Origin of the sequence: Streptomyces sp. WM4235 (genome assembly GCF_001279725.1) — a bacterium.
Classification (GTDB): Bacteria; Actinomycetota; Actinomycetes; order Streptomycetales; family Streptomycetaceae; genus Streptomyces.
In genome coordinates this window covers 1-48,779 of sequence record NZ_LGDE01000429.1, presented here as the reverse complement: position 1 = coordinate 48,779, position 48,779 = coordinate 1, and the positions used below count along the sequence as shown (strand labels likewise).

35 protein-coding genes and 1 pseudogene are annotated in these 48,779 nt (G+C 71.8%); 13 read left to right on the top strand and 23 right to left on the bottom strand.

Annotated elements, in window-relative coordinates; all coding sequences use genetic code 11:
* A partial coding sequence (locus tag ADK55_RS40110; RefSeq protein ID WP_234350248.1) for a hypothetical protein occupies positions 1 to 186 on the top strand: 186 nt, incomplete at its 5' end.
* Between the two features lie 80 nt (positions 187 to 266).
* Positions 267 to 4,451: a bifunctional nitrate reductase/sulfite reductase flavoprotein subunit alpha gene (locus ADK55_RS26420; RefSeq protein WP_053682307.1), complete on the top strand. Its 4,185-nt coding sequence runs from the start codon at positions 267 to 269 to the stop codon at positions 4,449 to 4,451.
* A gap of 145 nt (positions 4,452 to 4,596) precedes the next feature.
* Here the strand turns inward: ADK55_RS26420 and ADK55_RS26415 are convergent, their stop codons facing one another.
* From ADK55_RS26415 to ADK55_RS26350, 14 genes are all read right to left on the bottom strand, one after another.
* A complete protein-coding gene (locus tag ADK55_RS26415; protein WP_053682311.1) occupies positions 4,597 to 5,724 on the bottom strand; it encodes an iron-containing alcohol dehydrogenase in 1,128 nt (375 codons plus the stop codon).
* Positions 5,714 to 6,880, bottom strand: a complete 1,167-nt coding sequence (pgk, locus tag ADK55_RS26410) for a phosphoglycerate kinase (RefSeq protein ID WP_234350250.1) — start codon at positions 6,878 to 6,880, stop codon at positions 5,714 to 5,716. The genes ADK55_RS26415 and pgk overlap by 11 nt, the downstream gene beginning before the upstream one ends.
* A gap of 5 nt (positions 6,881 to 6,885) precedes the next feature.
* Entirely contained in the window at positions 6,886 to 7,965 is a 1,080-nt protein-coding gene (argC, locus tag ADK55_RS26405; RefSeq protein ID WP_053682305.1) for an N-acetyl-gamma-glutamyl-phosphate reductase, read from the bottom strand.
* The gene (locus ADK55_RS26400) at positions 7,962 to 8,972 is read right to left on the bottom strand and encodes a zinc-dependent alcohol dehydrogenase (protein ID WP_053682304.1); all 1,011 of its coding nucleotides are present in this window, start codon (positions 8,970 to 8,972) and stop codon (positions 7,962 to 7,964) included. The genes argC and ADK55_RS26400 overlap by 4 nt, the downstream gene beginning before the upstream one ends.
* Positions 8,963 to 11,470, bottom strand: a complete 2,508-nt coding sequence (locus tag ADK55_RS37935; protein ID WP_063839616.1) for an amino acid adenylation domain-containing protein — start codon at positions 11,468 to 11,470, stop codon at positions 8,963 to 8,965. Before ADK55_RS37935 ends, ADK55_RS26400 begins: the two co-directional genes overlap by 10 nt.
* Positions 11,457 to 12,368 (bottom strand): phytanoyl-CoA dioxygenase family protein, encoded by a 912-nt coding sequence (locus ADK55_RS26390; RefSeq protein WP_053682303.1) that lies wholly within the window; start codon positions 12,366 to 12,368, stop codon positions 11,457 to 11,459. The genes ADK55_RS37935 and ADK55_RS26390 overlap by 14 nt, the downstream gene beginning before the upstream one ends.
* 34 nt (positions 12,369 to 12,402) lie before the next feature.
* Entirely contained in the window at positions 12,403 to 13,704 is a 1,302-nt protein-coding gene (locus tag ADK55_RS26385) for a condensation domain-containing protein (protein ID WP_053682302.1), read from the bottom strand.
* The gene (locus tag ADK55_RS26380; RefSeq protein WP_078999428.1) at positions 13,697 to 15,430 is read right to left on the bottom strand and encodes a thiamine pyrophosphate-binding protein; all 1,734 of its coding nucleotides are present in this window, start codon (positions 15,428 to 15,430) and stop codon (positions 13,697 to 13,699) included. The genes ADK55_RS26385 and ADK55_RS26380 overlap by 8 nt, the downstream gene beginning before the upstream one ends.
* Positions 15,427 to 16,350, bottom strand: coding sequence for a transketolase family protein (locus ADK55_RS26375; protein WP_053682300.1), 924 nt, complete (start codon positions 16,348 to 16,350; stop codon positions 15,427 to 15,429). The genes ADK55_RS26380 and ADK55_RS26375 overlap by 4 nt, the downstream gene beginning before the upstream one ends.
* Positions 16,343 to 17,164 carry a transketolase gene (locus ADK55_RS26370; RefSeq protein ID WP_053682299.1) on the bottom strand — a complete coding sequence of 274 codons (822 nt, stop codon included), beginning with the start codon at positions 17,162 to 17,164 and terminating at the stop codon, positions 16,343 to 16,345. Before ADK55_RS26370 ends, ADK55_RS26375 begins: the two co-directional genes overlap by 8 nt.
* A gap of 58 nt (positions 17,165 to 17,222) precedes the next feature.
* The gene (locus ADK55_RS26365) at positions 17,223 to 18,083 is read right to left on the bottom strand and encodes an isocitrate lyase/phosphoenolpyruvate mutase family protein (protein WP_053682298.1); all 861 of its coding nucleotides are present in this window, start codon (positions 18,081 to 18,083) and stop codon (positions 17,223 to 17,225) included.
* Positions 18,080 to 19,378: an MFS transporter gene (locus ADK55_RS26360; protein ID WP_053682297.1), complete on the bottom strand. Its 1,299-nt coding sequence runs from the start codon at positions 19,376 to 19,378 to the stop codon at positions 18,080 to 18,082. The genes ADK55_RS26365 and ADK55_RS26360 overlap by 4 nt, the downstream gene beginning before the upstream one ends.
* Before the next feature lie 450 nt (positions 19,379 to 19,828).
* Positions 19,829 to 20,068: a phosphopantetheine-binding protein gene (locus ADK55_RS26355; protein ID WP_159041550.1), complete on the bottom strand. Its 240-nt coding sequence runs from the start codon at positions 20,066 to 20,068 to the stop codon at positions 19,829 to 19,831.
* Between the two features lie 376 nt (positions 20,069 to 20,444).
* On the bottom strand, positions 20,445 to 20,933 hold the full coding sequence (locus ADK55_RS26350; protein ID WP_234350247.1) for a DUF402 domain-containing protein: 489 nt from the start codon (positions 20,931 to 20,933) through the stop codon (positions 20,445 to 20,447).
* A gap of 908 nt (positions 20,934 to 21,841) precedes the next feature.
* Here ADK55_RS26350 and ADK55_RS26345 point away from each other — a divergent pair.
* The 6 genes from ADK55_RS26345 (at position 21,842) to ADK55_RS26320 (ending at position 32,393) form a co-directional block, all read left to right on the top strand.
* Positions 21,842 to 23,110, top strand: a complete 1,269-nt coding sequence (locus tag ADK55_RS26345; protein ID WP_053682294.1) for a phenylacetate--CoA ligase family protein — start codon at positions 21,842 to 21,844, stop codon at positions 23,108 to 23,110.
* Positions 23,107 to 24,552: an MFS transporter gene (locus tag ADK55_RS26340; protein ID WP_078999425.1), complete on the top strand. Its 1,446-nt coding sequence runs from the start codon at positions 23,107 to 23,109 to the stop codon at positions 24,550 to 24,552. Before ADK55_RS26345 ends, ADK55_RS26340 begins: the two co-directional genes overlap by 4 nt.
* A complete protein-coding gene (locus ADK55_RS26335; RefSeq protein ID WP_053682293.1) occupies positions 24,549 to 25,685 on the top strand; it encodes a GNAT family N-acetyltransferase in 1,137 nt (378 codons plus the stop codon). The genes ADK55_RS26340 and ADK55_RS26335 overlap by 4 nt, the downstream gene beginning before the upstream one ends.
* Positions 25,682 to 26,932, top strand: a complete 1,251-nt coding sequence (locus ADK55_RS26330; protein ID WP_053682292.1) for an acyl-protein synthase — start codon at positions 25,682 to 25,684, stop codon at positions 26,930 to 26,932. The genes ADK55_RS26335 and ADK55_RS26330 overlap by 4 nt, the downstream gene beginning before the upstream one ends.
* Positions 26,929 to 29,466 carry an acyl-CoA reductase gene (locus ADK55_RS26325; protein ID WP_053682291.1) on the top strand — a complete coding sequence of 846 codons (2,538 nt, stop codon included), beginning with the start codon at positions 26,929 to 26,931 and terminating at the stop codon, positions 29,464 to 29,466. Before ADK55_RS26330 ends, ADK55_RS26325 begins: the two co-directional genes overlap by 4 nt.
* 446 nt (positions 29,467 to 29,912) lie before the next feature.
* The gene (locus ADK55_RS26320; RefSeq protein ID WP_420713685.1) at positions 29,913 to 32,393 is read left to right on the top strand and encodes a dolichyl-phosphate beta-glucosyltransferase; all 2,481 of its coding nucleotides are present in this window, start codon (positions 29,913 to 29,915) and stop codon (positions 32,391 to 32,393) included.
* 140 nt (positions 32,394 to 32,533) lie between these two features.
* Here ADK55_RS26320 and ADK55_RS26315 read toward each other — a convergent pair whose 3' ends face one another.
* Both ADK55_RS26315 and ADK55_RS26310 read right to left on the bottom strand, forming a co-directional pair.
* On the bottom strand, positions 32,534 to 33,376 hold the full coding sequence (locus ADK55_RS26315; RefSeq protein ID WP_053682290.1) for a siderophore-interacting protein: 843 nt from the start codon (positions 33,374 to 33,376) through the stop codon (positions 32,534 to 32,536).
* Positions 33,377 to 33,396: 20 nt separating this feature from the next.
* Positions 33,397 to 34,623 carry an MFS transporter gene (locus tag ADK55_RS26310; protein WP_053682289.1) on the bottom strand — a complete coding sequence of 409 codons (1,227 nt, stop codon included), beginning with the start codon at positions 34,621 to 34,623 and terminating at the stop codon, positions 33,397 to 33,399.
* A 112-nt stretch (positions 34,624 to 34,735) separates the two neighbouring features.
* Between ADK55_RS26310 and ADK55_RS26305 the strand changes: the two genes are divergently transcribed.
* Both ADK55_RS26305 and ADK55_RS26300 read left to right on the top strand, forming a co-directional pair.
* Positions 34,736 to 35,683, top strand: coding sequence for an ArsR/SmtB family transcription factor (locus ADK55_RS26305; RefSeq protein ID WP_199826629.1), 948 nt, complete (start codon positions 34,736 to 34,738; stop codon positions 35,681 to 35,683).
* A gap of 41 nt (positions 35,684 to 35,724) precedes the next feature.
* A complete protein-coding gene (locus ADK55_RS26300) occupies positions 35,725 to 37,089 on the top strand; it encodes an FAD-binding oxidoreductase (RefSeq protein ID WP_053682288.1) in 1,365 nt (454 codons plus the stop codon).
* A 101-nt stretch (positions 37,090 to 37,190) separates the two neighbouring features.
* Here ADK55_RS26300 and ADK55_RS26295 read toward each other — a convergent pair whose 3' ends face one another.
* The 7 genes from ADK55_RS26295 to ADK55_RS26265 form a co-directional block, all read right to left on the bottom strand.
* On the bottom strand, positions 37,191 to 38,567 hold the full coding sequence (locus ADK55_RS26295) for a hypothetical protein (protein ID WP_053682287.1): 1,377 nt from the start codon (positions 38,565 to 38,567) through the stop codon (positions 37,191 to 37,193).
* 96 nt (positions 38,568 to 38,663) lie between these two features.
* Entirely contained in the window at positions 38,664 to 39,929 is a 1,266-nt protein-coding gene (locus ADK55_RS26290) for an MFS transporter (protein WP_053682286.1), read from the bottom strand.
* Positions 39,930 to 39,982: 53 nt separating this feature from the next.
* Positions 39,983 to 41,239 carry an ATP-grasp domain-containing protein gene (locus ADK55_RS26285; protein WP_053682285.1) on the bottom strand — a complete coding sequence of 419 codons (1,257 nt, stop codon included), beginning with the start codon at positions 41,237 to 41,239 and terminating at the stop codon, positions 39,983 to 39,985.
* 42 nt (positions 41,240 to 41,281) lie between these two features.
* Complete coding sequence (locus ADK55_RS26280; RefSeq protein WP_053682284.1) at positions 41,282 to 42,481, bottom strand: ATP-grasp domain-containing protein; 1,200 nt, start codon at positions 42,479 to 42,481, stop codon at positions 41,282 to 41,284.
* 42 nt (positions 42,482 to 42,523) lie between these two features.
* Entirely contained in the window at positions 42,524 to 43,624 is a 1,101-nt protein-coding gene (locus tag ADK55_RS26275; RefSeq protein ID WP_053682308.1) for a hypothetical protein, read from the bottom strand.
* Positions 43,625 to 43,685: 61 nt separating this feature from the next.
* Positions 43,686 to 45,032, bottom strand: a complete 1,347-nt coding sequence (locus ADK55_RS26270) for an aldehyde dehydrogenase family protein (RefSeq protein WP_053682283.1) — start codon at positions 45,030 to 45,032, stop codon at positions 43,686 to 43,688.
* A gap of 159 nt (positions 45,033 to 45,191) precedes the next feature.
* Positions 45,192 to 45,857, bottom strand: coding sequence for a cyclase family protein (locus ADK55_RS26265; protein ID WP_234350249.1), 666 nt, complete (start codon positions 45,855 to 45,857; stop codon positions 45,192 to 45,194).
* A gap of 405 nt (positions 45,858 to 46,262) precedes the next feature.
* On the opposite strand from ADK55_RS26265, the gene aroF reads away from it, so the two are divergent.
* From aroF to ADK55_RS26250, 3 genes and pseudogenes are all read left to right on the top strand, one after another.
* The gene (aroF, locus tag ADK55_RS26260; protein WP_078999423.1) at positions 46,263 to 47,333 is read left to right on the top strand and encodes a 3-deoxy-7-phosphoheptulonate synthase; all 1,071 of its coding nucleotides are present in this window, start codon (positions 46,263 to 46,265) and stop codon (positions 47,331 to 47,333) included.
* Positions 47,334 to 47,358: 25 nt separating this feature from the next.
* Complete coding sequence (locus tag ADK55_RS26255) at positions 47,359 to 48,456, top strand: phenazine biosynthesis protein (protein WP_053682280.1); 1,098 nt, start codon at positions 47,359 to 47,361, stop codon at positions 48,454 to 48,456.
* A 2-nt stretch (positions 48,457 to 48,458) separates the two neighbouring features.
* Positions 48,459 to 48,779, top strand: a pseudogene (locus tag ADK55_RS26250) (hypothetical protein); the annotation flags it as partial.

The following is a 48,779-nucleotide window of genomic DNA, read 5'->3' as shown; positions in this document are numbered from 1 at the left end:
GCCTCGTACGCCGCCGCCAAGGAACGGGTCCTGGACCCGCTGCTGGGGATGGCCGGGATGGACCGGCTCGGCTGGGCCCCCCGCGCCCCCGCACCTCACGCCCGCCGCCCGCCGGGTGTGTGGTTCGTCGTAACGCCCGCGCGGTCCCGCCCGTCACGCGCGCGCAACACGGGCTTCCTACGGTGAGGGTCGCGGGACGGACCCGCGCACCCCGGTGGCGTCCGGAAGCTCCCGGCGCCACCCGGTGTTCCCGACGGGGGGCTCCTGTGGCCGATGCGGATGCGGCGACCAGCCGGGTACGGACGGTCTGCTCCTACTGCGGGGTCGGCTGCGGGATCGTGTTGGACCTCGCCCGCGGCCCCGACGGACGCCGGACCCCGGTGAAGGTGACCGGCGACCGGCAGCACCCCGCGAACTCCGGACGCCTGTGCACCAAGGGCGCCACCCACGTCGACATGACGGCCGCGCCCGGCCGACTGGAGACCGCGCTGATCCGCCGGGACCGCGGCTGCGAACCCGTCCCCGCCGACGTGGACGCCGCCGTCACCGAGACGGCCCGCCGCCTCCGGGAGATCCTCGACGCGCACGGCCCCGACGCACTCGCGCTCTACGTCTCCGGCCAGATGTCCCTGGAGGCCCAGTACCTGGCGAACAAGCTCGCCAAGGGCTTCCTGCGCACCAGCCGGATCGAGTCCAACTCCCGGCTGTGCATGGCGAGCGCCGGCAGCGGCTACAAGTCCTCGCTGGGCGCCGACGGGCCGCCGGGCTCGTACGAGGACTTCGAGCACGCCGACGCGTTCCTCGTCATCGGCGCCAACATGGCCGACTGCCACCCCATCCTCTTCCTGCGGATGATGGACCGCGTCAAGGCCGCCGGCGCCCGACTCGTCGTCGTCGACCCCCGGCGCACCGCCACCGCCGACAAGGCGGACCTGTTCCTCCAGATCAGGCCGGGCACCGATCTGGCCCTCCTCAACGGCCTGCTGCACCTGCTCGTCGAGAACGGCCGGACCGACCCCGAGTTCATCGCCGCCCACACCGAGGGCTGGGAGGCCATGCCCGCCTTCCTGGCGGACTACCCGCCCGACAGGGTCTCCGAGATCACCGGCATACCCGAGGCGGACATCCGCCTCGCCGCCCGCTGGATCGGCGAGGCGGGGGAGTGGACGAGCTGCTGGACCATGGGCCTGAACCAGTCCACCCACGGCACGTGGAACACCAACGCCCTGGTCAACCTGCACCTGGCCACCGGCGCGATCTGCCGACCCGGCAGCGGCCCCTTCTCCCTCACCGGCCAGCCCAACGCCATGGGCGGCCGGGAGATGGGCTACATGGGGCCCGGCCTGCCCGGGCAACGCTCCGTACTGGTCGACGAGGACCGCGAGTTCACCGAGGACCTGTGGGGCGTGCCGCGCGGCACCCTGCGGACCGACGTCGGGCGCGGCACCGTGGAGATGTTCGAGGAGATGGCAGCCGGCGCGATCAAGGCGTGCTGGATCATCTGCACCAACCCGGTCGCCTCGGTCGCCAACCGCGGCACGGTCATCAAGGCCCTGGAGACCGCCGAACTGGTCATCACCCAGGACGTGTTCGCGGAGACCGAGACGAACGCCTACGCCGACATCGTGCTCCCCGCCACCCTGTGGTCCGAGTCGGACGGGGTGATGATCAACTCCGAGCGCAACCTCACCCTGGTCCCGGGAGCCGCCGACCCGCCCGGTCAGGCGGTCCCCGACTGGCGGTTGATCGCCCGGGTCGCCTGCGAGATGGGATTCGCCGACGCGTTCACGTACACCTGCGCCGAGGAGGTGTTCGAGGAACTGCGGCAGGCCTGGAACCCCCGGACCGGCTGGGACCTGCGCGGCGTCACCTACGAACGGCTGCGCTCCACCCCCGTGCAGTGGCCGGCCGCGCCCGGCGGCCCCGACCGCAACCCGATCCGCTACCTCAACGACGGCGTCAGCCAGACCCTGGTCGAGCGCCCGGACGGCACCCGCCCCCGCCTGGTGTTCCCGACCGACACCGGGCGGGCCGTCTTCCACGCCCGCCCGCACCTCCCCGCCGCCGAACTGCCCGACGACGACTACCCGTTCGTCCTCAACACCGGGCGTCTCCAGCACCAGTGGCACACCCTGACCAAGACGGGCCGGGTCGCCAAGCTGAACAAACTCAACCCCGGGCCGTTCGTCGAGATCCACCCGCGGGACGCGGCCTCCCTCGGCATCACCGCCGGCGACGGCGTGGAGGTGGCCTCCCGGCGGGGCCGGGCGGTGCTGCCCGCCGTCGTCACCGACCGGGTCAGGCCGGGGAACTGCTTCGCCCCCTTCCACTGGAACGACCTGTTCGGCGAATACCTCGGCGTGAACGCCGTCACGAACGACGCCGTCGACCCGATCTCCTTCCAACCCGAGTTCAAGGCCTGCGCGGTGACACTGACCAGGACCCGGGCCCCGCTGCCCGCCACGCCCCCGGCGCCGGCCGGAGCCGCCGAGACGACCACCCCGCGGGCCGCCCCCGCGCCCGTCCCCGCCCTGGCGGCGCTGTGCGGCCCCGGCGACATCGCGCCACCGGTCCTCGCCGACCACGAGCGCCGCTACCTCTCCGGCTTCCTCACCGGACTCGCCGCCGCACCGCCCGGCGCGGGCGTTCCCACGCTCCCCCCGGACGCCCCGTTCGAGGCCGCGCACGCGCTCTGGATCGACGGCGTCCTCGCCGGTACGTACTCCCGTGCGCGGCCGGCGCCACCCGAGCCGCCCGCGGGACCGCCCGCGCCCCCGGAAACCACACCGGGCGGGGCGTCGGACCCCTCCGCCCCGGACACCCCGGCCCGACGGATCGTGGTCCTGTGGGCCTCCCAGACGGGCAACGCCGAGGACCTCGCCACCACCATCGGCGACCGACTGGCCGCGGACGGGTACCCGGCGGCCGTGCACGACATGGCGGACCGCACGCCGCTCTCCCTGACCGCCGGCACCGACCTGCTGGTCGTCACCAGCACGTTCGGCGACGGCGACGCCCCCGACAACGGGGCCGGGTTCTGGGAGGCGCTCGGCGACCTTGCCGCCCCCGCGTTCCAGGACGTCCGGTACGCCGTACTGGCCCTCGGCGACTCCCAGTACGACGCCTTCTGCGGCCACGGCCGCCGGCTCGACCGGCGCCTCGACGAACTCGGGGCCGTGCGCCTCCTGCCCCGGGTCGACTGCGAGCCCGACTACGAGGAACCGGCCCGGCAGTGGCTGGAGCGGATCCGCACCGCCCTGACCGGCGCCCCGCACCCCCCGGCCGGCCCCGAGCCCGCACCGGCCCCCGTGTCCCCTACCACCGCGGGCCCCGCGCGCAAGGACGCCCCGCACCTCGCCCGACTGTCCGGCAACCGGCTGCTGAGCCTGCCCGGCGCCGCCAAGGAGATCCGCCGGTTCACCTTCGACCTGGGCGAGGACGGCCCCGCGTACGAGGCCGGCGACGCCCTCGGGGTCCAGCCCGTCAACTGCCCCGAGCTGGTGACGCAATGGCTGGCCGCCACCGGCCTGTCCCCGGACGCCGAGGTCGCCGTCGACGGCCACGACCCGATGCCGTTCGCCGAGGCGCTCCACCGACACCTGGACATCACGCGCGTCACCACCGACCTGCTGCGCCTCATCACCGAACAGACCGGCGACCGCACCCTGAAGCACCTGACGCGCCCCGACAACAAGGACGGCCTCGCCCGCTGGACCTGGGGGCGACAGCCCGTCGACGTCCTGGCCGAGTTCCCGGTCCGACTCGGCGCCCAGGAGTGGGTCGACCGCCTCAAACCGCTCCGCCCCCGCCTCTACTCGATCTCCTCCAGCCCCCTCGTCGACCCGCGCGAGGTCAGCCTGACCGTGTCCGTCCTGCGCTACGAGGGACCGCGCGGCCACCGGCGCAAGGGCGTCGCCTCCGGCTTCCTCGCCGACGCCGAACCGGGCACACCCGTACCGCTGTTCGTCCGGCGCTCGGCGAACTTCCGGCCGCCCGCCGGCCCCGACACCCCGGCCGTCATGGTCGGCCCCGGCACCGGCATCGCCCCGTTCATGGGCTTCCTCGAACACCGCCGCGCCCTCGGCCACCCGGGCGCCAACTGGCTGTTCTTCGGCGAACAGCGCCGCGCCACCGACTTCTCGTACCGCACCGAACTGGAGGAACTCCACCGGCACGGCACCCTCAGCCGCCTCGACCTGGCCTTCTCCCGCGACCAGCGGACCAAGGTCTACGTCCAGGACCGCATGCGCGAGCACGGCGCCCAACTGTGGTCCTGGCTCCAGGACGGCGCCCACTTCTACGTGTGCGGCGACGCGAGCCGCATGGCCAAGGACGTGGACCGGGCCCTGCGCGACGTGGCCGTGACCCACGGCGGCCTGAGCGCCGACGAGGCGACCGCGTACCTGAAGCAGCTCGCCGCGGACCGGCGCTACGCCCGCGACGTCTACTGATCCGGCCACGGAACCGACCGGCGGCCCGGGCGCGCCTGCCAGATCCCGGGCACCGGAATCCCTCCGGCCGGACCAGGGGCCGGGCCGGAGGGATTCGGTGTGACAGGACGTCACCGACGCACGATGTCGGCCGCCTTGGTGTGACTCACGGCGTGCGGAAGGACTCCGCGTAGATGTGCCGGATGAGGTCGGTGTCGATGTCCGGGGTGGGATCGTTGTCGAGATTCCCGCTGATGCCCTCGACGAACGTGTCGATGTCGCGTGCGGTGAACCCCCAGTCCTCCAGTCCGGTCGCCAGCCCCGTCGTGTCCAGCACGCCGGACACGGCCTGGTGGATGTCGTGGTGGCCCAGGGCCTCGGCGACATCGGCGAGACCGTCCTCGGCGTGCGGATGCACGGTGCGCAGCCAGGCGGGGTAGAGCAGGGCCAGGCCCCTGCCGTGCGGTACGTCGATCCGCCGGACCGCGCCCATCGCCTGCTGGAGCCGGTGCGGCAGACAGGTGCTCGCGCAGGCGACGTTGACGCCGCCGAGCAGTGCGGCGTGGGCCATCGCCTCCCGCGTCCGCGGGCCGGCGTTCCCGGCGGCGACCAGGGGCAGGTGGTCGCGGATCAGCGCGATGGCGTGCCGCGCGTGGGACCGGCTCTCGTCCGTCGCGCGGGCCGCCACATGGCCCTCGATCGCGTGGGCGAGCGCGTCGAAGGCGGTCTCGACGGCGACCGCGACCGGGAGGGGCGCGGTGAGGTCCGGGTCCACGATGGCGACCTTGGGGAAGACGTCGTCGCCCCGGATGCCGGACTTGAAGCCCCGGACGACGTCGGTGACGATGGCCCCCTTGGTGACCTCGGACCCGCTGCCGGCCGTGGTCGGCACGGCGATGACGGGGAGCGCGGACGGTGAGGCGGCGAGCGTCTCGCCGATGATGTCGCGCACGGTGTCGTACGGGCCGGCCACGGCCACGGCCTTGGCCGCGTCGATGGCGCTGCCGCCGCCGAGGCCGATCACGACGTCGCAGGACCGTGACCTCGCCAGCGCGACGGCCTCGTCGATCTCGTCGGACCGGGGGTTGGCGCTGATCCTGTCGAAGACGGTCACCGACAGGCCCGCCCGGCGCAGCGAATCCGCCGCCCGGTCCAGGAAGCCGTGTCGGCGCATCGCGGTGCGCCCGCACACGATCAGCGCGTGCCCGCCCCACTGGGCCGAGAGCGCGCCGACCTGGTCCAGGGTGCCGCTCCCGAAGACCACGTGGGTGGGTACGGGGAACTCAAGCCGCATGGTCACCGACTCCCTTCTTCCGGTTGTCCTCGAGTGCCTCGAAGACGGCGCAGGTGCCGTCGGCGAGGTAGTGCAGCGCGGAGCCGCCGCCGGTGGACCGGGGGCCGGTCCAGGGAAGCTCCGTGACGGTGTCGCCGCCGAGCAGCAGGGTGTGCGGCTCGCCGGGTGCACGGGCACCCAGCACCGCCGCCGCGGCACGGTGGTTTCCCTCGGCGTGTCTGCCGGGGGTGCCGGCCACCAGGACCCGGCCGGCTTCCCGTACCGCGTCCACCGCCCACCGCTCCAGGTCGAAGTCGACGATGGCCCAGCCGTCCGGGACACCCGCCTCGACGGCCACGGTCCGGGTCGCGCCGTCGGGGCCGGCGATCAGGACCGTACGAGGCAGGTGGATGCGGGCCCGGCGCCGGCCGCCGAGCACGGTGCGTGCCACGGTGGCACAGCGCTCGGCATCGGTGCCCAGCTCGGAGGCGCCGATGGCGTACCCGCTGACCGCCAGCAGGGTGTTGAGCACCACCCCGCCGGGGATCACCACGTCGTACGTGCGCGTCAGGCTCTCCAGCCCCACCACCGTCTTCTCCGGCTTGACGCCGCCCAGCACGGCCACCGAACCGGCCGCCCCGCCACCGGCCGCCCACGGTCGCAGCAGCTCGGTCTCGCGCAAGAGGCTGGAGGCCGCGTAGCCCGGGAGGAAGTCGAGGATGCCGACGTTGGAGGCGTGGCGGCGGTGTGCCTTGGAGAATCCGCCGACCGCCACCCGGTCGCCCAGGTGGGCGAGCGCCGCGGCCAGTTCGCGGTCGCCGCGTTCCTCGCCCGCCTCCAGCCGGACGTTGCCGAACAGTGCGATCTCCCCGTCGCGCAGCTCCGCGGCCCAGCGCCGGGCCTGCCGCGAGGAACACTCCGGCAGATAGCGGACTTCCCGCCCCAGGCGACGGCCGAGGTACCCGGCCAGATGGTCCAGGTGCCGGGCCGTGCCGTCCTTCGCGCTGCCCTGGTGGCTGAGGAGCGCGACCCGGGCACCCGCCGCGGCCAGGCCGCGCAGGTCCTCCAGCTCGGTGTCGATCCGGGCGGTGTCGGTCAGCGCGGGGCCGACGTTGAACCCGGCGGAGTAGACCCAGCGCTCCCCGGGCACGACGGGGTGATCGCGCAGCAGCCGCATGGTGCTCACAGCCCGTAGTGGCACAGGCCGGTCCGCTCGTCGAGACCGAACATCACGTTCATGTTCTGGATCGCGGATCCGGCCGCTCCCTTGACGAGGTTGTCGGTCACGGCGATCACCTTGACGAACCCCCGGGCGGCGTCGTAGTCCACGCCGATGTGGCAGAAGTTGGAGCCGGTGACGGCCTTCAGGCTCGGATAGACGCCGTACTCCTTGGCGTTGAGCCCGGCCTTCTTCGGTGCGCTGTTGACGCGAACGAAGAACTCGTCGGCGTAGTGGCGCTCGTAGAGGTCGAGCAGCGAGGCCCGGTCGATCCGCGCGCGCTCCTGCGGACGGACGGCCAGACTCGCCTGGATGTAGATGCCCCGGGCGAAGTTGCCGTGTGCCGTGGTCATGTCGACGCACAACTCCCGGCCGGCCAGGGGCGCGAGATGGTTCTCCAGCTCCGGGGCGTGGCGGTGCCCTTCGAGGCTGTACGGGAGCATGGAGCCGAACGCCTCCGCGTGCATGATCTCGGTGAGCGGCTTGTTCCCGGCCCCGGTGGTGCCGTTGACGGCGGCGAGGTGGACGGGGACGTCCAGGTCGGCGAGGCCGCTGCGCAGCAGGGGGGCCAGTCCGAGCACGGTGGTGATGGCGTAGCAGCCGGGGTTGGCCACCAGCCGGGCTTCGGCGACCTGCTCGCGGTGGAGTTCGGTCACCCCGTAGACGGCCTCGTCGAGCAGGTCGGGGGCCGCGTGTGGCGCGCCGTAGACCTCTGCGTACCTCTGCGGGTCGCGGAAGCGGAAGTCGGCGCTGACGTCGACGACCTTCACCCCGCGGTCCAGGAAGAAGGCCGCCGAACGCATCGCCTCGCCCGACGGGGTGCAGAAGAACACCACGTCGAGGTCGTCCGCGCGGCGCCGGAGTTCATCCACGTCGACGAAGCCCAGCCCGCAGCCGAGCAGATTGGGATGGACCCGGTCGAACTCCTCCCCGCCCCGGGCCGTGGGCGTGATGGAGCCGACTCCGGGGTGGTTGAGCAGCAGCCGGGCGAGTTCGCCGCCGGCATGGCCCGTGCCTCCCACGATGCCGATACGGAGCGTCATGCGTCACCTCGCGGAGTAAGGATGATCTTGCCGGTGGTGGGCCTGCCCTCGGCCATCAGGCTCATGGCCTCGGCGGTGTCGGCCAGGGCGAATCGGTGCGTGACCATGGGGCGGGGGTCGATCTCCCCGGCGGCCAGCCAGGAGATCACGGTGTGGAAGTCCGCGGCCGTCGACAACGAGGAGCCGACGACCGTCACCTCCCGGCCGACGAGGGCGTTGGCCGCCAGCGCCACCGGGCCGTCGAAGAAGCTGACCACGATCACGGTGCCGCCTGCCCGCACGTGGCCGACCGCCTCGTCGAGCGCGCCGGGGTGGCCGGCGGCGACCACGACGACGTCCGCCTCGGCGGACGGGCCGGCCGGGGCGAGTACGTCGGCGTACGCGTCCGCGCCGAGAGCCAGGGCGCGGTCGCCCTTCTCTTGTCCGACGTCGGTGCAGGTGATCCGGGTGAAGCCGAGCCGGCGTGCCGCGATCAGGCAGGCCAGGCCGATGTTGCCGGATCCGATGACGCGCATCGTGCGCCCCGAGGCCGGGCCGGCGAGCCGGATGGCGTGCAGGCCGATGGAGAGCGGTTCGACGAGCGCGCCGAGCTCCGGATCGAGGCCCGGGGGCAGGGCGAAGGTCATGTTCGGCCGGAGCGTCACATACTCCGCGAAGGAGCCCTCCCACCCCAGGTGGCACAGATTCCGCTTGTCTCGGCAGAGGTTGGTGAGCCCCTGAGCGCACCGGTCGCAGCTCCCGCAGTGCGCGTAGGCCGCCGAGCAGACCAGGTCGCCGACGGCGAAGCCGCCCGCCGCCCGCTCCACGACGCCGCACAGCTCGTGGCCGAGGACGACCGGCGCGGTCTTGTAGGGGTGCGCGCCCCGGTACGTGGCGAGGTCCGACCCGCACACGCCGGTGGCGAGCACCCGGACGAGCAGCTCCTCCCCGTCGGCGGCGGCGGGCAGTGGCCCGCTGCGGTACTCGATCCGCCCGTACTCCGTGAGCACGGCGCTGTTCATCGGCATGAGGTGGCCACCTTCCGTCCGGCGAGCACCTCGTGCAGCGAGTCGAGGAGGATCCGGCCGATGCGTTCCTGGGAGTCCGCCGACATCGCGCCGATGTGCGGCGTGATCACGACGTTGTCCAGCTCGGCGAGGCGGCCCGGGTTGCCCTCCTCGGCCACCACGTCGAGTGCGGCGCCCGCGATCTCGCCCTCGGTGAGCGCCCGGTACAGGGCCTCCTCGTCGACCACGGGCCCCCGCGAGATGTTGACCAGCAACGCCGAACGCCTCATGGCCCGCAGCGAGCGGTCGTCGATCAAATGGTGCGTACGGTCGGTGAGCGGCACGGCCAGGCACACCACGTCGGCGGTGGCCAACAGCTCTTCCAGGGGAACGGCTTCGATTCCCTGCCCACGCAGTCGCACCCGGCGCTCGGGCGTGTCCCGGTCGACGGTGGCGACCACCCGCATCCCCATGCCCCGCGCCAACTCGGCGAGGCGCGAGCCGATCTGGCCCAGACCCACCAGGCCGAGGGTCTTCCCGCCGAGTTCGATGCCCGCGAGGGCGGCCTTGTTCCAGACTCCGGCCCGCACCTGGCGGTCGGCCAGGACGATGTGGCGGGCGGCCGACAGCATGAGCCCCAGGGCCAGTTCGGCGACGGCCGGCGCGGACACGCCGGGAACGTTGAACACGGCCACCCCGGCGGCTTCGGCGGCGTCGAGGTCGATGTTGTCGACCCCGGAGCCCGCCCGCGCCACGACCTTCAGCCGGGGCGCCGCCCGTATGACGTCCGCGTCGATGCGCACACCGCTGCGCACCACGATGACCTCGACGTCCTCGACCAGCCGCAGCAGGCGGTCGGCCGGGGGCCGCAGCTCGACGTGGACGTCGTGGGTGCGGCGCAGTTCCGCCAGGGCGCTCTCGTGGATGGGGTCCACCACCAGCACCCGGGTGCGCGCGGCGGCGGGCGCGGGCGGCGGGGCGCCGCCCGCCTGGGCGAGTTCCTGGACCGCGCGCCGGTCCAGCTTGCCGGACGGGGTCAGCGGCAGCGTGTCCACCCGCAGGAAGCGGTTGGGCACCAGATAGGCGGGCACGGTGGCGCGGGCGTGGCGGCGCAGCGCGGCGACGCTGAACGCGCCGTCGCCCGCCGGAACCACCAGCGTCACCAGCACGGCGGTGCCGTCGGCGTCGTACGTCACCGCGGCGGCGGCGTCGTGGACGGCCGCGTCGGCCCGCAGCGCCTCCTCCACCTCGGCGAGCTCCACCCGGTGGCCGCGGATCTTGACCTGCTGGTCGTTGCGGCCCAGGTACTCCAGGGCGCCGTCCGGCAGCCGGCGGGCGAGGTCGCCGGTGCGGTACCAGCGCGTCCCGTCGAACGTGCGGAAGCGGTCGGCGGTGAGCTCGGGCCGGTGCAGATAGCCCGCCGTCACCCCGGTACCGGCCACCCACATCTCGCCGGCCTCGCCGTCGGGCACCGGTGCGAGCTCACCGTCGAGGAGTCGGACCGACAGGTGGGGGAGCGGTACCCCGATGGGCGAGCGCACGGCGCCGGCGAGGTCCGCGGGGGTGAGCGTCCTGACCGTGGTGAACACGGTCGTCTCGGTGACGCCGTACATGTTGACGAACTCCGGTGCCCGGTCCCCGGCGGCGTCCGTGTACGCCTTGACGACGTCCAGGTCGACGTTCTCGCCACCGAAGATCACGTACCGCAAGGCGAGGTCGGGCGCGCCGGAGTCGGCGTACTCGCGGGCCAGGAACCGGAAGACGGAGGGCACCTGGTTGAGCACCGTGACACCCTCGTCGGCCAGCAGCCGCAGGAAGTCCTCGGTCGCGCGGGCCGCCGCCGCGGGAATCACCACGGCGGTACCGCCGGTGGCCAGCGGCCCCCACAGCTCCCAGACGGAGAAGTCGAAGCTGAAGGAGTGGAAGAGCGACCAGCGGTCCCGCGGTCCGAGGTCGAACAGCGGCAGCGTGGCTTCGAGGAGCGCCAGCACGTTGGCGTGCGTCACGACACAGCCCTTGGGCTGCCCGGTGGACCCCGAGGTGTAGATGACGTACGCCGGATCCTGCGGGTCCGGTGTGGCGGCGGGCTCGAACGGGGGCGTGACGCCGGGCGCGGACGAGCGGGGGTCGATGACATCGACGCCGTCCAGCCCGCAGGCGGCCGCCTGCTCCGGGTCGCCGACGAGGATCTTCACCCGCGCGTCGGCGACCATGTAGTGCAGCCGCTCGCGGGGGTAGGTCGGGTCGAGCGGTACGTAGGCCGCCCCCGACTTGAGGATGCCGAGGATCCAGCCGGGCACCCGGTGGGAGCGCTCCAGGAGCACGCCCACCAGGTCGCCGCGGCCCACCCCGGCGTCGGCGAGCAGCACGGCGACGGCGTCCGACGCCTCGTCGAGCTCCGCATAGGTGATCTTCCGGCCGCTCTCGGAGAGGGCGGCGGCGTCGCCGCGCAGCCTGACCGACCTGGCGAACAGGTCGGTCAGGCTGCGGGCGCCGACCAGTGGGTCAGCGCTGGTCACAGGTACCTCCGACGGCCATGACGTCACCCTGGTCGACCGGCTTGTAGTAGTCGGTGGGGTGCGCGTCGTCGCCGAAGTCGCCGAACATGCGGCGGAGTCGGGGCGACATGCGGTCCAGGATCTCCCGGGGCTGGCTGAAGTAGTCGTGCGGACGGTGCCACAGCTGGCCGTAGCGGAGGATGAACGTCTTCCGCTCACGGTGGGTGTTGGGCGCCACGGCGTGCCAGAGCGAGTACGGGAAGAGGAGCACGTCGCCCGGCGCTGCCTTGACCTCGACGGCGTCGTCCGGCAGCACGCCGCGGCGCAGCGGCTCGTCCAGCTCCTCCATGTAACACAGTGCGTTGTTGCTGGTGGGCAGCTTGCGGTGGCTGCCGGGGATCAGCAGGAAGTTGCCGCTGTTGGGCTCGGTGACGTCCGTGAAGAAGATCTGTGCCTTGACCTGGAGGCCGGGGCTGCCCGGGGTCAGCTGGATCCGCTGCAGGTACTCGCCGCCGTCGGTGTGCCAGTACTCCAGGGCCTCCTCCTGTAGGGACCGGACGAATATCTCGGTTCCCAGGATCTGGACGCTGCCGTTCAACAGGGACATCAGCGGCCCGACCAGCTTGGGGTGGTCGAGGAAGTGGTCCATCTCCGAGGTGCGGCTGACCGCGTCGCGGACGCGGACGGTGTGGCTGCGGTCGGTGAAGCTCGCGTGGTTCTCGATCGTCGGCGCGCCCTTGGCGACCACGTCGTCGATGAGTTCGAGGCCCCGGGCCACCTCGTCCTGATTGAAGACGCCCTTGAGGTGGATGTAGCCGTCCCGCTCGTAGCCTTCGAGCTGCTCCTCCGTCAGCGGTGTCCAGTCGCGCTCTCGCCGCGTCACCAACGTGGAGTCGCGCATGGTCGAAACGTGCATCATGATGAATCCTCTCTTGACAACAGGGAACGTGCCGTCAGCGGCGCTGGGTGGCCCAGGTGTGCAGCAGGGCGTCCACGCCGTCCCACAGGGCCTCGACGTCCCCGCGCGCATACCAGTCGGTCTTGAAGTTGACGGTCGCCGTCACGCCGTCCTCGTCCTCGACCCAGAAGGTCGCGATCGAGGCGTCGTGCCAACCCACGGCGATGGGCAGCGGCCGGGTCCGCACCCCGGGCATCTCGACGGTGCCGACCGTCTTGCGCATGCCGAGGGGGCGGGCGTTGAAGGTGACGTACGGGACGCGGGACTGCCGTCCCACGGCCTCCGGGTCCATCCGGTCGATCAGGGCGGGCCAGGGCACATGGCCGTCGTCCAGGGTGGTGAGCGTCTGCCGGCGGAAGTGCCGGAGATAGTCCTCCGTGTCGGGCCGGCTCCCCGGTTCGCTGGTCAGGACGGCCTTGCTGGCCAGCCAGCCCGTGGTCTGGTGCAGGTCGGGCAGCTCCCGGTTGGCGGTCGAGAGCGTGGTGGCCACCGACTCGCTGCCGGAAAGGGTGGACAGCGAGCGGTGCAGCGCGGCGTGCATGAGGTTCAAGGCGGTCATCCGCAGCGGCCTGGCCACCGCGCCCAGGCTCTGGCAGACGTCGAGCGGCAGCCGGCGGCTGAAGCCGTCCTTCGCCTCGTAGCGGACGGGCGAGTGCCCGCTGAAACCGGAGATCGGCATCGTCGGGATCGCCCCGACCCCGCTCAGCCCCGCCGCCAGCCGTTCCAGGGCCTGCTTCCCCTCGGGGGAGTCCATCATCCGGTTCTGCCGCCGGACGAAGTCGGGGAACGTCATCCGCACGGGCGGCAGTTCGAGCCCCGGGCCGTCGCGCTCGGCGGCGTAGAGCGCGGACAAGTCGCGCGCCAGGACGTTGAGCGACCAGCCGTCGCTGACCAGGTGCTCGGCGACGAGGGCGAAGTACGTCTCCTCGTCGGGGCGGGTCATCACCAGAAGCCGGGCCATCGGGCCCCGCTCCAGGTCGAAGGGGGCCGCGCAGGCCGACCGCAGAGCCGCGACATCGGCGTCCTCGGTCCCGGCGGTGGCCATCTGCCGGAGGTCCACCGGATCGGCCAGCCCGATGTGCCACACCATGGCGTCCAGGTCGAAGCCGCTCAGCAGCACCGGGTGGCGCCGCTGCAGGGCGTGCCAGGCACGGTTCATGGCGGCCAGGTCCACGGGCCCGGTGAACGCCAGCGGGAGGGTGGCGTGGTGGGGGTTGAAGACCCCGCTCTCGGCGTCCTCCAGGGTCTGGCCCAGGCGGTGCCGCTGGTTCCAGGAGACGGGCATCGACTCACGCATGATTGCGCTCCTTCACCGGTCGCACGAGGGAGGCGCCGTCATGGGCCCGTACGCCACCGTCCGCTCGAAGCGGGCGCAGCAGCAGCTGGTTCGGGTCGCACATCACCTCGACGAGCTCGGGTCCCGGGTGCGCCAACAGCCCGGCGAGGTCGGCGTCGAGCGAGTCGGCGCGCTCCAGCCTGCGGTACGGCAGGCCGAACGCCTTCGCCACATCGCGGAAGTTCAGCGCCTCCGGCTCATCCAGGGCGGGGCCGTCGCACAGGGCTTCCTGTGATTCCCGGATCGAGGCGTACCCGCCGTTGTTCAGCACGAACACCTTGATGTCCAGGGCGTACTGACTGATGGTCGCCAGCTCCTGGATGTTCAGCTCGATGGCTCCGTCGCCCACGAGCACCAGCACCTGGCAGTCGGGCCTGCTGAACGCCGCACCCACCGCCATGGGCACCGCGGCCCCCATGTTGAGGAATGCCGCGGAGGTGATCTCCCGCTGCGAGGCGGAGAACTCCAGGGTCTGGCCCGTCACGTAGTAGGCGCTTCCGGTGTCGACCACGAAGACGTGGCCGGGACCGGTGTGCGCGTCCAGCCGCTCGACGAAGCGGTACGAGTTGAGGGGTTCCCGCAGCTCGCCGCCGGCGATCGTGGGGTGCGCCTCCTTCAGCTCGGCGCAGGTGGCCAGCCAGCGTTCGCTCGCGGCCGGCTCGGTCGACTCCGCCGACTCGAGGAGCAGCGCGTCGAGCAGGTCGCGGACGTCCATGCACACCGGGAAGTCGATGCGCACACCCTTCTTCTTCAACTGGGACGGGTCGATGTCCACCGCGACGACCGTCGCGTCGGGGTCGAAGCCGTCGGCGTCCTCGCCGACGAAACCGATCGACAGACTGGACCCCAGGGAGAGGACCAGATCTGCCTGAGCCATGATCAGGTTCGGGTAGAGCCGCCCGCGGATGCCGCCCTGGCCGAACCACAGCGGCGAGTCGTACGGCAGCAGGTCATTGCCCAGCCGCGAGGCGACCACCGGCAGCCGCAGCCGCTCGATCAGCGTCTGGAACTGCTCCTCGGCCGCGCCCTGACGGATTCCCTGGCCTGCGACGACCAGGGGCCGTTCGGCGCCGCGCAGCATGGCCATGATCTGCCGGGCGGCCTGCCGGGCACCCGCACCCCTCGGCTCGCCTTCGACGGACGGCTCCCCGCGCAGGGTCGCCGGATCGATCTCGGCCGCCTGCACGTCGAGCGGGATGTCCAGCCACACCGGGCCCGGCCGGCCCGAGAGCGCTTCCCGGACGGCCCGGTCCAGATGCGACCGGATGTCGGACGGCTGCTCCACCACCGCGGCGTACTTGGTCATGCTCCGGGCGCTCTTCACGACGGCGAATCCCTGGACGCCGAACGAACGGGCGTCCTCGTCGATGTGCCGGGTCTCGACCTGGCCGGAGATGACCAGCACGGGTACGCCGTCGGCGTAGGCGTCGACCAGCCCGGCGAGCGCGTTCACCGCGCCGGGGCCGCTGGTGACCAGGGCGACCCCCAGGGTCCCGGTGAGTTTGGCGGCACCCGTGGCCATCAGCGCGGCCGCGGTCTCGTGCCGGGCACAGACGCTGAGCAGGTCCGGCTGCTGGGAGAAGGCGTGGTCGAGGTGGATCGAACCGGTACCGGACAGGCCGTAACAGGTGCGGACACCCAGGGCATGCAAGTAGGAGGCCACATAGTCGGCCACACGCACCGTCATCCCAACCACTGCCGTACCCGCTGTGCCAGCCCTTGCGCCGTCAGCCCGAAGTGCTCGTAAAGGAACTCGGCGGGGCCGATGGGTGCGAACACCTGCGGTATGCCGATCTGCAGGACGGGCACGGGGGTGGTGCGCACCACGACCTCGGCGACCGCGCCGCCGAGGCCGCCGTTGACCACGTGGTCCTCGGCGACCACGAGTCGGCCCGTCTCGCGTGCCGCCCTGGCGATGGCCTCGGTGTCGATCGGTTCGACGGAGCCCAGGTGCAGGACGCGGGCCTCCACACCGTCCTCGGCGAGGAGGCGGGCGGCCTCCACGAGTCGGGTGGTGAGCAGACCGCTGCCGATCAGGGTGACGTCGGCGCCGTCGCGCAGCTGGGCCGATCCGCCGTAGCTGAAGGTGTGGTCGGCCGGGAACAGTTCGGGGGTGTCGAGCTTGCTGACGATCCGGATGTAGACCGGACCGTCGTGGGCAAGGGCCTCGTGGAGCGCGGCGACGGTGTCGCGGGGCGTTGCCGGTGCGAGCACCTTCATGCGCGGGATGGCGCGCATCCACGCCAGGTCCTCGACCGCGTGGTGGGTGCCGCCGAGCGCGCCGTAGGCCAGCCCGCTGACGAAGCCACAGAAGATGACGTCGGAGTTGGTGTAGGCGGCGTTCTTGATCTGCTCCAGGGCCCGTGAGGCCATGAAGCAGGAGGCGGAGTAGACGAACGGGCGCAGACCGCTGTTGGCCAGGCCGATCGAGACGCCCACCAGGTTCTGCTCGGCGATGCCGACATCGACGAAGCGGTCGGGGAACTCGGACTGGAAGCCGAGCGCGGAGTGGGTCTCGGCGGAGTCGTTGTTGACGATGCAGATCCGCTCGTCCTTGCGCGCCAGCTCGAGCAGAGCGGCGGAGAACGCGGTGGCGCAGTCAGTCATTGGAGACCTCCTCAAGCTCCTGGAGCGCCTGCTGCAGAAGTTCCGGCGTGATCTGGCGGCTGTGCCATTCGAGGTTGCGTTCCATGAAGGACACGCCCTTGCCCTTGACCGTGGAGGCGATGACGCAGGTCGGCTTGCCGGGGGTCAGCGGCGCCGAACGGAACACGTCGAGCAGCGCGTCGATGTCGTGCCCGTCGACGGTGCGCACCTCCCAGCCGAAGGAGCGCCACTTGTCGTCGAGCGGCTCCAGGGCGTTGATGTCCTCGGTGCTGGCGCCCTTCTGGGCGAGGTTGCGGTCGACGACCGCGACGAGGCTGTCGAGGTTGCGGGAGGCCGCGAGCATCGCCGCTTCCCAGTTGCTGCCCTCCTGGAGCTCGCCGTCACCGGTCAGCACGAAGGTGCGCCGCGTGGAGCCCTGGATGCGGGCACCGAGCGCGGAGCCGACGCCGAGGGAGAGGCCGTGGCCGAGCGAGCCGGTGTTGAACTCGATGCCCGGCACCCGGGTCGACACCACGGTGCTCAGCCGCGAGTTCTCGCCGCCGAAGGTCGCCAGCTCCTCTTCCGGGAGCAGCCCCTTCAGCGCCAGCACGCTGTACATGGCCGCGGACGCATGTGCCTTGCTGAGGATGAACCGGTCCCGGTCCGCCTCGTCGGCCTCGCCGCGAAGCACGCCGAAGTAGAGGGCGCAGAGGATGTCCATGGCGGACAGATCCGCGCCGATGTGACCGGTCTTGGCGGTGCTGACCGTGGTCAGCGCGAGCGCCCGGGCGCGCGCCGCCTGGCGGCGCACCGTGGCCGCGTCTTGCAACGACACTGTGTTCCTTCCTGGTTCATGTCTGATGGAACATCAGACGGTGGGGGAAATACGGCTGTCAGGCGCCCAGCTGCTGCCACTCGTCGAGCTGCTGGAGGTCGAAGACGTCTTTGACCCCGGAGATGCTGTCCTCCAGGTGAGAGGTGTGGCCGGTCTCGTAGATCGACCGGTAGGTGGAGCGCAGCGACGTGATCGTGGCGCGCAGTCCCTGGTTCGCGTAGATGACGGCCGACACACCCGCGGCCCGGGCGTCGTCCGCGTGCCAGTCGGGGTAGGTGGTGGGCACCACGACGACGGGCAGCCGGTCGTCCCAGTGGGCGAGGAACTCAAGGACCTGGTCCTTGGTCTTCTGCTTCGAGTGGACGAGCACCGCGTCCGCGCCGGCATCGGCGTAGGCGTTGCACCGCTTGAGGGCCTCGTCGACACCGAGTCCGCTGATCATGGCCTCCGTGCGGGCGATGACGAAGAAGTCGTCGGTCCGCTGGGCCTTCTTCGCCGTCTCGATCTTGTGGGCGAAGGCGCTCACATCCAGCAGGGTGTGATCGGCGGCCGCGAAGCTGTTCATCTTCGGGAAGATCTTGTCTTCGATGCTCACGGCGGTGATGCCGGCGCTCTCGTACTCGGCCACCATGTAGGCGACGTTCATGCTGTTGCCGAACCCGGTGTCGCAGTCGGCGACGACCGGCACGGAGAGCGCCTTCTGGATGTTGGCGGCCGCTTCCAGATAGTCCGTCATGCTCAGGAGGCTGGCGTCGGGGAGGCAGCGCGCCGCGGAGATCTCGAAGCTCGACGCCCACACGGCCTGGAAGCCGCTCTGCTCGGCGATGCGGCCGCCCAGGGAGGAGTGCGCACCGGCGATCTTGGTCAGGGGGTTGTCGGCCAGTACCTGTCGGAACGACGGATAGCTGTTGCGGATCATGGGGTTAACTCCTTTGGTGCGGCGGCATCGATGGACGCCGCCGGGTCCGATGGGGTCTGTCGGGTGAAGGCTCGACCGGCGGCAAGGCCGGTGACGAGGAACAGCGCGGCCAGGATCAGCCAGCCGGTGGCGCCGAGACTCATCGTGAGCACGGTGACGAGAGCGGGGCCCAGGAACTGCTGGAAGCCCCGCGCGAGAGCGAAGACGCCTTGGTACTCGCCCATGCGGTCGGGGGGCGGCAGGGCGAAGGCCAGTCCCCAACTGCCCGAGGCCTGGGCCAGCTCGCCCAGGGTGAGCGCGATCAGCGAGGGCACCAGGAACACCGTGGCCCAGACCGCTCCTCTGCCCCCGGACAGGGCGAACAGCACACAGGCGACCGCCAGCAGCACTCCTGCCCGTACGAGCAGGCGACCAGAGCCGTGCACGGTCTCCGAGCCCCTGCTCGCGACGCGCTGGAAGAGCACCACCATGATCGTGTTCAGGGCGATCAGAACGGCCGTCAGGGCTCCGGGGGCGCCGGTCCGGTGGACGATCCACAACGGCATGCCCACCGTCAGGACTGGCAGATAGAACTCCAGCACACCGCTGAGCCCGGTCGCGAGCAGGAAGCGCCGGTCCTTGATCGCGACCCAGGACCGTTTGGCGGGCGCCGCCGGAACGGGCTCCACATCGGCCGGCGGCCGCAACCGGAAGGCGATGACGGCGCAGCTCAGCTGGAGTACCGCGTTCGCCGTGGTGATCGCGATGAAGGCGGAGCGGCTGCCGTCGGCCAGTGCCAGGCCCGCCAGGGCCGCCCCGCCGGTGAAGCCGAGATTGAAGAGGCTGCGCATCTGGGCGCGCACCCCCGACGCCTTGGCCTTGCCGAACAGGGCGTGAATCAGGGCGCCGCGCAGCGGGCCGCCGGCCCCTGTTTCGCAGATCCCGATGAGGGCCGCGACCACGACGAACTCGGCCAGGTTGTCGACGAAGGGGTAGACGAAGAACAGGGGGCCCAGCAGCGCGTAGCTGATGGCCAGCGGAACGCGTGCCCCGAACCGATCGGCGATCCGGCCGGCCGGCATCGAGCAGAGGAAACCGCAGACACCCGCGATCGACATGGCGATCGCCAGTTGGTCGGCGGAGAATCCTGCGGTCCGGGTGAAGAAGATCACGCTGGAGGTGAGGAAGAGACCGGTGCCGAGCGACTGCGCGAACGTCAGGGCGGCCATCGGGCGCGCCGCGCCGGGCTCGGGGACCAGGTCGCGCAGGAGGTCGAGGGGTCTGGTGAGTGTGGTGGGCAGAGGGCTTTTGGGCAAGGGGGTTCCCCGTTAGCGGCGGGAGGGTCGCGGATCAGCTGCCCGCTGTGATTTCACCGGTGGGCGGTGGCTCCCGGGCGGACCGACGGACGATGGAGGCCGCATCCGGCAACGCACCCCTTCCGCCACGTCGTTGATGCCACGGAGGCTGCAACGTGCTTCGCGGTGCGTGGTGTTGAGCCACAGTCGGATTCGGTCCGGACGTATCCGCTTCGGCCGGACGGCCGGCGCGAAGGCAACATCTCACCCACAGGCGCGATGAGGTCCAAGTCGGCTGTCCGGAGGGCGAGTTCCGCCTGGTGGCCGCCAGGCCGACCGGTCAACTCGATGATGCGCGGGAGCGTGCCGGTCACGGTGTGGTGGGACACCCTGTCGCGGCAGCCGGAACTCGCCACCGACACATGGTCCCGGTGTCGGTACGAGCCCACCCCGGAGCGGCAACTCCTCGATTCAGACCTGTTCGAAGAGTTCCGGCTTTTCCACCGCTTCCGCGAGCTGCCTGATGGTGCTCCGGCGAAGAACTCCGGAACGCGGCATGGGAAGTCCCGCATCGATCGCACGGGTCGCGATTGTCAGCGCCATGAGCGAATCACCGCCGAGGTCGAAGAAATCGGCGTCAATATCGGTGACGGGCTCGCCGAGAGCTTCTTCCCAGAGGTGGGAAAGCGTCTCCACAATACTCGCGTTCAATATGTCGATCCTCTCGAATCTGCCGCCAGGGCAAGAGCGCGCCCAGGTCGAGCACGTGCTTTCGGCTTGAACTGCCGGTCAGGTTTGACCATGTGGGCAGCACGGAATGGGAGTTGCCCGACAGCGGCTCAGGGAGCGCGAGTCGCACCGAATCTTTTACAGGAGCCGGAGAAACTTTTTGACTCCCCTTTAACAACCCCTCGCGGGCTGCCGCAGCCGGCCGTCCACCAATTCCACTCGCATGGTCGACCGATCGCGTACAGCCGACTTACCGGTCGGTAATGCGAATGACATGATCCAATCACATGGCAGCCGTCGAAGCAATCCGACCCTGGTTATGGAATGGCAATATGGCGGCCTGTAACGGCGCCTTTTCTCAACGTGCCGGAACCTCCCAGGAGGTCGGCGCCCGCCAGTCGCGCCACTCCTCCCACCAGCCCGCACCCCGCTCCACAAGGGCGACCACCTCGGCGGCCGCCGCGCGTACGGACGCCTCCTCGTGCGTGGTGAAGCCGCCGGAGCGCACCCGCTCCTCGAACTCGTCGACGTCCTTCCACCGGTAGGGCGAACCATCGCCGGGGATCCACAGGTCCAACTCCTGGTCCAGCGTGTCGAAACCGTCCGGTGTGCGGCGCATCGGCTCCTGGAAGTTGACGTACCAGCCCTGGAACCGAGAGCCCTCCCGGCGCGCCCACACCGAGTAGCCCTCCCCGGGCCGCTGCAGCTGCAGTACGCCGTCCGACTGCCAGACGTGCTCGAACGCGGCCCAGGGGTGCGGGCCCCAGCGGAACTCTTGGGTCCCGAATGTGAGGGGCGTGTTCTTGGCCAGATAGACGGCCAGGGTGTGGCCGTCGTCGGCGGCCACTCGCACCGGATAGCGAATCCATTCGTAATCGTCCAGGATTTCGCGCCGGACAATCACTTCGCCGACAGAAAAGGTGGTTTGCATGATCGCGACTCTATCGACGCGCCGCTGTCCCCCCGGGAACGGGATCCGCCCGGTAAAACCCCTGGCGCTCGGCGGGGCGAGCATGACCGAGGTGGCGGCTGAGCGGGAGCCGCGGGCAAGGATTGCGGGCCGGAACCGATTTCACCGCGCGCGGTGGGGCGGGCAGGGTCGAAAGGGCCGTGGTCGCGGCGTCGAGGTCGGTGGTGCGTCGGTGGAACATGTGCGTGGGTATTCCCTTGGAGCTGTTGGTGCGAGCAGACGCCTGCTCCCGTGATGAGCTGCGAGTGACCTGCGGACAAAGCCTGAGGTCCATCGCTCACGTTCGGCGGTGATGGCGCTGACGTTCCCCCAACGTCGCACGCTCCGGGTGTGGATGACGTTTCCATTGGCGTCCGTGAACTGTCAAGTTCGGCACGCCCAGAGGGCTTTCGCAGTCGATGGCCGGAGCCGCCCGGGGGAGTGATTGGCGTCACCCCTTCATGGCGTGTCCGCATGGGCGGTACCGAATTTCCCCGATCCGGCCCGCCCGAGGAACGTGATGTCCGGCACACGTGAGGTCGGTTGCCGCGGAGGCGTCGGCGCCGCCACCTTTTCGGCCAGGGGGGCCGGAAGTCTACTTTGCGGCCCGCTCGTACGTGCCATCGATTTGGCGGTGCGTCCCCCGTGTTCCATGATGTGAGACGGGATCAGGTGTGGCTCGCACCTTCGAACTACAGGGCACACGTGCATTGTTGACTAGTCAACAGATGAGGTCGGGGGACCGTCACGCCGCAGTGGCCGCCTGTTTCCTTTCCCTTTCAACTTCGTCTTCAGGTAAAGGCAGCATGCCCGTCCAGCGGTTTTCCGACCTCGTGCGTTTCGCCCGAGACTGCTCCCCTTTCTACGCCGACCTCTACGCAGACCTGCCGCCCGAGGTGAACAGCCTCACCGACCTGCCGGTGGTGGATCAGAACGCGTTCTGGGCCGCCAATACCCTCCACGACAACCGGGTCCTGACCGCCCCCCTGGCGGAGGCCGTCGTGTACAAGACGGGCGGCACCACCGGCACCCCGCGCTTCTCCTGCTACACCCGGGAGGAGTGGAGCGAGTTCGTCACGGCGTTCGGCGCCGGTCTCGTCGACGCGGGTCTGCGGCCCGGTCACCGGGTGGCCGACCTGTTCTACGCGGGTGAGCTGTACGCGAGCTTCCTGTTCGTCCTCGACTCGCTCGCCCACGCCCCCGTGTCCAACGTGCGCCTGCCCATCGGCGGCGGAGCGCCCCTGGAGTCGACGGTCTCCGCCCTCCAGGACTTCGGCGCCCACGTCGTCGCCGGCACGCCGACCACCCTGTGCCGCCTCGCCGAGCACCTGACGTCGACGGGCCGCCGACTCCCGCAGGTGGAACTCCTGTTCTTCGGGGGCGAGGCGCTCTTCTCCGACCAGCGCCGCCTCCTCGCGGGCGCCTTCCCCAACGCCGAACCCCGCTCGCTCGGCTACGCCAGCGTCGACGGCGGCCTCCTCGGCAGGCCCGTCGCCGGCCCGGACACGCGCACGCACCGGCCCTTCACCCCGCACACCGTCGTGGAGATCCTCGACGAGACGACCGGCGAACCGATCCGCGAGGCGGGCCGGCCCGGCCGCGTCGTCGTCACGCAACTCTTCCGCAGCCTCATGCCCGTCATCCGCTACCCCGCCGGCGACCGCGCCGAGTGGACCGACACCGAAGGCGGGGCGTTCCGCGTCCTGGGCCGCGCCGAGGAAGGCGTACGCGTCGGGCCCGTCTCCCTGTACTGGGACGACGCCACGAACGCCGTCGCCGAAGCCGACACCGGGGGCCTCGTCACGGGCACACAACTCGTCGTCCGCCGCTGGGAGGGGCGCGATGGTCTGATCCTGCGCCTGGCCACCGCGCCCGAACACGACCCGGGCACGCTGGAGGTCCTGGCCAAGGCGGTCGTCGAGGGACTGAACACCGCCCGACCGCTCTACCCCGACAGCGTCGCCGCGGGATTCGTCCACCCCCTCGGTGTCGAGTGGACCCGTCACCGCGACCTCGTCGTCAACTCCCGCTCCGGCAAGCTCGTCCGCGTCCTCGACGAGAGGCCCACCGCATGAGCACCCCGACGGCTGCCCCGGGCCGCAGGCCCCCGCTCGTCCTGCGCAACCGCGCCTTCGGGACGGTATGGCTGGGCCAGGTGCTCACCCAGGCCGGGACGCGCATGTTCCAGGTCGGCACCTCCTGGTGGCTCATCGGCCACGTCGCCTCCGGCGACGGCGGTTTCGCCGCCGGCATGCTCATGGCCCTCAGCACCCTGCCCGCCGTGGCCCTGGCCCCACTCGTGGCCCGCGCCATCGCCCGCCGCTCCCACCGCTCGCTGCTGCGCGGCGCGGCCGCCGGCGCGGGGACGGCCGCCGCGGTGCTCGCCGGCTGGGCCGCCGCGAGCGACCTGCCGGTCGTCGCGGTCTACGCGGCGGCCCTGGCCCTGGCGACCTGCCAGGCCTTCTTCGACCCGTGCCTGACCACTTCCGTGCCCGAACTCGTCGACGACGAGGACATCGAGGCGGCGACCGGCTTCGAACTGTCCACCCAGTCGCTCGCGAGCCTGGGTGGAGCCCTGCTCGGCGCACTCGTCGTGGACGTGGCCGGCGTGGCCGGCCTCGCCGCGGGCTGCGCCGTCGCCTACGGCACGGCCGCGGTGCTCATCACGACCGTCCGCTTCCGTGCCCCGGCTTCCACCGAGGGGCCCTCCGTCAACGCGGATGCCGGTGTCGACGCTGACGCCGAAACGGCCGCCGCCCCCGCCCCGCGGCGGACGCTGCGACGGATCCTCGGCCGACTGCCGTACGTGCGCGCCATCCTGCTCTGCTTCACCGCGGCCAACCTCTTCACCACCGCCGTCTTCGTCGTCATGCCGCTGTACACCGCCAAGGTCCTGCACGGCGACGGCGCCACCGTGTCGCTCCTGGAGGCGTCCCTCGGGCTGGGCACGCTCATCGGCTCCTTCACCGGCGCCCGGGTGCCCGGCCGTCCCACCGTGGTCGGCTCCGCCTGCCTGGGTGCGATGGCCGTCGCCCTCGCCGTCCCCGGCCTGATCGCGGCATGGCCCGTGATCGCCGGCGCCCTCCTGGTGACGGGCTGGTGCGTCGGGGTGATCGGCGTCCGCTTCGTGGCCCTGTTCCAGCGCCTGGTCCCGGCCGCCGACAAACCGGCCTTCTTCGCCGTCATGCAGGCGGTGCTCGGAGCGACCTTCCCGGTCGCCTCGCTGCTGTTCGGGCTGCTGGGCGACCACCTCTCCGCGCGGACCCTGTGCCTGATCCAGGCGGCCGGTCTGATCCCCGCCGCCCTCGCCCTGCTCCTGCTTCCCCGGCGATACCGCACGGAGGACGCACCCGGCGCCCGGCCCGCCGACGCACCCGAGGCCGCACCCGAGGCCGAGCCCGAGGCCGCCGACGGGCGCGTCACCCGGCCCGAGGCCGAGGCCGCCGACGCACCCGAGGCGGAAGCCGCCACACACGCGGCGCCCGCTTCCGCGACCCCTGCCGGAGGCACCCGATGAGCGCCGTCATCGAGCAGGCCGCGCCGACGGACATCGCCGACCTGCGCCAGCTGTACTACGCCGTCTACGGACCGCACTACCCCACGGCGTTGGGCACCGACCCGGCCGAGATGTCCCGGCTCATCCGCGACCCGCACACCCTGTGGCTCGTCGCCCGCTGCCCCCGTACCGGCGCCCTCGCCGGATCGGCCGCGATCCACGGCGAGGCCGGCACCCGCATCGGCCGCCTCGAAGGGCTCGCCGTCCACCCGGACCAGCGCGGCTCGGGGCTCGCCGGGCGGCTGACCGAGGCCCTGTGCTCCGCCACCCTCGACGCCGGGACCCTCGACTCGGTGTACGCCACCGTCCGCACCGTCAGCGCCGGACCCCAACGGGTCGTCGCCCGGCACGGGTTCCGCCCGCTCGGCATCCTGCCCAACGCGGTCGACCTCGGCAGCCGGGAAAGCCTCGCGCTCTACGCGCGTCACTCGCCGGGGGTGCTGGACCGCCGGGTCCCCGTCGCCCAGGTACCCGCCCTCCTGGCACCGCTCCTGCGCACCGCCGGGGCGAGCCTCGGCATCAGCTACGCGGACGCCCGGCCCACGACGCCGGCGCCGCTGCCCGCCGGGCCCGCCGCCGCGCCCCTGGAAGTGATCGAGGCACCCGCGTTCGTCCGCCGCCGCTTCCACGCGCACTTCCCCGACGGCGGCCGCTGGTTCTACCCGCTGCACACCCCGAACATCCTGCTCACCCCGGTCGACGGCGACTTCGAGGTGTACGCCTACCTCAACCGCACCGGGGGCTACTGCGCCCTGGTCGCCGCCCACCCCGACCCGACCGCCGCCGCGGGGTGGCTGGAGCCGGTCACCCGTACCCTCACCCGCGCGGGCGCCGGCTACGTCGAGGCCCTCGTGCCCCTCGAACACCACGCCGCGCTGTCCGCCTTCGCCGCCCAGGGCTTCATCGCCGGGGCCGTGTACCCGGCCATGCGCCGGGACGGGGACGGCTTCCACGACTACGTGGTGATGTCCCGCACCACCGAGCACATCGACTTCCGCGGCGTGGTCGTCGACCCGCCGCTCCAACCCTTCCTCGATTCCTATGTGTCGGCCTGGGCGTCGGCGCATCTGCCCTCCCGTGAGGTCGCCCCATGACTGGCTCGAAGCCCCATCTCGCCCCCGTCGACGTCCCCGACGGCACCGCCCTCGCCCGGCTGCAGGAACTCTGCGACCTGACCGACCCCTACGCCGTCGGTCCCGCCGAGGAGGAACTGTTCACCGCGGCCATGGCGGAGATCAACGCCTGGCACCGGGAGCGGTCCCCGTTCTTCCGCGACCTCCAGGACGCAGACCTCCGGGACGCGAACCGCCACGACGGCGACCTCCACGCCGCGGACGCGGACGCGCACGCCACGGACGCGGACGCGCACGCCACGGACGCGGACGCGCACGACACCCCGTACGCGGCGCCCCTGGTGCACGCGAACTTCTTCAAGCGCCACGAGGTCCTCTCCATCCCCCGCGACGACGTCCACCTGCACCTGACCTCCTCCGGCACCACCGGACAGAAGTCGCAGATGTTCTTCGACGAGTGGACGATCCGCTCCGCCCAGCGCATGGTCGCCCGCATCTTCGACCACAACGGCTGGATCACCCCCGACCAGCCGGTCAACTACCTCCTCTACAGCTACGAGCCCGCCCGCGACCTCAACCTGGGCACCTCGTTCACCGACAACTACCTGTGCGACTTCGCCCCGGCCCGACAGGTCGAGTACGCCCTGCGCGACACCGGCAACGGGCACGAGTTCGACCCCTTCGGCTGTGTGGCCGCGCTGCGCCGCTTCGCCGAGGACGACGTCCCGGTCCGCATCCTCGGCTTCCCCGCGTTCCTGTGGTTCACCCTGGAACGGATGCGTGCCATGGGGTTGGCGCCGCTGCAACTGCCCGAGGGCTCCCTGATCATCCTCGGCGGCGGCTGGAAGGGCCACGCCGACCGCCGGATCGGCAAGGACGAGCTGTACGCCCGTGTCACCGAGCAGTTGGGCGTGCCGTCCGAGCGGATCCGCGACACCTTCGGCTCCGTCGAGCACTGCGTCCCGTACATCGAGTGCGCGCGGCACAACCTCCACGCACCCGTCTGGTCCCGCGTCTTCATCCGTTCCACCCGCACCCTCGAACCCCTCCCGTACGGCGAACGCGGCTACCTCCACCTGGTGTCCCCGTACATCACCTCCGTACCGGCACAGAGCGTCGTCATGGGCGACCTCGCCTCGCTGCACCCGGGCGAGGAGTGCGGCTGCGAGCTGACCACCCCGTGGTTCACCATCCACGGTCGCGCCGGAGTCAGCCGCAACCGCAGCTGTGCCGTGGCCGCCGCCGAACTGATGAAGGGAATGTCATGACCGACACCACCAACCACCACTACTGGCAGGGCGCCTTCATCGGCGACGACGAGGCCGCCGACCGACTGGCCGCGCTGCCCGCCGCCGTCGAGGCCGCGCTCGCCGAGCCCCTCGACACCGAGACCGTCCTGGCGGCCTGCGACGCCCTCGCGGCGGCCCTGCGCGATCCCGGCCACCCCGTACGGGACCGGCTGGCCCCCCACCTGCCCGCCGGCGACGCCGAGGACGCCGACACGCTGTACGTCGAACTCGCGGCCTTCCTCGACCGGGGCGCCCTCACCCGCAAACTCCGCCGCGAACTGGGCGGCGCCGCCCCGCAGCGACTGAACCGCCCCGACGCGAAGGAGACGGTGTACGAGGCCTGGGCGCCCGTCGGCCTGGTCGCCCACATCGCCCCCGGAAACGCCGCCACCGTCGCCCCGCTCAGCGTGGTCGAGGGACTCCTCGCGGGCAACGTGAACGTCCTCAAGACCAGCAGCACCGACACCCTCCTCGCCCCGCACCTCCTCGCCGAGCTCGTCGCGCAGGACCCGACCGGCGCCCTCGCCGAACGCGTCATCGTGCTGCGCTTCCCCTCCTCCCGCCAGGACTGGCTGCGCCTGATGTGCGCGCCCGCCGACGCCGTCGCGGTCTGGGGCGGCGAGTCCGCCGTGGCGGGCGTCGCCGCCCACGTCCCGGCCGGCTGCCGGCTCGTGGAATGGGGACACAAGATCTCCTTCGCCTACCTCACGCGGGACGCCTGGGCCGACGGGGCGACCCTGGACGCCCTGGCCGAGGACGTCTGCCTCTTCGAGCAGCAGGCCTGCTCCAGCCCCCAGGTCGTCTACCTCGACACCGAGGACACCGCAGAACTCCACGCGTTCTGCGACCGGCTCGCCGCGGCCCTCGCCGCCCGGCCCGCGCCCGCCGACCAGGAACTCGACCCGGCCGAGTACGCGGAGCTGACCACCACCGAGCACCTCGCCCGCCTGGAGGAACACCTCGGCTTCACCCGCGTCCTCGCCGCCCCCGACCGCACCTGGCGCGTCATGGCCGACATCCGCCCGGCCCTCACCGCCTCCCCGCTGCACCGCAGCGTCTGGGTCAAGCCGCTGCCCCGCAAGCACCTCATGGCGACGCTGCGCCCCATGCGCCGCTACCTCCAGACGGCGGGCCTCGCCGGCAGCCGCACCGACATCGCGGAACTCTCCACCCTGGTCCTGGCCGCCGGAGCCACCCGGGTCACGCCCGTCGGCGCCATGACCGCCGGCTACTCCGGGGAACCGCACGACGGCGTCTACGCCCTCCAGCGCTACAGCCGCCGCGTCTCGGTCCAGGCCGACGAACGCTTCGCCGCCACCGCCTGCCTCGACGACCTCGCCCGCCCGGTCGACTTCCCCCTCCCCGCCGGGCCGCTGCTGGACAAGAACGACGTCCGGGACCTCAACCGGGGCGTCGACCGGGCCGACGCCGAGCTGTACTTCCGCAGCGGGGGCAGCACCGGCGCGCCCGCCCTGTCGCTCTTCACGTACGAGGACTACGACACGCAGATGCGGGCCGCCGCCCGCGGCCTGCTCGCCGCCGGCTACGACCCGGCGCGCGACCGCACCGCCAACCTCTTCTACTGCGGCGGCATGTACGGCGGTTTCATCAGCTTCTTCTCCATCCTGGAACGCCTGGGCGGCGTCCAGATGCCGATGGCCGCGGGCACCGACCACCGGGCCACCGCCGAGATGATCGTCGCGTACGAGGTCGACACCCTCTTCGGGATGCCCTCCTACCTCTGGCAGCTCCTGCACGAGGAAGCCGACCTCCTGCGCTCCTACGGCGGCCTCCGCAAGATCTACTACGGCGGCGAGCACTTCACCGACGAACAGCGCCGCGTCCTCACCGAGACGTTCGGCATCGAGGTCGTCCACTCCATCACCTACGGCAGCACCGACCTCGGCCCCCTCGGCTACCAGTGCACGCACGGCACCGGCGGCGTCCACCACCTCCACGCCGACCTCCACACCCTGGAGATCATCGAGGTCGACACCGACCGCCCGGTGGCACCGGGGGAGACCGGCCGGCTCGTCTTCACCACCCGGGCCCGCCGCGGCCAGCACCTCGACCGGTACGTCATAGGCGACCTCGGGCGGGCGCTGCCCGGGCGCTGCCCCTGCGGCAGCCACGCCCCGCGCTTCGAACTGCTCGGCCGACTCGGCGAGGTGATGCGCGTGGCGACGTACTTCCTGAACCACCGCCGCTTCGTCTCCATCGCGGCGGAGCACCTGGGCCACGCCGGCGAGATGCAGACCGTCCTGACGAGCGGCCCCACCCGCGAGGGAATCACCCTCCGGATGGAGCGGTCCCACGCGCTCGACCCGGACACGGCGCGCGACGCCTTCCTCGCCGCCTACCCGGAGGTGCGCTCGGCGGTCGAGGAGAAGCTGCTCGACTTCACGGTCGAGGCGGTCGACGGGGCCGCGCTCTTCCGCACGCCGACGAGCGGCAAACTGCCGGCGGTCGTGGACCGCAGGCGCGGACAGCAGTCCCCGGACGGGCTCGCCTGAGCCGTCGCCCGCCGGAGCCACCCTCGCCGCCGTCGCCGGGCGGGTCGTGCCGTGACAAATGCCTCCCGGTTCGGCCCGCCCGGCCCTCGGTCGGGCGGGGGGGCGCCCGGCCCGCGCGGGGCGCCGCCCCGGCGCGTCGACGGCGCACCGGCACCCGAAGGCCGCCATGCGTGGGTGGCCCCTGCGAGGGCTGATCTATATTGGTCGGGCTGTCCGCCCGTTCCGCTGCGAAGAACAGACAGCCGGAGTCGCTCCGAGGGGGGACGATGCGTCACACCGCGGGGTAGACCCGGCACCGTCATGAAGATCGGAACGGTCGGCGTGGTCCGAGGGCCATTCCCCGCGCCGTCTCCGCGGCGGACGCACGCAGTGGCTTCGGATCCGTCACCCGCGCGGTCGCCGTGCATCTCCCGGTGGAACGGGACAACTCGACGAATGGCTTGCACGTGCAGAACGACAGACTCAGGCCTCGTGGTGCGACCATCACGGGTCAACCCGTCGACCAGGGACCGGGGTCCGTCGGCCTGTCCGTGGTCATCCCGGCCTACCTGGAGGAGGAGCGGCTCGCTCCGACCCTGGAGGTGGTCCGGGCCTACCTCGACGCTCACGTCGGCAGCGGCCCGGAGGACTGGGAGGTCATCGTCGTCGACGACGGTTCCCCGGACCGGACCACCGCCATCGCGCTGAAGGCCGGTGTGCAGGAGCACCGGATCCGGCTCGTGCGGTCCGAGGAGAACAAGGGCAAGGGCAGTGCGCTGCGCCTCGGCGTGGGCACCTCGCTGGGCCGGCGGGTCCTGGTGATGGACGCGGACCTGTCGACCCCGATGGAGGAATTGGCCGGGTTGGAGAAGACGCTGGCCGACGACCCGCGGCTCGCCGCCGCCATCGGCTCGCGCGCCCACCGCGACTCCACCGTGGAGCGGCAGCAGAGCGCGCTGCGCGAGGTGCTCGGCTGGACCGGCAACCGGGTCATCCGGCTGGTGGCCGTCCGCGGCATCCGCGACACCCAATGCGGATTCAAGCTGTTCGACGGGGACCAGGCCCGCGCCGCCTTCGGCGCCTCCCGGCTCGACGGCTGGGCCATCGACGTGGAGATCCTCCAGTACTTCCGACGCAAGGGGTGGCCGGTGGCCGAGGTACCCGTCCGCTGGGCACACCAGGACGGCTCCAAGGTCCGCTTCCCGGACTACGTGCGCACCCTGGGCGAACTGGTCCGCCTCAATGCCCACGGCATCCTCGTGGCCGCGCTGTACCTGTTCGCCGCGTTCTTTCTCTACAAGGGCCTGTGGGCGGATCCGGACGGGGCGATCCTGGCCCATTCCCTCCAGGACCAGAACCAGTGGGAATGGTTCTTCGGGGTCACCGCGGACAATGTCGCGCACCTGCGGAACCCCCTGTTCACCGACTTCCAGAACATGCCCGACGGCGTGAACCTGATGGGCAACACGGTGATGCTCGGCCTGTCCGTGCCGCTCACCCCCGTCACGCTGCTCTTCGGTCCCACCATCACCCTCGCCCTGGTGTTCACCCTCGGCATCGCCGGGACGGCCTGGGCCTGGTACTGGCTGATCCACCGCAGACTGACGGAAAAGCGCTGGGCCGCGGCCGTCGGCGGCGCCCTGGCGGCCTTCGCGCCACCGATGGTCTCGCACGCGAACGCGCATCCGAACTTCGTGGTCCTCTTCATGATCCCGGTCATCATCGACCGGGCCCTGCGGCTCTGCGAGGGCAGGAACGTCGTCCGTGACGGCATCCTGCTGGGACTGTTCTCCGCGTACCAGGTCTTCCTGGGCGAGGAGCCGTTCCTGCTGGCGGCGATGGGCATGTTGATCTTCGCCCTCGTCTTCGCGCTGTACGACCGCGAGAGCGCCCGCACGGCCGTCCGCCCGCTGGGCGAGGGACTGGCCATCGCCGCGATCGTCTCCGTGCCGCTGGTCGCCTTCCCCCTGGCCTGGCAGTTCTTCGGGCCGCAGAGCTACCACTCCGTGCTGCACGGCGAGGGCGGCGCCGGCAACCCGCTCGGCGCCCTCGCCGAGTACTCGGCCCGCTCGCTGTTCGGCGACGCCGAGACGGCCGGCAAGCTCTCGCTGAACACCACCGAGCAGAACGCCTTCTACGGCTGGCCGCTGATCGCCCTGGCCGCCGGGATCACCCTGTGGCTGTGGCGCCGACCCGCCGTCCGCGCCCTCGGCCTCACCGCCCTCGCCGCGGCCGTGCTCTCCCTCGGCCCCCAGGTCCGGATCGAGAAGTTCGACGTCACCCTGCCCGCGCCCTGGGCACTGCTGCGGCACCTGCCCCTGCTCGAATCGGTCATCGAGGGCCGGGTGGCCATGGTGTGCGCGCCGGTCTTCGGCATGCTGATCGCCCTGGCCCTCGACCGGATCGGGGGCCTGCGGGCCCGCGAACACCGCGTCGTCGGATACCTGGCCGTGGCCACCGCGCTCGTGCCGATCCTGCCGCTCCCGCTCGTCACCGCGGACCGCGAGCCCGTGCCGGCGTTCATCGCCGAGGGCCACTACAAGGACTACCTGGAGGACGGCCGCTCCCTCGTCCCGGTGCCGCTCCCCGACCCCGGCTCCGCGGCCGCGCTGCGCTGGCAGAGCGGTACCGGCTTCGGCTTCAAGCTGGCGGGCGGCTACTTCAACGGACCGGCCGGCCCCGACCGCGTCGGGATCTACGGCGCGAAGCCGCGCATGCTGTCCGACCTGCTGCGCGACGTCCGCTGGGGCGCCGCCGGCCCCTCGGAGGTCCCCCCGCGGTTGCGGGACCAGGCACGAGCGGACCTCGCCCACTGGAAGGCGGGCCTGATCGTCCTCCCCGTGACCCAGGAGCGCGCCCCCGAACTGCGCGGCACGCTCACCGCCCTGCTCGACCAGGAACCGCGCAAGGTCGCCGACTGCTTCATCTGGCAGGTCGCCTCCTCCTGACCCGTCCGGCCCGACGCCCGTCCGTACCACCGCCACACCGGTGGGACACGCACTGCGGGGCCCACCCCCGGTCGGGGGTGGGCCCCGCAGTGCGTGTGGCGGGAGAGGCGACCGGGGCCGGTCGACGTCGGCGCCGCCGGTCAGCCGGTGGCGGCCGGTGCGGCGGGGACGGGATCGCTGTTCCCCTCGCCCTTGGTGGCCTGCCACGCCTCCTCGTCCGCGCCCCGCCGCCAGTAGCCGGACACCGACAGCGAAGCGGGCGGAAGGGCGCGGTCGACCCGCAGGTACCGGCGGAGCTCCCGGACGAAGTGCGCCTCGCCGTGCACGAAGACCTGCGGCGATCCGGCGGGGAACTCCAGCCCGGTCACCGCCTCGACCAGGGCCTCGCCGACGGGCCGCGCCCCGCGGTGCAGCCAGGTCGTCTCCACCCGGGCCGGCGAGGAGAGCGGCTGCTCGTCCGCCGGGCCGTCCACCTCGACGAACGCACGCACCACGGCGTCCGCGGGCATCGCCTCCAGGGCCGCCGCGATGGCGGGCAGGGCGCTCTCGTCCCCGGCGAGCAGGTGCCAGTCGGCCTCGGTGTCCGGGGCGTAGCCGCCGCCCGGCCCGGAGAAGACCACCTCGTCGCCCGGTTGGGCCGCCGCCGCCCAGGGGCCCGCCACTCCGGCGGTGCCGTGGACCACGAAGTCGATGGTCAGCCGCCCGGTCCCGGCGTCCCAGTCGCGCACGCTGTACGTCCTGGTCCGCGGCCATTCCTCCCTCGGGTGATCGCGGCGGATCGCGGGGATGTCGGTGGGGTCCGCGTACTCCACGCCCGGCGGCGGGAAGTGCATCTTGACGTAGTGGTCGGTGAACCGCCCGGCGCTGAACTCCCGGAGTCCTTCGCCGTGCAGGACGATCCGGACCATCGCGGGTGCGATCCGCTCGGTCCGCAGGACCCGTCCGCGGTGGACGACCCTCTTCCTCGGTTGTGCTTCAGGCATTGCCGTTCCTTTTCGGTGGTTCAGCCGGCGACGGGCGCGGAGTCCGCCGCTGCGGCCTGTTCGATGGCGGTGTGCCGGCGGTTGATCATGGGGCCGAGGGCGCCGACCGTGAGTGAGGCGGCCACACCCGCCACGGCGGCGATCCACCAGAGGACGGCGGGACCGGCGTGGGCGTAGACCGCGGTGCCGGCGGTCAGCGCGGTGAACCGGGCGATGCCGCAGGCCCACTGGAAGGCTCCCTGGTAGCGGGCCCGCGCGTCCTCCGGGGCGATGCTCTGGATGATCGACGAGTGCAGGCCCCCGAGGGACGCCTCGCCGAGGGACCACAGGGCCACCGTACCGGCGTACGCCCAGGGGGTGTCGGCGACACCGGTCAGCGCGACGCCGAGGGCGACCAGGACGCTGGCCGAGACGTAGACCGGCAGCGGCTTCACGTCGGCGAGCACGGCCGTCGCGATCGGCTGCAATATGACGACCAACGCGGCGTTGAGCGCGAACATCAGGCCGAGGACGGTGGGGGAGAGGCCGTCGTCGCGGATGGCGAGCGGCAGGCTCGCCTCGATCAGGCAGTAGATCGCGACGGAGGTGGCGAACAGCGGCAGCAAGCCCCGCATCAGACGGTCCCGGTAGACCACGCCGTAACCGGCCCCGCCGGCGCCGGCCTTGGGACCGGCCGCCTTCGGGCCGGTTCCCCGGGGCAGCATCGTGGCCGCGATCACCGCGTAGACGAGCGAGGTCGCCGCGTCCACCGTGAACAGCAGCCAGTACCCCTTGGTGGCCAGGAACCCGCCGAGCATGCCGGCGCCCGCCGTACCGATGTTGACCGCCCAGTGGACCAGCGAGAACGCGGCCCGGCGCCGGTCCTTGTCGACCGCGTCGGCGACCAGCGCGGAGGCGGCCGGACCGACGAGGCTGCCGGTGACGCTCAGGAGCGCGGCCGTGAGCATGAGGCTCAGCAGGTTCGGGGCGACGAACAGCAGGCCGTGCGAGGCGGCGACACCGACGAGTCCGATGACCATCGTCGCGCGCCGGCCGCTGCGGTCGGCCAGGAAACCGCCGAGGAGCGGGCCGACCAGGTTGCCGGCCCCCAGGGCCCCCAGCACGTAGGGGACGTCGGAGGTGCTGATCCCGCGCGATCCCAGGTAGTAGACCAGGAAGGGGGTGACCATGAAACCGAGTCGGTTGACGATCGTGCCCGCGAAGACGATCCAGGCTGTGCGGGGCAGCCCACTGAAGGTGGAGAGCATGTGCCGGATCCTCCCGCCGCTGTACGCTGAAGGCCATTGATTAAGAAATGCTTGAATCCATGGGGTGGTTGTCGTGGCGGAGTTGGCGTTCTCGGCAAGTGACCTGGCACAGATGCGGTTCGCCGTCTCTCCGATGTGGGAGGTCGTGACCAGCTTCCGGTTGCTGCGCTCCGGCCTCGCCCACCCCGTCCACGGGCCCTGGGTCGAACAGGTGCGGCCACGCGTCGAGGCGGCGGGCCTGGACCGGGGCTGGCTCGCCGAGCTGATCCCGCCCGCGCGCTACCTCCCCGACTTCCTCACCCCCGCGCCCCCCGGCGCGGCGCCCACCCTCGTGGAGGAACTGGCGGCGATCCGGGAGGAGCCGGACGAGCGGGTCCGCCAGGACCTCGACCACTTGGAGAAGCACATGAGCTCGCGCGGGCCCCGGTTGCGGGCCCTGTACGCCGAGCCGCGGCCCCAGTTGGCACGTGTCTGCGAGGAGATCGAGGCGTACTGGGAACTGGCGCTCGCCCCCTACTGGGCCCGGATCCGGACCGTGCTCGAAGCCGACGTCTTCCACCGGGCCCGGCAGGTCGCCGAGCACGGCGCCGGCCGCCTCTTCAACGAACTCCACGTGTCGCTGAGTTGGGTCGACAACGGGCTGCGGATGGTCCGCCGGCAGCGGACCCTGTCCCGCAAGACGGCGGGCGCGGGCCTGCTGCTGGTCCCCTCGGCCTTCGCCGGACCCCGGGTCCTGACCCGGGTGAGACTGCCGGATCCGCCCCAACTCGCCTACCCGGCACGGGGGATCGGCCCGCTGTGGGAGTCCCGGCCGGTCGCCCGGACCGACGCCATCGCCGCCGTGCTCGGCCGCTCACGAACCCTGCTGCTGACCGAGCTCGACGCTCCGGCGTCCACCACCGAACTGGCCCACCGCACCGGCATATCCACGGCCGGGGTGTCCCAGTACCTCACGGCGCTGCGCGACGCGGGTCTGGTCAGCGCCCACCGGGCCGGCCGCTCGGTGCTCTACGCCCGCACCACCGTCGGGGAATCCATCCTCGCCGGCGCCCCCACCTGATCGGCAAGCCCCCCAGGACCGAGAGGACCGACCGACCCCCCATGGAACCCGACCCGCTCGCCACCCGGCTCTCGGCCGTGGTCGGGGACGCCCACGTGCTGACCGACCCGTCGCTGCGCGCCTCCCACGAGAGCGATTTCACCGGCCGCTGGGTCGGCCGGTCCCGGCTGGTGGTGCGCCCCGCCGACACCGCCCAGGTCGCCGAGGTGATGCGGTCGTGCCACGCCGCAGGCGTCCCGATCGTCCCGCAGGGCGGCAACACCGGCCTGGTCGGCGGCTCGGTCCCCGACCCTTCCGGAACCGAAGTCGTCCTCTCGACGCGCCGGCTCACCGCACTCGGACCGATCGACGTGGCCGCGCGCCGGGTCACGGTCGGCGCGGGCGTCCCGCTCGCCGCGGTGCGGCGGCACGTCGCCTCGCGGGAGCTGGAGTTCGGGGTCGACCTGGCCTCCCGTGACTCGGCCACCCTGGGCGGCATGATCGCCACCAACGCGGGCGGCGAACGCGTCGTGCGGTACGGCACCACGCGCGCCAACGTCGTCGGAGTGGAAGCGGTCCTCGCCGACGGCAGCGTCCTGGACCGGCTGGCCGGTCTGCCCAAGGACAACACCGGCTACGACCTCACCGGCCTGCTGGTCGGCAGCGAGGGCACCCTGGCCGTCATCACCCGGGCCCGACTCGCACTGGTCCCGCACCTGCCCCGACGGGTCACCGCCCTGCTCGCCCTCGACTCGCTCGACGCCGCCGTCAGTCTCCTGACGGACCTGCGCCGGCTCGAATCCCTCGAACTGGTCGAGTTCTTCACGGCCGACGGCCTGGCCCTCGTCCTGGACAAGAGCGGACTCCCCGCTCCCTTCCGCACCACCCACCCCGTCTACCTGCTGGTCGAGTGCGCGGGCCGGCGCGGCCCGGCCGAGGAACTCGCCGACGCACTGGAGAAGGCGCCCGCACGGGAGGTGGCCGTCGCCCGGACGGCCTCCGACAGCCGCCGGCTCGCCGCCTACCGCGAACGGCACACCGAGTCCCTGAACGCCGCCGGGATCCCGCTGAAACTGGACGTCACCGTCCCCCTCGCCGATCTCCCCGCGTTCGCCGCCGAGCTGCCCGCCCTGCTCGCCGGCCGGGCCACGCCGTACCTTTTCGGCCACCTCGCCGAGGGCAACGTGCACGTCAACCTCCTCGACGTCGCGCCGGACGACGAGGAGGCGGTCACCGAGGCCGTGCTCGGCCGCGTGGCCGCCGCCGGCGGCAGCATCAGCGCCGAGCACGGGATCGGCCGGGCCAAGTCCCGCCACCTGCACCTCACCCGGTCCGCCGCGGACATCGCCGTCATGCGTTCCGTGAAGGCGGCCCTGGACCCCGACCACCTGCTCAGCCCGCACACCCTCTTCCCCGACCGCGACTGACGCCCCGAGGGCGGGGCCCGACCGACCGGCCCCACCGCGCGCGAAGGCCCCCGACACCGTGTCACCACGGAGCCGGGGGCCGACGAGGCCGGTGGGCGGGGTCAGGCGCCGGAACCGGCCGTCTGGTGCAGCACCCCGCCCACGTGCGCCCCGTTCACCACGTTCACCACGACGTCCCCGGCGGCTTCCGGGATGGCCCGGACACTGGCGCCGGTGAAGCCGTTGACACCCGTGACCACGCCCCACACCGGCCGGAACCGACCCAGGGTGCCGTCCTCGTCCACGGGCACCGACTCCAGGACGGAGCGGATCCTGCGCTGGATGACGTACGGGCTCTCCAGCGCCAGGGCGATCTGCTCCCGCCACTGCTCGGGCGTCAGGTCGTCGGACCAGCCGAGTACGACCCCCTTGCCGCCGGACAGCGACGTCGGCTTCAGCACCAGGTCCGTCTGGTGCTCCACGGCGTAGGAGACGAGGTCGACGCGCTCACCGTTCTCCAGGGTCACCAGACCCGGCCGCACCATCCGCGTCCACGGCAGGATGCGGTCCAGACTGGCCAGCTCCTCGGCGCTGAACAGCCCGCGGTTCTCCTCGTCCGACAGCATCGCGAGGGCGCCCTTGCTGGCGTACGCGGTGGTGTCCAGCGGGGTGAAGATCTTGACCTCGCCCCGGTTCGCCGCGTCGAAGACGGGCGCGGTCAGCTCCTCCGCGCCGGGAGTCAGCAGGTCCCGGATCAGGAACGTGCGCACGATGATGTCCACCGGCTTCTCGCCGAGCCACACCCGACCGTCGCGCACCTCCAGCTGCCCGAGGTGGCAGGGGGAGGCGTCCAGGCCCAGTTCGCCCCAGCGCTCGCACAACTGCGTCATGTACGGGATCTCGTCCTCGAAGACGCTCGGCCACTCCGTCAGCGCGACCACCGGGCGGTCCCCCGGGGCGAACCCGCTCTCCACCAGGATGTTGTTGACCTGCTCGCGCAGCGAGTCCATGAAGGTGAGCCCGTGCCGCTCGGCGAACTCCGCGAGCACCGGGTGCGCGAGCAGCTCACGACACACGTCCACGTTGTCCATGCCGCCGACCGCGCTGCCGATGTTCAACTCCAGCAGCTTGAAGCCGGCCTCGTCGCAGATCAGGTCCGCCCGGGTCTGGCGGGTCATCCTCGCGCCCCGGTTGCGCATGACGGCGGCGACCTGCACCTCGTTCAGGCCGCCCGCGCTCGCGAACGCGGCGAAGTCCCCGCCGAAGAGGCGGTCGGGGAGGCTGGACAGGGCGTTCAGCAGGTTGTCCAGGTCACCCGCGAGTCGGGTGTGCTCGTCGCGGCCGAGGAACAGGGGCCGCGAGAGCCACGACCCCATGCCGTTGGGCTTGTCGCTGTTGAGGATCTTGTTCTGCGGCAGTCCTCCCAGCAGCTCGCTCGTCTTCAGGTTGCCGCCGGCCAGCTCGGCCAGGTACTCCTCGGTCAAGGCGACGCGATCCATGCGAACCTCTTTCTGACTTCTGTGCGATGTGGGTCGATTGGTTGTCAGGTGATGACCGGCGCGCGCCGATCGGTCGTGCCGGGGCCGGTCCGGCGGTCAGCGGCTCGCGGCGGCAGCCTTGCTCTCGACGGGCGGCGCGGGAAAGGCGACGACCTCCGGGCGCAGAGAGCGCTCGACGCGCAGGAGGAGGCCCGCGCCCAGCAGGGTCGTGGACGCGACCAGCACCCAGGGCAACCGGCCGTCGAGGGTGATCAGGGCGGTGAACAGGGTCGGCGCGAGTGCGTACGCCAGGGACCAGGACAGCTGGTACCCGGCGAGGTACCGCCCGCGCAGCGCCTCCGGCGCCGCGGCCTGGGCCAGCGAGCCAGAGAAGGTGCTGTGCACCATCTCGCCCACCGTCATGACGATCACGGCCGCCAGCAGCCCGGCCAACAGCACCCGCACGTTCTCCGGGCGCAGCGTGCCGAGCACGATCTGCCCGATGAAACCGGTCCCGAACAGCGCCGCCCCGGCCGCCGCCGCCCGGGTACGGGTCGTGAAGCGGCGCCGGGCGAAGGCGGCGACCGGCACGGAGACGGTGGCGCAGAGCGCGGTGTTGACCACGAACGCGACACCGGTGAGCCCCTGGGGCAGGTGCAGCCAGTCGACGGCGTAGACGGGCAACAACACGCTGAGCGAGGTGTAGCCGAACGCCACCAGCAGGTTCGCGAGGGTCAGCGTCAGGAACGGTCGGTCCTTGGCGACCAGCCGGTACCCGCCGCTCTTGTCGGCCCGGGCCCGGGCGGCCGGCGCGGTGATCGGCGTACGCGCGGCCAACACCGCCGCGACGAGGAAGCTCGCCGCGTTCAGGAAGGCGGCGGCGATGTAGCCGGAATCCCCCGACGTGGCGATGAGCAGCGAGGCGATCAGGGTGCCGATGCCCAGTCCGGCGTTGCCGAGGCTGCGGCTGAGCGCCTGCATCCGGTCCCGGTTCTCGCCGTCGACGAGTTCCCCGATCCTGGCCTGGAGGGCGGCGGGGAAGGCCCGGGTGCCGATCGCGGCCAGCATCGCCACCGCGGCGAAGGCGGGCAGCGAGTGGGCGAGCGGGAAGCAGGCGAAACTGAGCCCGCGCAGGACGTACAGGAAGAGTTGCACCCTCCGCGCGCCGAAGCGGTCGACGGCGATGCCCGCCACCGGCAGCGCGGCGATGCCGATCAGCCCGGTGACGGTGAGCACCAGGCCGATCAGCGCCAGCGGCAATCCGGTGACGTGGAGGAAGAACACCAGGCTGAACGGGACGTACATCCCGTTGCCGGTCGCGTCGATCGCGATCCCGGCGGCCAGGGCGCGCTCACCGGGAAACCGAGGGCGCAGGAAGGACATGGATCTCCAAAAGTGGGGTGCGGTGGCGGGAGGGGACCGCCGGCCAAGACGTCTCAGGTGATGTCGTAGAAGCCGTCCCCGTCCATGTACCGCGTGGTCAGCGCGTCACGGGCCACGGTGCTCGCGGTCTCGTGCAGCAGGTACACCCGCAGCGGGAACGTCCAGTCGTCGACGGACCGGAAGACGGGGTTGCCGGGGGTGACGCGGAACAGCACGTCGTGGAAGCTCTCCAGCGCCCGCAGTTCGGCCATTCTGGGGTACCCGACGAGCTCGCCCTCGGCCGGCGAGACCATGTTGACGACCCGGGCGTGCCGGTTCAGCTCGTAGCCGCTCTCCCACCGCTGCGCGAACCGCTCGGGATCGATGCACGCGTCGACGGTCCAGTCCAACTGGCTCTCGCCGATGGCCGCCTCGACCGGTACGTGCACATCGGCCCCGCAGACGCGGGTGCCCGTCTCCACCAGCCGCGGGCCCCGGGGCGTCAGCTTCAGCTCGGTGTGCGCCGGGCCGTTGCGGATGCCCAGCGCGTCGAGGACCAGCAGCGTGTGCTCCACCAGCTGCTCCTGCTCCACGCCGTGACGTGTCATCAGCTCGGCGCCGGCGGGCAGGTCCCGCACGCCGTTCGCGCTGAGGTGGTGCATCTTCCAGATGTCGCTGACGTAGTGCCGGCCGTCCAGGCTCACCGTGTTCACTATGTACTCGCTGCCGACGAGGTACTCCTGCGCCAGCACCGCGTGATTGTCCTGGTCCAGCGCGCTCGTGCTGCCGAGGAGGGCCTCGAACGCGGCCCGCACCTCCTCGACGGTGTCGCAGAAGTGGACGCCGTCGCTGCCCGCGCTGCTCACCGGCTTGAGCACCACACGGCCGTCGGCCTTCTCGTACCACCGCAGCAGGGTGTCCAGGTCGGCGGCCAGCACCTGGTCGGTGCCGGGGACTCCGGCCTCCCTGACCGTCTCGATCATGCGGTACTTGTCGCGGCGGGCCGCGCTCAGCGCGGTCCCGTTGCCCGGCAGGCCGAGTTCCTCGCTCAGCCGGTCGGCGAGGACGACCGCCCGCTCCACGCCGGGCACCAGCCCCTTGGGGGCGTGCGCGGCGATGGCCGCGGCCGTCCGGGAGACGTTCCCGTCGTGGACGATGTTGACGACGAAGTCCTCCGGCCGGAAGCTCCGTTCGTACGCGGGCGGAATCGTGGGGGTGCTCTGCACGTGGACGCAGGCGTAGCCCCGGGCCCGGAACAGCGGCGCCAGGCAGCGTGCGCTCGCGTACGCGTCGACGATCACGACCGTACGGGGAACGGTGTCACCACTCATTACTTACCTCAGCTGTGGATGTGGACGTGTGACGGAGCCGCGTCAGCCGACCGGCCTGGTCCTGATCTCGATGGCGGCGACCGTCTTCTCGCAGCGGGCGACGGCCTCGGCGGCATCGGCGCCGACGGCGATCACATGGCCGCAGACCCGGTCCACGGACCAGGTGAGCGGGGGCACCACGGTGCCGGGCACGGCCTGGACGGCGAGGGTGACGCCCTCCTCCACCTCGGTCGGCACCTCGACGTCGGTCACGATGCCCGGCTCGGCGATCAGGAACCTGATCGCCGCGCCCGCGGTGGCCTCGGGGACCTCGGGCTCCCACGCCTCCAGGCCGAGCGGCACCGCCACCGCGGCCCGGACCAGGTCCACGCCGTAGGCGAGGCGCACCAGTTCGGGGATGTTGTCGCCGCCCGCCCGGTTGTGCGACTCGATGATCCGCAGACCCGCGCCGGTGATCATGATCTCGGTGTGCGAGGGCCCTTCGACCAGGCCGACCGCGTCGAGCAGCCGCCCCGTCAGGTCCACGATCCCCGCCCGGGTCGCCTCGTCCACCCGGGCCGGGACGGAGTGGCCCGCCTCGATGAAGCCGGATCCGCCCTCGCCCAGCAGCTTGTCCGTCACCGCGACGACCGTGTGGACGCCGTCCTGCGAGAAGCCCTCGACGCTGACCTCGTGACCGGACAGGAACTCCTCGGCCAGCATGCGGCTGCGCCCGACCGCCTCGACCTTCCGCCAGATCTCCGGGACCCGGTCGGGCCCGTCGACCCGGTGGACGTCGCGGCTGCCGCCGTAGTCCAGCGGCTTGATCATCACCGGGCCCGCGAGTTCGGTGACGAACTCCAACAGCTCCGCCTCGCTCTCCACGACGCGGAAGCGGACGGGGGAGAGACCCACCTCGGCCAGCCGCTCGCGCATGGCGGCCTTGTCCTTGAGCAGCCGGACGGTCTCCACCGAGTTGCCGCCGAGACCGAACTCCTCGTTCAACCGGGCGGCGGCGACCAGGCCCAGCTCGGCGGGCGAGAAGAACCGCACCACCGGCTGCTCGGCGAACACCTCGCGACCGGCGGCGACCGCCGCCTCCTGGTCGACGAGCGGGGTGTCGACGACCTGTACGCAGTACGCGGCGGCGGCCTCCGGGTCGTACACGCCCGGGGTCTGGATCAGCACCACCTCGCAACCGAGGTCGGACGCGGACTTCAACACACTCGGTCGGCCGCCCAGCAGGGCGATGCGCGGAGCCATCTCGGAACCTTCCAGGGGGAGCGGTGTCGTGGGAACCATGCGTCAGCCCCCGATGAGGGTGACCGTGTCGCCGAACCGCATCAGGTCGCGGTACGACTCCGCGCGGGCGTGCCGCATCGTGCGCAGTACGGCGATGGCGCTCTCGGAGTCCTCGCCCTGCACGATCGAGCGGTCGTCGCCGACGAGCTTGGCGGTGATGATGACGTGCTTCTCGATGTCCTGGAGGTCGGCCTCCAGCAACGCGTCGCGCGCGGCGGCCAGTTCCGGATCGGCCGCGGCCAGCTTCGCGAACGGCTCCGCGGACACCTTGATCAGGTTCCGCATGGCCTTGCGGAAGGCCTTGTGTTCGGGCTGGGTACGGCCGGTGAGCGCGACCGGGCAGGCGGGCGCGGCCATGGTGGGCCGGACCACGGCGCCGTAGCAGGCCGCCGACATGTCCCCGGAGTGCAGCATCGCCGCGGTGAAACCGCGCACGAGGACGATGGCCTCCTCCACGGCGGCGAGCGCCGTGTCGCGGTCCAGCGCCTTCAGGGCGGTGATCGCCCGCGAGACGGCGTCGGCCGCCGCGAGGTTCAGGACGAAGTAGAAGTGGTGGGTGATGACCCATCGGGTCAGCTCGTCCGAGCCCACGGAGTACGGGGCGTCGACCTCCGCCGCGTCCTCGCCGGTCGGAGACGGCGCGGCGGGGGAGCCGTCGGCCGCGAGCAGACCGCGCAGGATCCGGACCATCGACAGGACCACGGCGGCCTGGTCGTTGAGGTCGAGCCGGGCCACGCGCAGGTCGGTGAGCGCCCGAGCGACGATCGTCGTCACCTCGGAGACGAGGCGGGCGTCGTCGATCGGCGCCGTCCTGACCCCGAAGTACTCGTGGTTGGGGACGATCGGCGTCAGCGCCGCGGCGTCCATGGGGGCGACGCGGGCCTCGGCGGCGAGCCGGCCCACCCCCTCCACCGCCGCGTCCATGGCCGCCGTCGCGGCCGGGCTCGCCCCCTGCGGGTCGAGCAGTGCGGCGTGCAGGTGCGTCAGCTGCTCGATCGCGGCGGTCAGGGCCGTCTCGACCCGCTCGGCGGGTCGGGCGGCGGCCCGCACCAGGTTGTTCGCGGGAAGCACCACGATCGGGATGTCAGGGCAGGCAGCAAACATGTCGGTCACCTCAGAACGTTCGGAATTGCCGTGGGGAAGGCCGGGCGCGGGCCCGCGGGTGTCAGGACGGCGCGGCGAAACCGCGAGCCTCTTTGAGGAACTGCCCCAGATAACCGTCGTGCGGCAGGAACGGGTCCTTCCACCAGCCGGGGACCCTGCCGTGCAGCACGGTGCGGACACCGGGGGACTCCAGGGCCTCGGCGACGAGCGCGGAGTCGTCGGTGAGCAGGGTCAGGGCCAGCGAGTCGTCCAGCGGGCCCACCCCCTCCGAGCGCCGCCAAGGGGCCACCCACACGCAGGGGAAGGGGAGTTCGGTCGCCAACCCCGGATGGTCGGAGCGGTCCACGCACATCACGGCGGGACGCAGCGCCACCGCGTCCGCGGCGACGAGCGGCAGCGGACCGTCCTCGTGGTGGCGCGCGACCAGGTCCGGCGCGCCCGCCGCGGCCAGGTCGAGGGCCGCCCGCAGGCCTTCCCCCTCCCGCCGCGGTCGTACGGGCAGGACCGCCCGGTCGTCGGTGACGGGGTGGGCCGGGAGTCCGGCAAGGCGCTCCGCGAGGGCCTCGGCCAGTGCCCGGTGATCGCCCGAGGTGAGGACGGCGGTGGTGTTCGTGCAGCGCACGCCGCCGTCCGCCGAGATCTCGGCCACCAGGTGGTCCAGGGTCGCCTCGTCGAGCGGACCGTCCACGAGGATCTTGCTGCGGCCGGGGCCGCGGACCAGTACCCGGTCGTTGCCGCGCAGCCGGGCCACGGTGGACTCGCTGCCGTAGACCAGCGACAGGTCGGCGGTCTCCACCAGGGTGTCGGCGGCGGCGTGGGGACCGGGCAGCAGACTGATCCAACCCGGTTCCAGACCGGCCTCCAGCAGCGCCCGCACCAGCCGCAGCGGGGTGAACGGGTCGCGCGCCCCGGGGCGCACCAGGACCTTGTAGCCCATGGCGATGGCCTGGAGCCACGCGCCGTGCGTGGCCGGGTGGTTGCTGGGGGCCACGACGCCGAAGACGGAGCCGCGGCGGACCCACCGGGCGGTGGCACCGGCTCCGACCGGCGCCTGCCGGTCGACGACCTCGCCGAGCCGCGCGCAGTCGTCGCCGATGCGGCCGAGCGTCCGCCGGGCCACGTCGACGGGAACACCGGAGGCCAGCGCCTGGACCCGGCAGTACTCCTCGGGCGTCACACCGCCCAGCGTGGCCGAGCCGAAGAGGGCCCCGGCCTTGGCGAGCACCGCCAGGCGTTCGTCCGGTGCCATGCGCGGCGCCTGGCGCATGGCCTTCACGGTCAACCTCGTCACCAGGGCGGGCGCTTCGTGGACCGTGGCGAGCGGGACGCCGTCGACGCCGTTCAGGACGCGGGTGTCCCGGGAGGTCCGCTCCCGTCCGTCCCGGAGCACGGGTATGGCGAGCGTCATGTCAGACCAACTCCTCGGGTACGGGCCGGGCGAGACCGGCCGTCCGGATCGCCCGTGGCGGGCAGCCCACGGCCCCGGCCCCGGTGGGGGCGGCGGCCGTGGACCCGCCGGTCATGCGAACTCCCTGTGCGCGCGGGCTGTTTCGGGGCTTCGGGAGCCTCAGAACTGCCATCCGTCGAAGACCACGGCACGCGACGGGGCGGCCTCCACACCGGCGACCTTGATCGGAAGCGCCATCAACTGGACGATCGGGTTGGTGATCTGGTCGAGGCTCTGGATGTTCTCCAGGATCGGGATGCCCGCGGCCAGCAGACGGCGGTGCACCTGGCCGCTGCGGTCGTCGGGGCGCTCGGTGATGCAGTCCATCCCGACGAGGGTCGCGCCGTTGTCGACCATCCAGTCGGCCGAGGACAGGGTGAGGTACGGGGGCTTGTCCCAGTAGTCCTCGCGGCCCAGGTAGCGGTTCGGGTGGTCGGTGCGGATGAGCAGCCGGTCGCCGGGCTGCCACACGTCGCGCAGCGCCTCCTCCAGGTCCTCGCCGGTGACCGGATCCAGATCCCGCTTGTGCGACAGATCGGCCACGCACGCGCGGCCGACGAAGGTCTCCAGGGGGACCTCGTCGATCTTCTCGCGGTCCTCGAAGAAGTGGTACCCCGACTCCACGTGTGTCCCGTTGTGCGGGAATATCTGCAGATCCGAGAATGTCCGCCCACCCTTGGCCGGGTCCGTCTCCGGGGTCATGGCCCGACGGATCCCGAATTTCGGGTACCAGGGGGCGTCGTAGGAGGGCATGCCCTCGTGCCAGCCCTGGCTAATGTCAATCATCTTCACGATCTACTCCATTGATCAAGCGGCGTACATCTCGGCTCCCGCTCTCGCGGGAACATTGCGGAAGCTAGCACAGCGGTCGGCGAGGCAATGGCGGTGAGCCATGTCGCTTAAGTGACCAAAGGGAGAAGTCCCGGGTGTGCTGTCGCCTTCACCGCGGCATGACTTTCTACCACAGTGGAAGGGGTCGGACTACAGCCTGCCAGGCACTTCTTTATGGATTTAACGCTTCCATTTGTGTGGGCCCCAACCCCGTTGTCTACGAACGTTTCTGGCCATGAACGCCCGCTGTCCTGAAACGAGTTACGGAGGAGCGGGCTCCATTTCTAGCGGTTGCTCGCCCAAATATCTGTGCGCTAGCCTCGCCGCAATCTGAAGTGCGAAATCCCGGCGATTGATCCCATGGAAGGCATCATCGTGATTGTGGTATTGCGTCCGCACGCCACGCGTGAAGAGATTGAATCCGTGAAGGAAATGCTTCACGCCCATGGATTGTCCGCCATGGAGAGTTCGGTAATGGATTCCTCAATGCTCATCAGTGAGGGAACCGGAACTTCCGAATTGATTTCTATTGTCGAAAATCTGCCGGCCGTGGAGCGCGTCGTCGTGGTCCCGGGCGTGCAGCGACTGACCAGCAGGGTCTTCCGGCCGGAAAATAGCCACGTGCGGGTGGGCGCCCTCACGAGTGCCGTCTTCGGAGGGCCGGAATTCGTCGTCATCGCCGGCCCGTGCGCGGTCGAAAACGTGACGCAGATGAATGCGGCCGTCGACACCGTCGTCGGAAGCGGCGCGGTCATGCTGCGCGGCGGCGCGTTCAAACCGCGTACTTCCCCCTACAGCTTCCAGGGGCTGGGACTCGCGGGCCTGACCCTCCTCGCGGAGCAGCGCAAGCGCACCGGCCTCCCCGTCGTCACCGAGGTGGTCACGCCGAAGGACGTCGAGTTCGTCGCCGAGGAGAGCGACATGCTCCAGATCGGCACCCGCAACATGCAGAACTTCGAGCTGCTCCGCGAGGCCGGCGCCTCCGGTCGGCCCGTCCTCCTCAAGCGCGGCATGTCCGCCACCATCGAGGAGTGGCTGCTCGCGGCCGAGTACCTGCTGCACGTGGGCAACGGCGACGTCGTCCTGTGCGAGCGCGGCATCCGCAGCTACGACCGCAGCACCCGGTTCACCCTGGATCTCAGCGCCGTGGCCGAGGCGAAGCGGCTCACGCACCTGCCGGTGATCGTCGACCCCAGCCACAGCACCGGAAAGCCCCACCTGGTCGCGCCGATGTCCCTGGCCGCGGCGGCCTGCGGCGCCGACGGCCTGATCATCGACGTGCACACGGACGCGCGCAACGCGATGTGCGACGGAGCCCAGGCGCTCAGTGGTGAACAGTTCGCCGACGTCATGACCCGGCTCACGCCCGTCGTGGAAGCCGTCGGCCGGACGATGGCGCCCACGCGGGCGCACTCCCTCGCCTCGGTCTGACCCGCCCCCTCCTGGAGACAAGAACATGTTGGACGACACCGTCGAACCCTTCACCGCCGATCTCGCGCCGGACGAGTTCATCCGCGCCGCCATGCAATGGCACTTCTCTCCCGCGACCGGCTCCCCGTACTGGGTGAAGCGCGCCGCGGCGCTGGACTTCGACCCGCTGACGGACATCAGGACCTGGGAGGACCTCGCCCTCTTCCCCGACGTCAGCGAGGAATGGCGGGACATACCCGTCGACGCGCTCGTCCCGGCCGGAATCGGCCGGCAGGGCTGGGACTTCCAGGTGTTCGACAGCGGCGGCACCACCGGCCGCCCCAAGCGCATCGTCGAATCCCGGTCCCGCCGCAACGGCGTCCTGTGGGTCAGCGAGGTCCTCGCCGACCACGGCATGCCCGGCGAGGGCGACGGCCACTGGCTGCACATCGGCCCCACCGGACCGCACATCGTCGGACGCTCCGTCGGCCTGCTGGCCCAACAGCGCGGCACCTTCTGCCACTACATCGATTTCGACCCGCGCTGGGTCAAGAGCAGCGTGAAGCAGGGGCGCGCCGAGGAGGCGGGCCGCTACGTCAAGCACATCCTGGCGCAGGCCCAGGACATCCTGGCCACCCAGCCCGTCTCCGTGCTCTTCGCCCCCCCGCCGGTCCTGGAGGCCATCGCCGCCGACGAGAAACTGCTCGACCTCGTCCAGGACAAGGTGCGCGGCATCATCTGGGCCGGCACCAGCGTCAGCCCCGAGACCCTCAGCGTCTTCGAGGAGGAGCTCTTCCCGCAGGCCACCGTCGTCGGCCTGTACGGCAACACCATGATGGGCATCGCCCCGCAGCGCCCCCGCACCGGCGAACCCGACGAGGAACGCTGCGTCTTCGTGCCCTTCCACCCGTTCAGCCGCGTGACGGTCGTCGACCCCGACAACACCGACACCCAGGTCGGCTACGGCGAGCGCGGCCAGGCCCGGATCAGCCTCGTCTCCCGTGACCTGCTGCTGCCGTGGACCCTGGAGCGTGACTCCGTGCTCCGCGTCACCCCGACGTCGAAGTACCCCCAGGACGGCCTGGCCGATGTCCAGCCGCTCACCGTCGAAGGCGGCCCGACCGCCATCGAAGGGGTGTACTGAGCATGGCGACACCCTCCCTGACCGCGCCGCAGTCCCTCTCGGCGCCGGACTCGCTCACCGCGCCACGGTCCCTCACGGACCCGGCGGCCGACCCGGCGATCACGCCGGCGGTCGCCGCCCCGGTGGCCACCCTGCCGCTCACGCCGCCGCTCGGCGCCCCGGTCGAGCCCGCGCCGTACGACCGCGCCCTCGATCACCGCGACCTGGAGAGCCTGCTCGCCACGTTACGGCTCGCCCCCCACCGGCCCCGCCACACCGGGGCCCTCCCCCTCCCCCGTTGGGCCCCCCCCCTGTCCCTCGTCCCCCCCGGCGACACACGGCAG

Bases quoted from the DNA above. Each gene is read 5' to 3' on its own strand.
- ADK55_RS26375 (WP_053682300.1), bottom strand. From the start codon at position 16,350: ATGACTGACTGCGCCACCGCGTTCTCCGCCGCTCTGCTCGAGCTGGCG.
- ADK55_RS26415 (WP_053682311.1), bottom strand. From the start codon at position 5,724: ATGCGGCTTGAGTTCCCCGTACCCACCCACGTGGTCTTCGGGAGCGGC.
- ADK55_RS26385 (WP_053682302.1), bottom strand. From the start codon at position 13,704: ATGCGTGAGTCGATGCCCGTCTCCTGGAACCAGCGGCACCGCCTGGGC.
- ADK55_RS26380 (WP_078999428.1), bottom strand. From the start codon at position 15,430: ATGACGGTGCGTGTGGCCGACTATGTGGCCTCCTACTTGCATGCCCTG.
- ADK55_RS26335 (WP_053682293.1), top strand. From the start codon at position 24,549: ATGAGCGCCGTCATCGAGCAGGCCGCGCCGACGGACATCGCCGACCTG.
- ADK55_RS26390 (WP_053682303.1), bottom strand. From the start codon at position 12,368: ATGATGCACGTTTCGACCATGCGCGACTCCACGTTGGTGACGCGGCGA.
- ADK55_RS26275 (WP_053682308.1), bottom strand. From the start codon at position 43,624: ATGTTTGCTGCCTGCCCTGACATCCCGATCGTGGTGCTTCCCGCGAAC.
- ADK55_RS26365 (WP_053682298.1), bottom strand. From the start codon at position 18,083: ATGATCCGCAACAGCTATCCGTCGTTCCGACAGGTACTGGCCGACAAC.
- ADK55_RS26255 (WP_053682280.1), top strand. From the start codon at position 47,359: ATGTTGGACGACACCGTCGAACCCTTCACCGCCGATCTCGCGCCGGAC.
- ADK55_RS26295 (WP_053682287.1), bottom strand. From the start codon at position 38,567: ATGGATCGCGTCGCCTTGACCGAGGAGTACCTGGCCGAGCTGGCCGGC.
- ADK55_RS26330 (WP_053682292.1), top strand. From the start codon at position 25,682: ATGACTGGCTCGAAGCCCCATCTCGCCCCCGTCGACGTCCCCGACGGC.
- ADK55_RS26305 (WP_199826629.1), top strand. From the start codon at position 34,736: ATGCGGTTCGCCGTCTCTCCGATGTGGGAGGTCGTGACCAGCTTCCGG.
- ADK55_RS26315 (WP_053682290.1), bottom strand. From the start codon at position 33,376: ATGCCTGAAGCACAACCGAGGAAGAGGGTCGTCCACCGCGGACGGGTC.
- ADK55_RS26340 (WP_078999425.1), top strand. From the start codon at position 23,107: ATGAGCACCCCGACGGCTGCCCCGGGCCGCAGGCCCCCGCTCGTCCTG.
- ADK55_RS26345 (WP_053682294.1), top strand. From the start codon at position 21,842: ATGCCCGTCCAGCGGTTTTCCGACCTCGTGCGTTTCGCCCGAGACTGC.
- aroF (WP_078999423.1), top strand. From the start codon at position 46,263: ATGGAAGGCATCATCGTGATTGTGGTATTGCGTCCGCACGCCACGCGT.
- ADK55_RS26400 (WP_053682304.1), bottom strand. From the start codon at position 8,972: ATGCCGATGAACAGCGCCGTGCTCACGGAGTACGGGCGGATCGAGTAC.
- ADK55_RS26270 (WP_053682283.1), bottom strand. From the start codon at position 45,032: ATGACGCTCGCCATACCCGTGCTCCGGGACGGACGGGAGCGGACCTCC.
- ADK55_RS26300 (WP_053682288.1), top strand. From the start codon at position 35,725: ATGGAACCCGACCCGCTCGCCACCCGGCTCTCGGCCGTGGTCGGGGAC.
- ADK55_RS26310 (WP_053682289.1), bottom strand. From the start codon at position 34,623: ATGCTCTCCACCTTCAGTGGGCTGCCCCGCACAGCCTGGATCGTCTTC.
- ADK55_RS26280 (WP_053682284.1), bottom strand. From the start codon at position 42,481: ATGGCTCCGCGCATCGCCCTGCTGGGCGGCCGACCGAGTGTGTTGAAG.
- ADK55_RS26325 (WP_053682291.1), top strand. From the start codon at position 26,929: ATGACCGACACCACCAACCACCACTACTGGCAGGGCGCCTTCATCGGC.
- pgk (WP_234350250.1), bottom strand. From the start codon at position 6,880: ATGCGGCTGCTGCGCGATCACCCCGTCGTGCCCGGGGAGCGCTGGGTC.
- ADK55_RS26290 (WP_053682286.1), bottom strand. From the start codon at position 39,929: ATGTCCTTCCTGCGCCCTCGGTTTCCCGGTGAGCGCGCCCTGGCCGCC.
- ADK55_RS26285 (WP_053682285.1), bottom strand. From the start codon at position 41,239: ATGAGTGGTGACACCGTTCCCCGTACGGTCGTGATCGTCGACGCGTAC.
- argC (WP_053682305.1), bottom strand. From the start codon at position 7,965: ATGACGCTCCGTATCGGCATCGTGGGAGGCACGGGCCATGCCGGCGGC.
- ADK55_RS26265 (WP_234350249.1), bottom strand. From the start codon at position 45,857: ATGATTGACATTAGCCAGGGCTGGCACGAGGGCATGCCCTCCTACGAC.